Origin of the sequence: Tepidimonas fonticaldi, from assembly GCF_007556755.1 — a bacterium.
Lineage (GTDB): Bacteria > Pseudomonadota > Gammaproteobacteria > Burkholderiales > Burkholderiaceae_C > Tepidimonas > Tepidimonas fonticaldi.
The window spans coordinates 1-43356 of record NZ_VJOO01000024.1 but is presented as its reverse complement, the minus strand read 5'-3'; the positions used below and the strand labels follow the sequence as shown (position 1 = coordinate 43356).

The following is a 43356-nucleotide window of genomic DNA, read 5'->3' as shown; positions in this document are numbered from 1 at the left end:
GATCAGCTCTGCGAGGAGCTAGGCATTGAGCATCGCCTGACCCGCCCAAAACACCCGCAGACCAACGGCATGGTTGAACGCTTCAACGGGCGCATCGCCGACATCCTGCGCACCCATCACTTCCATTGCGGCGAAGAACTTGAGGCCACCATCCTGCGGTATGTCTGGCTGTACAATCACCAACTGCCACAGAAAGCCTTGGGGCATGTCAGCCCCATCCAGGCCATGAAACAATGGCAGCGATCACACCCCGAACTGTTCAACAGACGTGTTACCAATCAGCCGGGACACGACACTTAGCGACGACGTGCTTACCCAGACTTACGCGCGCCAGCTCGTCTTTGCTCATGAAATAGTAGTCACGGTTGGTGACGGTGAGCAGTTCGCCTTGGCCGACGCTCAAAGCATCGACGACTGATAACGCGCGGCGGTAGGTTTTCAGTAGCAGGCTTTCGCCATCGGCGAGCTTCATGAAGGGTTTGGGATGCCCTGCGCGCGACACGGGCCACAAGCGGGTACCGGCACCGCCAGAGAGTATGACTGGAATGATCGGGAAATGTTTACTTGTCATATTGAGTCGCCCTGACGTCGCCTATCTGACGAGGCGCGTGCGGCAAGAATCAGCGCTGCGACTCGATCAGGCCGAGCATCTCCTCCAGATCGCGATGCCGCTCCGCGGAGCGGGCCCGTAGTGTAGCTCGGGCTTGCTTGAGGCGGCGCTGTTGGACGGCAAAGTGGATGACACCGATGGCGTAGTGGCTCAGAATGTGGCGCACGCGTGCGGTGTCCAGCACGTCGGCCACTTCCACCACCGGGCGCAGTCCGATGATGCGGCCGATGCGGTCGGCCACATCAGCGCGGCTGTTGGAAAGGTTGTCCAGCAGCACGACCCGGTGACCGGCCTGGGCCAGCACCACGGCGGTGTGGCTGCCGATGTAGCCCAGGCCGCCGGTGAGCAGGATGTTCCCAGAGCGGTTCGTCACGGCGTGTTTTGTTTGTCTTGACTAGGCTGGTCGAGCCGTATTTGCCGCTGAAACGATTGATACATCGGGTTTCGTGGATCACGTGCAATCGCCTGCGCGATATCCTGTGACGCCTGCGCACGGTTACCGAGGCCAACATTCAACTGCGCCCGAACAAAAAACAGCTCAGCAGATGGCTGACGAGCGATCGCATCGGACAAAATCGTCAATGCTTCCTGTGTCTTACCTTGTTTAAAACTCGCAATTGAATAACCGGCAATCGCAGCTGGCAAATTAGGCTGACTGCGAAGCAAATCTGAATAATACTCTTGTGCTCGCACGTACTGCCCCACGCGATTAGCCAAATGCCCAGCCGCCAACAGCGTCGCAGGGCGATAGCGTTCGTGCAAACCACCACTCAACGCACGATCATATGCATCGAACGCTTGGTCAACGCGACCAAGCTGATCATATGAACTACCAATTGAGACCCATAACTCCACACCTTGGTAACCTTCTGATTGAGCCGCCAAAAGCAAAGGGAGCGCCTCTGCAGGACGCCGTAGAGCAACCAACGCTGCGCCCATTTTAGACTTTGCAAGCCCATCCGGCGCTCCCCAGTCATCGGCAAGTTTGGCGTGAACGAGAGCATCAGCAAAACGCCCTTCATTAAGATCCCACGTCGCAAGATTGAGCGGGGGACGCCAGCGACCCAACACATTAGAGGGCGCGTCGCGCTGGATTTTTGAAAGCGCATCGCGCCAAACGGTGGCGTCGCTGCGAAAACTTTGGATACGCTCGTATGACAGGGCACTCCACGCAACAACAACCAACACACCGACCCCAATTATCCATTGAGACCTTTGAAATACAGCCAACAATATGATCGCCACTAACGCAGGCAGAGTGATCGACCACAAATAACTTCTATAGAGCACAAAGGGCTCCTGCAATCGAACATACGCCAGCTCAGTAGAAAACAAGAGTACCGGGAAAACAATCACGATACCAAGTAAAGCCAGACGCCCTTGACGCCCCAACAACGCCCAAACCCCAAAACCAAAAAAGGCTAAGAACGCCAAGACACCTAAAAACTGGGGGAACGCATACCAGACAAGCGGAAATGGAGGCCGAATATCCACGCTCATCCATCCGATCCACGGCAAAACCCACAGCAGCCCATACCGAAAAAACAACCACGCCTGATTTACCAAACTTAACCAATACACGCTTTCGGAAGCCCCAGGCCTCAAGCCTTCCAGCTGCGCCAAAAATGGGCGAACCCTATCCTCTGTAGCCGCCCCCAAAGTCCAACCCTTGGCGCCAATCAAAACGATAGCAGCCGCAAGCGCAATGACGCTCAAGGTCACACCACCCAACCAAAGTTGCCGATTATTTGGACGCACCCAATACACATACAGCGGCAACAATAAAGCAATCCCCGGGGCAGCATGCTCTTTAGAAAGAACCGCCATTCCGTATGCCAAAAGCACAGCAAAAGCTCCGAGCGACTTCTGAAGCTTCGACTTGGCCTCCAATGTCAACAAAAAGGCCAGAAGAGAAACCAATATAAAACCCGTTGCCATCAGCGTGGAGCGCTGCGTCAAATACTGTACAGCGTATACCGCCACGGGGTTGAATGCCCAAAAAAAGACTGCCACCCAGACCGCGAGCCAAATACGATTGGCCGCTTTCCCCGGCCCCTCATGATCCTCCGGCAACCCCTGCTGTTTACCAAAAAATTCTGCACGACCAACCAAAAGCCGCGTCAAAACAAAAAGCAAAATCGCATTGACCCCATGAAGCAAAACATTGAACAACCGTTGCCAATAAAAGTCAGACCCCGCAATTCGACTAACAGCTTGGTAGCTCGCTTCCCAAAGTCCACGGAATTTTAACTCGAAGGACAGCGGTTTTTTCAAAAAGTCTGGGTCGCGAAGAATCCAGGCATCATCAAATATCAGCCCAAAGCCAAATCCTGCGGAGTAAAGCGCAACCAGCGAAATCAATAGACCGGATGCAATAATAAAATTTGCGATCAATTTATTTTGAAATTTCACTTTTCCACCCCACTCACCGCCGCAACCAGCGCGGCACCTTGAAGCGCACGATGGTCAGATACGCCGTCACATAAGCCAGCACGAACAACCCAAACCCCACCATCAGTACCGGCGTCGCATCCCAGAACAGCACTGCCGGCACGACGGTCGTCAGCGCAAACCCCCACAGATAGGGTGAGGTGCGGTTGTTGCGCATGAGCAGTTGACGCGCCGCGTCGTCATGAAACACGCCACGGACGATGCGACGGTAAATCAATTGGTGAAAGTGCAGTGCATCCGCAACGCCAGGCGAGTCGCCGCGGGCGACTTTGCGGTAGACGGAGAACAGCGTTTCCACCACCGGGTAAGCCAGCAGCAGCATCGGGAACCACGGCGACACCGCCGGGTTTCGTTGGACCAGCGCCACGGAAGCCACGGCAAGCACGCATCCCCACAGATAGGCGCCGCCATCGCCGGCAAAGAGCAACCCGCGGGGATAGTTCCAAACCAAAAAACCCGCGGTCGCCCCGGCCAACGACAGCAGCAGTGCCGCCAGCGGCCAGTCGCCCACTTTGAGGGCCACGGCAGTCAACGCGACGGTTATCGCCAACGCCACCGCACCCGCCAACCCGTTGTAGCCATCGATCAGATTGAACGCGTGCGGCAAACCCGCCACGGCCAGCCAGGCAAACGCCACCCCGAACCATGGGGACCATTGCCAATACGCATCGAACCACGCCAATCCGGACCGGTCGATGCTCAGACCCAACCACGCCACGGCCAACGTCGCCGACAGCCCCGTCAACGCCAGGCGTGGCAGGGGCGACAGCCGATGGGTCAAGTCCTCGAACACCCCGCCCAACACCGCCGGCAACACGGTGCCCACGACGGCCAGCCAGACGGTCCACGGGATGATCGAGTGCCCCAAATCCCCCACGACCGGGTGGATTTGACGCGCGGACACCACCACCCACGCAATGCACATGGCCACCCCGCCCAGCCGGGGCACGTCACCCGCGTGAAAACGCTGCGGGACATCCACCGGGTAGCGTCGAGCGTAGCGGTGTCCATCGCGCACGAGCCACCCACCCACCACCGCAGACACGAGGAACGACAGAATCAGTTGGGTGAGCACGCCGAACCCCGGTATGGCACGCCGCGCGCGGTCAGCCGCTGCGCCCGGTCAACGCCCGGTAAAACCGCATCACACGGGCGACGTATTGCTGCGTCTCGGGGTACGGCGGGATGCGGCGACCGTGGCGCAACACCGCCCCCTCGCCCGCATTGTAAGCAGCGACTGCCAACTCCAGCTCACCATCGAACATCTGCAACAAATCCGCCAGGTACCGCGCCCCGACTTGGACATTGACGTCCGGATTTTTGAGCAAGGCGGACGCCTGCTGCGGGCTGGGGGCGGACACGCCATACCGGGCCGCCGTGGCAGGCATCACCTGCATCAAGCCCACCGCCCCTTTGTGCGAGACGGCGTCGGGCCGAAAGCCCGACTCCGCTGCGGCGATGGCCGTGACCAACTCCGGATCCAGCGCGTGCCGCTGCGCTGCGGACTCCAACAGCGGCCGCACGGTGGCGTAGCCGGGCAGTCGCGTGGGGTGCGCGCCGGCTGAGCGCTGGGGTGCGCCCTTGATGCGGTCGTCAAAGCCTAGCCACTCCAGCCGCTTGACGGGTGGCGGTGGCGCGTTGCCGATGTGGGTCACGCCCTGGGCGTCGACGTAAGTCCACACCCCGTTGGCATGGGCACAAGGCGCCGCCACGAGCCCCACGATGAGCCATGCTGCACGCACCCAACCCATGCCACCCCCTTTCGCTCTCTGCGTAATCGGCCAACCTTCAACAGACAGCCGGGGATTGTAGGACAGTCACCTGACCATCCACGCTCACCTCCATGGGCGCGGGCGGCAGTCCAGCGGCGGCCCGTTCGTGCATCGCGCGGTAGGCCGCTTCCAGGTAGCGCGCAAACCGGGCCGGATCGAACGGCGGTGATGTCCGCATCTCCGGACTCAGCAACCGCTGTCGCAAATCCGCCAAGCGGGCTGGGTCGCGCCCGAGCGCGACGGCCCTGGCCTCGTAATCGGTCACGTCGGCGGCGACCAGCTCGCGCAGACCAATCGACGACAACACCCCCGCTGCCATGCGGCTGACGAACGATCCACCCTCGAACGTCAACACGGGCAAGCCGGCCCACACGGCATCCAACGCCGTGGTGTGCGCGTTGTAGGGGTGGGTATCCAGGAACAGATCGGCCAAGCGCATGCGCGCCAGATAGTTGGGCATATCGACCGCACCGGCAAAGTACAGCCGCACCGGGTCGATACCGCGCGCCTGCGCCTCGCGACGCAAGTTGGTTTCCACCTCCGGTGCCTTGGCATACAGCCACAACACGCTGCCGTCCACCTGCCGCAAGATGTTCATCCAGACATCGAACATCTCCGGCGTGAATTTGTACGTGTTGTTAAAGCTGCAAAACACCACGGCGTCCTGCGGCAGCCCCGCCTCGGCACGGGTCCACACCCGGTCGGATACCGTCCGTGGCAACACTGGGACCAGCCACGGCAGCCGAATCGGCTGTTCGGTAAACCATGACTCAGATCCCGTCGGCGTAACAACGGGGCTGCCAAAGATGTAGTCGATGGCCGGAACCGCCGTCGTCCCCGGGTAACCGATATACGTCACCTGCGCCGGTGCGCACCGCAGAGCCAAAGCACCACAGCGGCTGCCTTGCGTGTGCCCGGCCAAGTCCACCATCACATCGATACCCAACTCCCGCGCGTGGGCGACGATGCGGTCATCCGACCATTCGCTCACATCCAAAAATTGATCAAATATCGCCACTGCACGCGCCTGAACAGGATCGTCCGGTGCCGCCACCAACGAAAAGGCATACCACTCAAACTGCGCTCGGTCATGGGCTTCGAATACATCGCCCAGAATCGTCATGATCGGGTGATTGCGAAAGTCCGGTGACAGGTAACCAATCCGCAGCTTGCTGACACACTCCCCCTTTCGCACAAAAGGCAGAGACGCTTTCGACCATTTTCCATTTTGCACGCTCTGCGCCGCCGCCCGTTTCTGCAACAACGGGTCATCATCGATGGACAAAAGCACAAAGGGATTGACCGTCGTACCACTGTCCACCCACGCCCGCCAAGCAGCACGATCACCCCCTTCGCGCCAATCGCACAGATTGCGGTACCACGATGCCATTTGGACTTTTAAGTTATTCGCCGAATAGCCAAAATCGATGGCCCGTCGGCCAGCCTCGATAGCCGCCTGATGGCGTCCCATCAATGCCAACGCCTCTGCTTTTTGCGCCCACAGGCCGGGGTGATCGCCACACACCTGCAACCCTCGGTCACAGGCTTGCAACGCATTATCAAAATACATCGATGCAATCAACCCAACGGCCAAATTCACATAAGCCTCTGGGTAGATCGGACGCAACGCAATCGCATGCTGCAGATGCCCTGCCGCCTCTTTGACGGACTTTTCATCAAATAAGGCTGCTCCCAAATTGAAATGGGCTTCGGGGTAATTGGGATTAATCTCTAGGGCACGCCGATAACAGGCGATGGCTTTCTGGCGGTCGCCTCGCTCGGTCAACTGCATCGCGCCCAGGTTGACCCAAGCCTCGACGTGGGCGGGGTTCGCCTCTGTCGCCCGCTCGAACATCGCCAGCGCACCGCTGCGGTCTCCTCGGGCCAACAACACTTTACCCAGCATGTTGATCGCGCCGGCATGCGTGGGATGCGCGGCCAGCGCAGCGCGCACCTGTTGTTCCGCCTCTGCCAAATTGCCCGAGAGTTGTGCCAAGCCGGCCAGCAAAACCCGTGCGTCCGGGTGATCCGGCTCGATGGTCAGCACGGTCATGGCGACCTGCCGCACCTCATCCCAACGTGCCAAGCGAACCAACACATCGGCCTTGGCCAGCAGCGTCTCGACGTCGCGTGGCTCGATCGCCAAAGCACGGTCGTGACAGGCCAACGCATCCTCCGGTCGCTGCAGCGATTCGGCCAGGCGTCCCAGTTCTCGATAGGGACGGGGGTCTGGCGGGCAGTCGCGCACCGCCCGTACCAGGGTGGCGTGAGCAGACTTGACGTCCCCACGCGATCGGTGCGCTTGGGCTTCGGCCAACAATGCCTCCAACGAGGGTTTGGCCGGCGCGACTGTCGGAATATGCCATTGAACAATCCGAGGGATCGGGTTCATGCGCGTCCTTCACATCAGCGATCTGGTTACGGGGCAACATCGATGTGCTCAGGTGCCAGACCGTTCCACCACCGATGCATCATTTGCTCATAAGCCGATTCCAGATGGCGGGCGAAGCGGGGCGTATCCCACAACGGTGCCGTCTCACGCCCGGCCAACAGTCGCTGTCGCAGTTCGATCAGCCGGGCCGGCTCCCGCCCCAGGGCAATCGCCAACGCCTCGTACGCCTCTGGCGTGCGAACAATCAACTCCGGCATCCCGACGGCCGTTAGCAAACTCGCCGCCACCCGCGCAGCGAAGGACTGTCCGATACGGGTGAGCACCGGCAGTCCCGCCCACAGGGCATCGCTGGCGGTCGTATGGGCGTTGTACGGCAACGTATCCAAAAACAGGTCCGCCAGCCGCACCCGGGCCAAGTGCTCCGCGTTGGGCATGTTCGGCGCAAACACCAGCCGTTGGGGATCCACTCCATGACGGGCCGCCTCCTTGCGCAGGTTGTCCGGCGCCCAACGGTTGCCCTCATACAGCCACAGCACGCTGCCCGGCACCGCTTGCAAAATCCTCATCCAACAGGCGAACACATCGGGAGTGATCTTGTAGACTGCATTGAAGCAGCAATACACCACCCCTTCATCCGGTAATCCACATTCCGCCCGGGTAAATACCCGGTCTGCAATACGACGGGCACGGTCATTGACCTGATAGCTGTGGGGCAGGCGCACCACCTTTTCTGAGTAGTAGCGTCGCAGCTCATCGGGTATGACCACAGGGTCTGCCACGATGTAGTCGTAGTACTCCGCCGCCATCGTCCCTGGATACCCGATGTAGTTGACCTGAATCGGCGCTGCACGATAGGCAAAAATCGCCGTGCGGGCGTCCTGGGTATGACCTTTCAAATCGACCGCGATATCGATTTCTAACTCGCGCGCCAGCCGAGCAATCTCGAGTGGAGACATGTCTCGCACATCGATGAATCGATCGAACGCGGCCTGCGCACGTTGCTGCATCGCGTCACCCGTACGAGGACCAAACGAGAACGCATACCACTCAAATCGCTGACGGTCGTGCAGCTCGAACAGCTCAGCCATCAGGACCATGGTGGCATGCTGATGAAAGTCCGCGGAAAAATACCCCACGCGGATGCGCTCGCGCGGCGGCCTGATGGCTATCGGCCCCAGACCGCCGATCTCTGGGACCTGTTTTCTCATTACCTGATCACAGACCGCTTGATGGAGCGCGGGATCATCCACGAGCGCCAAAAGCGAAAAGAGACCAGAAACATCCGCACACTGCACCTCACCCGATGCCAAACGGGAAACCCCTTCACTCCATTGGCGCCAGTCGGCAATCGATGCCTGGGTATTCAGGATGTCTGGCAGCCAGGCGATCGCACCTGAGTCGCCCTTGATAGCGAGCAACTGCTGAAAGTCATCCAACGCCTCTGGATATAGTCCAGCTTCCTTCAGAAGCCCTGCGCGCACAACATAGGCCTCTGCCAATTCAGGCCGCTGCTGGATCACAAAATCCAGATCCTCCACAGCCTGATTTTTTTGCCCCACCGCCGTCAGAATGGGAGCGCGGTTGAAACGCGCCATGGCATCCATCGGCGCCAGCGACACTGCGCGGTTGTAATCTTCCAACGCCTCTTTCCAGCGATCCTGCCGGCGCAACAGATTACCGCGATTGACATAGGCCACCGGCAAGGCAGGATTCAAGCTCAACGCTCGATTCAAACCATCCAACGCCTCATCCAAACGCCCCTCCGCCGTGTGCAAACGGGCCATATCCACCCATACGTCGGCGTAGTGCGGGGCGGCTTTCACCGCGCGGTCGTAGCTCGCCTGGGCCTCTTCCCGGCGGCCGAGGGCGGCCAGCGCGTTGCCCCGTTGATGCCATGCTTGGGCGTAGTCCGAATGGGCCTGGGTCAGTGCATCCAAGGCGGCCAGCGCCTCCTGCGCACGTTCCAGCTCCAGCAAAACGATGCCGCGATTCAGTTGGGCCTGGGGGGCGTCCGGCCGCAAGGCCAGCGCACGCTCATAGCTCTGCAAGGCGTCTTCAAAACGCCGCAACTCGCGCAGGGCCCCTCCCCGGTTGATCCATGCCTCCACGAAATCCGGGCGCAGACCCACGGCTTGGTCGTGGCACTGCAGGGCATCCTCATGGCGCCCCACGGCCCCCAAGACGAGGCCCAGGTTGGTGTGGGCCGCAGGGTCACGCGGCTCGATCTGCAAGGCTTTGACCAGCCATCCATGCGCCTCGCGATACTGGCGACGCTGGTACAACAGCACGCCCAGCATGTGTGTCGCACCAAAATGACGCGGCTGGGCCGCCAAGATCTGCTCGTAAAGGCGTTGAGCATGGTCCAACCGCCCCTGGCGGTGCGACTCCAACGCCTGCTGAAACCACGCCCCCCAGGCGGGCGTGGCCGGTTTCAATGGGGGCAGCTTCCACGCCATCCCTTGGGTGTTGCGCTTACCAGTGGTCATACGACTCGTTCCATTCTTGGCTCAAAAATCGCCGGCAAACGCGGCGGTCGCGCCAGCGCAAAGTCCTCGCGCATATTGTCGAGGTTGGGGTTGAGGGCCGGATCTTCGCGCAGGCGCTCGCCCCAGCGTTCTTGCATGTAGCGCACCTCCCCCTCGAAGCGGCGTTGCTTGACCGGGTCTTCGTACTCATACCCCCGGGTGGCGGATTCGTGGTGGTACAGCTCGGCATACGGCGTCCAGACGATGCGGTAGCCGGCCTGGCCCACGGCCAAACAAAAAGCCACGTCGTTGAAAGCGACGGCCAGTTGCTCGTCCATGCCACCCACTTGCTGGTACACCGCCTTGGGCACGAGGAGGCAGGCCGCCGTCACGGCAGACAGCGTCTGCCGCACCCGAGCGCGCATCATGTACCCCCAGTGGTCGGCGGGCAAGCGCTTGTGGGCATGGCCGGCCACCCCGCCCACCAGCAACACCCCCCCGTGCTGCAGCGTGTCGTTGGGGAAGAGCAAACGCGCCCCGACGATCCCCACCCCAGGCTGCAGCGCCACGGAGACCATCTCGCGCAGCCAATCGGCGTCCTTGACCTCGATGTCGTCGTTGAGCAAGAGGACGTACTCCCCCCTGACGCCAGGCACCGCCGCATTGTGCAGCGCCGCGTAGTTGAAGGGCCGCGGATCCCGCACCACGGTACACAGCGGATGCTGGGCATAGCCCTGCAACAGGCGCAGGGTCTCGGGCTGGTCAGACCCGTTGTCAATGATGACGATGTCGTAATGGGCGTAATCGGTGCGCGCGATGACGCTGTCGATGCAGGTCTGCAGCAAGCGCCCCCCGTTGCGGGTGGGCACGACGATGGTGATGTGCGGCTGCGGCCCCTCAATGCGGTAACGTACCCGGTAGACCAGGTTTTGGTCGATCGTGACCGTCGCCGACACGCCGCGACGCTGCATGGCGTCTTGCAGCGCGCGGCGGCCCGCTTCCAGGGCGTAGGGCTTGACACCCACGTCCTGGGCCGTGCTGCCGTCGTGTACGCGCCAGTGGTACAGCACGCGCGGGATGTGGATGATTTGCTCTGGGGCACAGCGTTCCACCAACCGCAGAGCCAAATCGTAGTCCTGCGCCCCCTCAAAGCCCTGCCGCAGCCCCCCCGCGGCCACCACCTCCTCGCGGCGGTATGCCACCAAGTGACACAGATAGTTGTATGACAGCAGAAGGTCGGGGTTCCAATCGGGTTTGAAATGCGGCTCGCGCCGCAGTCCCTGCGCATCGATCTTGTCTTCGTCCGAATACACCACCCGTGCATCCGGCCGCTGCCGGATGGCCGCTGCGACACACCACAGGGCATGCGGAGACAGCAGATCGTCCTGATCCAAAAAGGTCACCCACTCATCGTTGGACAAAGCCACCCCGTCGTTGGTCGCCGCCGAAATGTGGCCATTGGATTCGCGCCAAACGACGTGGATGCGGGGGTCCTCTTTGCACCACCGCTCCAGCCGCGCTGCCAGCTCCGCGCGTTGACGGGTACTGCAGTCGTCCACCAAATACAGTTGCCAGCGGGGGTACCATTGCCGCCGCACGGATTCGATCGCCGCATCCAGCCACTCCAAATGAGGGTTGAACACCGGCACCACGACACCGATACTCGGCCACAGTCCCGGATCCCGCAGCGCCTGGGCCACTTGTTCGGGCCCGTCGGGGGGCAGTAGCTCGTAGGTGGCCAGCCATGCACGATATGCCCCCCAGTCACCCGCCAGCAATTCGGACGGCGTGCCCCCCTGTGGCGGTACGGGGATAGAGGGGCGCCCCATCAGGCGCTGGGCCACCCGGCGCAATGTCGGGCGCAAGCCGCGTGTGCGGATCGATGCCAGCACCCGACGCGCATTCGCGCGCAAGGCCGAAACCGCCTGCCGGCCTCCACGTATCGGGGCCGTGAGGCGCCAACTGCGGGAGGACACGATCCGGTGCAAATCGGTCTGGGCACGATCGCGCTGCTCGCGCAGCGTCTGGAGTTCGCGCTCCAATTCGCGCAGACGGCTCGCATCCGCCTGGGCGCGATCCAGTGTCTCGCGCAAGCGGCGCTCCGCGTCGTCGAGCGCCTGTTGCAAGCGGCTGGCCTGATCGGACAAGCGGGCAAATTGGCGCTCCTGCACGGCACCGTTGCTGCCGAACAGCACACACCGCCGCCATGCGTCGTCCGAGGGCAGTTCGGCCGCAACGACCCATTGGTACACCGTCGCATCCGCGGTTGCGAGCAGGTTCTGGCGATCCTGCGGCGGGAGCTGCTGCCAGTACCGGCCAAACTCCGAGTCGCCCGGCCCCCAATGCACGGCACGTCGCTCGACGGGCACCACACCGCAGCTCAGCATGAGCGCTTCCAGCTCGAAGCGCGTGAAAAAATGCACATGCCCCTGGTCCAGCAACCCCGTCGGGCCGTACGGAAACCACCCCGCTTGCAATGCCGCCTGCACCCCCGCAAAGCCGATGTTGGGGGTGGAAACGACAATGTTCCCGCCTTCGCGCAGCAGCCCTCGCACGCCTCGCAAGACGCGGCCCGGGTCGCGCAAATGCTCCAGCACATCGGCAATCAGCACATGGTCGTAGGTCTGGCCCGAGAAAAACGGGGCGTCCCAGGCCACGGTTTCCAAATCCTCGACGAGCAGCCGTTCACAAAACGGCCGCGCCGCCTCGGCCGCCACGGCATCCAGCTCGACGGCGTCGACACGGCAGCCATGGCGGCTTTTCAGAATGCGGGTCATGCTGCCCGTGGCGCACCCCAGCTCCAACACGCGGGTACCCGGGCGAATGAGCGACAAAATCTGGCCCAGCACCGACTCTGGCGCCACCTCATCGTGGTCCACGTGGTACTTGAGCGATTCGCCCGGCTTGACGGCTGCGGTCACGTTGCGTGCCTCCTGTATCGGGGTCAAGGGGTTGCGGCATCGGCGCCCAGCGGGCGCCACAAGGCTGGCACATGCGGCAGCAGCCACCACTGCCACGGCTCGGCCCACACCGCCTGCGCCACCGCATCGAACGCCTGTTGAACCGCCTGCTGCGGGGGCTGCGCCAAATCCCAACACCGCATCTGCACCCGCTCGTCGCCCAAATCGTGCAGCAATGCCAGCGCCATCGGAGCGCCCGTGGCCTGCGCCAGCCGCACGACCCCGGTGGGAATCGACAAGGTTCCCGGGCCAAAGCGGAAGGCATCGCGCTGTGGACTGCGGGACGAAAAGGCATCGATGACGACGATCAGCGGCTCACCGCGGCGCAGCACCGCACGCAACCGTGTGGCGGGGTCGTCCGCCATGATCCACTGCCCCCCGGCAAAGCGCTGCAGACTCTGGCCGTTGCGGTAACCCACCCACCGCTGCATGGGGGACAAAGCCGTAGCACGCTCGTCCACGGTTGCCGACAAAAACGCACTGCTCAACCCGAGCCGGCGCATGGCAGGCCCAATCATCCCCAAGCGGCCGTAATGCGCGGTCAGAATGATGAGGCCGCGGCCTTCTGCGGCCTTGCGCGCGATCACTTTGGCATCCTGCACTTCGACCTGCGCCACGACGGCCGGCATGGCCGCATGGGCCATGCGGTGATCGTCGAGCCGAATGCGGGACTGCAGCCCGTGGTAGCGTCGAACAATGGCCGCGCCCCGGTCGGAACCGCCTGCAGCGCCCAACAGCGCGACGGCACCTTGCCGGATGGCCCCAGCGTCGGGGGCGCCATGCGCGCGCCAACGGCCCCAGCGCTCGGCGCAGCGATACTGCCACGCCACGGGCAACGCCGCCAAGGCGGGGTTGCCCACCCGGTAGCGCCACCACAAGGGATCGGCTGCCCTGGCGGTCATCGCTGCTCCCAGCGGTGCGGCAGCCGCACGATGCCCGGCTCGGGGCCCGCGGCCACCACCGAAAACCGCGCGGCATGAACGACGTGTTCATAGACGTGGATGGCCCGCTCGCACATCAAAAACACGTCCACGGTGAATTCCCCGCGCATCAGCGGCAACGCCGGTAGATAGACGCACGCCGTCAACGCCCCCTGTGCAGCCTGCCACTGCACCCCGTCGTGAAACGAGGTGCAGCTGGTGACGTGCATGCCGGTGGCATCGCTGATCAGGACCGCCACCGTCGGCGGCGCCACCGCGACATCGTGGCGAACATGCACCTGCACGCCCAGTTCATCGGCCCCGCTGCGCAGCTCCGGCGTGCTGTGCGGCGCGCAGGCCGCACCATTGACCAGCAGTTGCACACCCTGCACCCGCGCCAGGCGATCGGCCGCACCCAGCACCCGCGTCTCGCCGCTGCCCGTGGCCGCGTCGTGCGCCCGTGCCGCGCGTTCCTGCGATTTCAGGTGATCGTTGTAGCGGGCCACCACGTCGGCCGCGCCACCATGGGCCATGATCCGGCCCTGATCGATCCAGATCGCCTGCTCGCACAGCATCTCGACCTGGTAGAGCGCATGGGTGCAAAAAACCAGGGTCACCCCGCGTTCGCGCAGCGCCATGATGCGGTCAAAACTCTTGCGCGAAAACGCGGCATCGCCCACGGACAGCGCCTCATCGACGATCAGAATGTCCGGCTCTGCCGCGGTCGATACGGCAAACGCCAGACGCACGAACATGCCGGACGAGTACGTCTTTACCGGCCGGCTCCATGCCGGGCCGATTTCGGCAAACGCCTCGATGCGGGGCAACATCGCCTCGGCCTCGCGCGGGGACATGCCCATCACCACGCAGGCCAGTCGGGCGTTCTCCTCGCCGGTGAACTCGGGGTTGAAGCCGGCGCCCAACTCCAACAATGCGCCGATGCGCCCCGCACAAGCCCGCGTCCCCGCGCTGGGCTGCAGCGTGCCAGCCATGATTTGCAAAAGGGTGGACTTGCCCGCTCCGTTGGCGCCGATCACCCCAAGGCTGCCACCACGCGGCAACGCCAAGTCGACATCCTGCAGCACCCAGCGCCGGGGGCGGCGCGAGCGGCGGGTCAGCGCTTCGGCCAGCGCCTGCAGCGGGCTCACGCGCTCGGCGTAGGCCTTGCCAATGCCGGCCAGACGGATCTCGCCCGGCACCACCCCAGGGTCAGAGCGCATCGGCAAACCCCGGTTGCAACCGCTCGAACAGCCAGCGAGCGGCGGCGACCGCCACGACCGCCGCCGCCAGCTGCCCCAGCCACACAGACCCTTGGGGCACAGCGCCGCCCAGCAAGGCGGCGCGCACGCCCTCGATCGGCAAAGTGAGCGGATTGGCCGCCATCAACGCTTGCCATTGCGGCGGCAAGCCGGCCACGGTGTAGAACACCGGGGACAAAAACAGCAAGACCGTGACCAAGGGCGGCATGGCGTGCTGCAAATCGCGCAGAAAGATCCCCACCGCCGCCAGTGACCAGGTCAGCGCCAACGCCCACAGCAGCAGCGGCAAACCATAAACGACGGCCAGCGGCAAAGCCCACGGGCGGCCGACACCCCCGATCCAGGCCACGGCGGCGGCCACCCCCAGCGCCAATAAGGCCTGCACGAACGCCGCGCCCACATGCACATAGGCCAGCACCGGCAACGGAAACTGCATCTTCTTGATGTAAGCAGGCTGCTCGAGCACCAGCCGGGTGGCCCCGGTCAGCACTTCGCCCGCAAAACTGACGAACGTCAACCCGACAAAGATCCGCAAAGCCACGTCCAGATCACCCGCCCCCGGGTCACCCGGCCAGCGCATGCCCAGCAGATGGCGGAAAAAAAACGTGTAGACCGCCAACATCCCCAGCGGCAACAGCACCGCCCAGGCGACGCCCAGGGCGCTGCCGCGGTAGCGCTCCGCCAAACGACGCCGCAACAGACTTGCGACCAGCCAACGATGACGGATATCACTCAGACGCATCCACGGGTCTCGCCACAGGCCTACCACACGCCAGGCTCGCCCTCTGGGGACGCGCCCGAGTCACGCAAAAAACTCTATATGATACTTTGCCATGCACGAAAGCTCATTCCGCCGCATGCAGGCGTTTCGGGACACCCATCTGGCCTCGCGCCTTGCAGAGCGGCTGCGCGTCATCGACATCGGCAGCCAGGACGTCAACGGCAGTTACCGCCCGCTGTTTGCCCAAGGGGCATGGGAGTACGTGGGGGTGGACATGGCCGCGGGGCGGAACGTGGACATCGTGCTGCGCAATCCCTACGACTGGCAGGAGTTGGCCAGCCACAGCGCCGATGTGGTGGTGTCCGGGCAAGCGTTCGAGCACATCGAATACTTTTGGATCAGTGCGCTGGAGATGGCCCGAGTGCTGCGTCCGGGCGGCATCTGCTGCCTGATCGTGCCTTCCGCCGGCCCCGAACACCGCTATCCCGTGGACTGCTGGCGTTTTTACCCCGATGGTCTGCGTGCCATCGCGCGCTTTGCCGGGCTAGAGGTGTTGCAAGCCGAAACCGATTGGTCGGGCACGGGCGGCGAAGGCGGCGACATGTGGCACGACTCGGTGCTGGTCGCGCGCAAGCCGGCCACCTCATGGGCACACACGTGGCGCCGGCACCTGCTTGCTGGCGCCATCAAACGGCTGGCGCGGCTGCCGTCACCGCCGACGCAATAGCCACACCCAGCGGTAGCGCACGATGTCGGCGTCCGCCAGCCGGATCGCCAGCATCCGCCCCAACCACACCATCAACGGACGCACACCGGGCGAAATACCCACCCCACCCGTGCGCGCGGCCCGAAACGGCAGCGTCATCGACAGCATCCGCACCGGATGCAACAGCATGCGGTCACGACGGCGCATCGTCATCCCCGGCCTTTGAGCACCATCCTCAGGTGCAAAAAACGCCCAAAAATCGCTGGCAGCCCCGTCGGAAAGCGGGCAAACAGCGCAAACGGCCACGGTGACCTTTCCAAACGGCGCTTGAGTCGCCCCGGACGCAACCAGTCCCACCAGCGCACCGGCTGGGGCGCCAAAGCCAGCACATCGTCGTGGCCAAAATCTTCGGTGTGCGCCAAGGCCGCCACCAGCCGAACCTCGTCCGCCGTGGGATAGACCACCGCCCGCTCCGCCAGCGCCTGGGCATACGGCTTGAGCGCCGCAAACCCCACCCCGGTGAGCGCCTGGGCCGCCAGCATGTGCTCCCAACACAGCATGACGCCCTCCTGCAGCGCCAAGATCGACGGGTTGCAGGCCATTTCCGCCTGCCGATCGGGGGTGGCATCGTCTTTGAACACCGGCTCCACGCGGCCGCCCTCCAACCGATAGTCCACGGTCGTGCCATGCGGCGCCCGTGCGGCCTGCTCGAACAGTTCCTCAAAATCCAGAGGAGCGCGCTCCTGCGCATTGCCGTGCCGACGATCAAACATCAAACCATGGATGGCCCCGTGCGCCAGCGCATCCTGATGAATCGCGTGCACGTAGGCGAAGTAGTAGCCCTCCACCCGCGGGAAGCGCCCATCGCTTGCAAACGCCTTTTCCAGATAGCGCTGGATGGTGGCATTCCAGCCAATGTCCACCAGGGCCACCCGGTCGCTGGCAAAAAAGCCCTGCTGCTCAAAATACTGGCGCAACCGGTCACGCGCTGCCTGACCCACCGGCCGAATCCGCGCTTGCACGCGTTCGTCAGCCAGAAAGGCACGCAGCCGCGGGTCGTCCCGATCCGCCAGGCGCTGATCCATCGGCATCAGCCCATGCCCCTGCGCCAGATCGGCAAACTCTTCGGGCACCAGCCCGTAGGTCTTGAGAATCGACTTCAGCCCTTGCTGCTTGGGGTTGTACAGCGCAACCACCGCCTTCGCATGGTTCAGCCCATCGGCCACTGCCGCACGGGCAGCCACCGCACGGCTGACGCAGGTGTACACCCCATTGGGCCAGGGGCCCGGCAGGTGCCGCGCGGCCCATTCGTACATCTGCAAAAACAGATACCCGTCCCGCGCCAGAAACAACAGCCGCTGGGGCCGATCCGCGCGCACGCGCTCCAGCAGGCCGATCATGAACGTGGAAAAAATCGGCCCCAGCACCTCCAGCCCGTACTGAAAGTACGCATCGTCCCGCCGCGCGCGCGGGTCGGCGCGCAAGCGTTCCGCCACCACTTCGGCCACCATGCGTCCGGGCCAAATCCCGCCGCGCGCCGCCATCAGTGCCGACAGCGTCTGGCGCCTGCGGCGCACGCGCTCGTGCCGCTCGTCCAGAAACACCCCGGTCAGCCCCAGGCGTGCCGGTGCCACGGCGTCGGAGTGGAAGTTGTCCCCCACATGCAACACGGCCGCGGGCGCCAATCCCTCCTGCTCCAGCACATGATGGAACAGGCGCGACGAGTACTTGCCCACCCGGTGTTCGGAGGACACATAGATGCGGTCGATCAGCCCCGCATAACCCAGACCCTCCAGCAAGTGCTGAAGGTGGCGCTGCCCCAGGTACATGTCCGAGATGGCCAGCACCCGCAGCCCTTGCTCCTTGGCCCACGCCAAAAACAGCCGCGCGTTGGCTTTGGGCTGCAGCGCTTGGCGCTCCAACGTCAGCTCGGTTTGCTCCACCCACTCGGCCAAGGCGTCGCGGGCGGCCGCATCCGACTCGGGCAGCAGCCGAGCCAGCCAGGCCTCGACCAGGGCGTCGTGGTGGCATTCGTGGTCGTGCCCATCGGCCAGCGCCTCGCGGCGCAGGGCGTGCTCGGCCTCGTGGCGCAGATGCAGCACATAGTCGGCGTGCTGTGGCACCCCCAGATGCTCGGCCAGCCGCTGCGCCACGCGGCGTATCACGGCGTCCGGGGGTTCGATGCACCGGGCCACCAGCGTGTCAAACACGTCCACCGAAATGGCCTGCAAAGCGGGGCGCCGCTGCTCCACCAAGCGGCGCAGGGCGGAAAACCCGCTCACCCGGTGCAGCGAGGCGCCGGGGGGCAGTGCCCGCGCTGTGGCCGTCTGCGCCTGAAAGGCCTTCACCACGCGCCGCCAACGCCCGTGCCGGAATCGGGAGACCGCCGGACTCTGCGGGGGCTTCGCGCGCCACTCCTGCGCACGCGCCTCGAGCTGCAGGCGGCGGATCTGCGCATCGCGCTCTGCGATCCACCGATCGCGGTCGGCCACCCACCGTTCGCGCTCGGCGATGGCCTGTTGCGCCGCGGCGTCGCGCTTTGCCATCCCGTCGCGCAGAATCTGGACTTCGTACCCTTCAATCCGCGCCCATTGGCTGTTCAAATGGGCCACACGGGGTGCCAAAGGCCCCGGCAACGCCAACAAGGGCGCCAGATGACGCCGCAGCAGCGCCGATGCTTCCAGATTGGCGTTGAGGGGACTTTCGCTGATGGTGTTGGCGTGGTGCAAGCGGTAGGCCAGCAACGGCTCGTCGATCCACGCCAAGCGGGCCCCAGCGATGAGCGCCCGCAGCACAAAGTCGTAGTCGTGCACGTAGCGATCGGCGCTGAACGGACGCAGGCGACGCCACAGATCGCGGGTAAAGACGAAGTTGGACGTGGTCATGAACACGTTGCCTTCCAGCAACGTCGCCACCCAGTCCTGCGTCTGGGCCCAAACGGACTTGAGTGCGCCAAACGCATCTACCCACCAATGGCGGGTGACTTCGGCGCCGGCAGCATCGATCAGTCGGATGTCTGTGCCAACCAGATCGGCCTGCCCCGCCTGCAGCCGATCCAGGCAGCGCTCCAACCGCCCTGGCAGGAAGCGGTCGTCGGAATTGAGGATGGCCAGGTACGGCCCTTGCGCCTCGTCCAGCAACGCCCCCAGCGTGGCGTCCGCACCGCGGTTCACCGGGTTGCGCGATAGGTGCAGCCGCGGATCCGACAGCCCCTGCAACACCCCCCAGGTACCGTCGGTCGAGGCATCGTCACACACCAAAACCTCGCGCACCAGCGGCGAGGCCAAGGCGCTGCGGACCGCCTCGGCGACGTAAGCCTCGTGGTTGTACGCGGGGATGACGACGCTGACGAACGCCCCGCTCAATTCCCCGTCGCCCCCAAGGCGCGCAAGGCCTTGTCGTCGATCTGGACCGCATACCGCTGGAACAGCTCGGTCTTGACGCGCTCACGCTGGGTTTCGCGGCAGTATTGCACCGCACGCGTCGGCACTTGGTGCTTGACCACATCCCATGGCAGCAACTGGGCGTCCCGCCAATCCGTCACCTGGAGCAGGTAGACGTACTCACCCTCGACAAGCGGACCGACCAGCCCACCCTTGCCAGCGCTTTGGATCGCACCGAGCACCGGCTGGTGCTCCACCCCCTCCAAACGGATCCACCCCAAGTCCCCCTGGCGCAAATCCGGGGCGGCCTCTGCGGCCCGTTTGATCAAAGCATCAAACCGCGCATTGGACATGGCCACAGCACGGGCCTGCAGCCCTAACCACTGCTCGGCGGGAAACTTGTCCACTGTCAGCGCTTTGGGCAGGATGATGCGCTCGATCCGCGCCTGGGCCGGGAGTTTGAAGGCCTGCGGATTGGCATCGTAATACTGGCGCGCCTCAGCATCGCCGACCGGCGCTTTACATTCGCCCGCGATCTTTCGATAAACGGCCAGTGCGTACACATCGTCAAAACGTGGGTCGATGTTGGGGTCGGCATCACCCGAACGTTTTTCTTGGCGACGCTCACCCTCCAGCACCAACGACCGCGTCATCGCGATTTCGTCAACCAACATCCCCCAACCCATTGGGGTATTGAGCAACGCGCGCAAATCCGTGCGGCGCTGAGCGTACTTTTTGACATCCGAGGCGCGAATGACTTCTCGCCCCCCCAGTCGAATCAAAACAGGATCCTCTGCGCCTTGCTCCATCATTGGAGACAGGGGCTGAGCCGCATGAGCCGCATATTCACCAACCCAAAAAAACAACCCAACAGCCAGTGCCATGAAGGCAGATCTTAAACTCATTTTATCCATCACCACAAATATCGTTTTAACGGACATTTACACTACGGCAACAACGGGCCATACAAAATATCCGACGCAGGCCCCGCAGAATTCATCGAGATTAAATCAATAACACCATCTTGATCAACATCGATCCACTGCAATTCTGTTGGAAACCCCGAAACCGGAAAACGGCGCTGAACCACTACACCGCCTTCCTTATCATAGCGGACCAACAGAATTTGGTTATTTTCCCCCCAGGCGACAGTATCATCGTCATAAGCAGCTACGCCCACCGCCCCAAACACGGTAAACGGCAGAGTCTGCCATATATTAGCTACAACATCATAGCGGGCAACAGAGCCCCCGAGCTCTAACGCGACATACCAGTAACGCCCCGATGGCGTCACCCCCACACGACGCGGGACATGATCGAACATCCGGACGGACGTGACGGGAGAGGCCACCGCTTCTTCGAACGTATGCGGCTCGGGCACATAAAGCAACTGCTTATCGTCCAAACAACCTACGGTCAGACCAGGCCCCTGTCCTTTGGGCCCCTTCGGCACGCGCGTCACGTGCCACGGAGCAGCACACCATGTCTGCAATGCTTTCCGAGGGGATTTAGCGGGATGCCAATACACCCAAGCCACCTGTTCCCCCCGATAGGGGGTTGCCAACAACAGCCAACCGCCGTCTCTTGCGGGCAACACGGCGACATCCCGCGGCTCGAAACCCACGTCAATTTGAGCCTTAGGATTTAGCTTACCCTCCGACGACACAGAGAATATATCTAATGTTTGAGATTTTTCGACAGCCGCAACGACGTGGGAATTATCGATCCATTTGGCGCTGTCGGGATGATACGCCACCGAGCGCCGATCCAAAAGACGAGCCTGCCTACCCTGCAAGGCATAAAGCACCACTTGACTGGTTTCGTGCTCAACGGCAACCCAGCGACAAGCTCCAGAATCACAGCGCACCTCCCCCCCCCAAACCTCGGGCGAAGGAATGGAGATCATCGCTTGAGGAGTATTTTTTTTTAATTCATCCAAACCCAGATTTTTACCCGCCACAACTGGGGTTTGGCACGCAGACTGCATACCAGCAAGCATCAGCAAAGCACAACCTCGGATCCACAAGGCGTCAAAAAAACGGAATAGACGAACACCAAACATTTTTTCAAACCTGTGGTTCGTTATAAAAAAAGGCGCCGAGGGGCGCCTTTTCAGACAGAGAACAGAGTCCCTGTAATTAGATTAGCGGGTATGCGGGTTCAGGATGGTCTGGACCGCACCAAACGCCGGCGCGCTGATCACGCTGTAGCTAAACACCGAGCCTGCCAACGTCGGGGCAGCATTACCCGTGTTCCAAACAATGAAGCCGTCCTTGAAATCAGCCGGACGACCAGCGATGGTCTCGGGATCGAACCAGTCCAGCTCCTCGAACGACAGATCAAAGTTCACCGACTTGCGGTTTTGCTTGTCGTCGAAGATGTTAACCGTGTGGGTACCCTTTTGGTTACCGGTCGACCACACAACGATGCGGGTGTCATCACCACCGGCAGCACCGTCGATGTAGTAGCGCATGTACAGCGTGTTACCCACCACAGCCGCACCGCCCACGGAGGCCACGCTAGCAGCACCCAGCGTGGTCAGATCGGCACCCGACGTGATACCCAGCGGACCATCGATCACCGGAACATAAGCAACGTCTTTAGCGCTCAAGTTGTACTCAAACGCGTGACCAGCCAGGGTCTGGGCCGTCGCCGGACGAATGGTGGTGGCGCCGCCGCAGGTGGTACCCGTGGCCGCAGCGAACACGAGGTAGCCACGCTTGTTCTGCAGACCCACACCCGAATTCGACAGCCACACGAACGGCTGATAGTCGTTGGCGGTCATCTGGAAGCAGCCGTCGGTGACGTGCTTGGAATCTTGGTCGAAGAACGTCCAGAAAACGCTCGTCGCTTCAGTGGAGACCACACCAACAGCCGTCGACACGTTGCCGCCGTCATGGATGACGTTGGGCACCACGAAGCCGTTGGAGAAGGTGCCCATCGTGTAGGCGTGCGCCACACCGGCGGTCATGGCGGCAGCGGCGGCTGCAGCAATGGCGAGTTTCTTCATCTTACAAGTCCTTTGGTTGATGACAAGGAAGCTTTGCAACCCTTGCGGGATTCCTAACCCAACCGTCGGTTCCGACTGGGCTATGACAATCATACAGGGAAACGGCCGTCTGTCTCAAGGCAACAGGCACCACACACACCCGACTCCCGTCCCCGTTGCACGGACACAACACCCTGGGTCAACGCTTATCGTCAAACAGGGAGTTGCGCCCCAACACATGGTACCACCGGCCATCGATGCGGCGCCAGCGATCCGGGATGACGCTGACTTGGTTGCGCAGGCGCATCTGCGGCAGGCTGAAGCGGATTTCCACGTCCACCACGGCTGTGTCACCCTCCAGGCTGCGCACGCCCTTGACCTCCACCGCGTCGTACTGAATGCCGCCGCGCTTGAGGTAGGCCTGCAGGGTCCAGCGCGGATCGAGTGACACGTCCTCGTATGGCCACGCGGTCACCAGATCGTTGGCCTTGGTGGCCGCCCAGTAAGCGCTCGCACGCTCCAGCAACAAGGCACGGTCATCGCCAGGCGCGGTATTTGCGGGCGAAGTGGCGCAACCCGACACCAGGGTGGCCAGCGCCGGCGCCAGCAGACAGGCGAGCGCGTGCCGCCGATGAACGGTGAGGGGGTGTGCGGTGGACCGGGGGTGGGAGAGTACGGATGACTTCGACATGGCGTTGGGATGGACTCGCGTCACGGGGATTGGTTCACCGGGGGTGGGACGTCATTCGCGCGCCCGGGGCGTGGGCAGCGCGGCCGGGGCGCCGACGGGCGCCTGTAGTGACAGGGAGCGCATGCGCTCGCGCAGCTCGGTGCTGGCGGCGCGCAGGGCGTCGTCGTCGTCCAGGGCGCGCGGGGTCAGCAACACGAGCAGCTCCGTGCGGTCGCGCTGCTTGGTCTGTGTGCCAAACAGGGCCCCCAGCACGGGGATCTGCGACAGCCCGGGCAGGCCCGAGCTGCCGTTGGTCTCGTTGTCGCGGATGAGGCCGCCGAGCACGACGGTCTCGCCGGAGCGCACGGCCACGCGGCTTTGGATCTGGCGCGTGAGGAAGTTGCGCTGGCCGGTGGCGGCGTCGATTTCCCCCACGTCCGTGACTTGCTGGACGATGTCCATGGTGACGGTGCCGCCAGCATTGACCGACGGGGTGACGGACAGCATGACGCCCGTGTCCTTGTAGCTGATGGACTCCGTCACCAGGTTGTTGGTGGCCACGGTGGTGGCGGTCTTGATGGGCTGCTGCCGCCCGATCTGGATGGTGGCGTTGTGGTTGTCCTGCACCAGCACCGAGGGGTTGGACAGCACGCGCAGCATGGAGTTGTCGGCCAGGGCGTTGAGCGTGGCGCGGATGGCCCCGGCACGGTTGAGGATGGTGTACGAGAAGCCGGGCTGGCGCGGGCCGATGGCGCCGCTTTGCCGCAGGTTGAGCAGGGCTTGCCCCTCGCGGTCGCGACTGAGGCTGTTTTGCAGGAACCACTCCACGCCGTATTGCAGATTGCCGGTCAGGCTGACTTCGACGATGCTGGCCTCGATGAGCACCTGCGAGGGGGCTTTGTCCAGCTCGCGCAGGGCCTGCTCGATGCGGCGGTACTCGGGGCGCGGTGCGCGGATGAGCAAGGCGTTGCGCTTTTCGTCCGCGACGACGCGGATGTTGCCCTCCAGCCGGGCGGTGGTGGTGAGCGGGCCCGTGGCGTTGCCGCTGCCGGCCGTGGCAGGCAGCGCAAGCGACGGGGCCGCGGAGGCGCCGCTGGTGGTACCCCCCGTGCCGCTGCGCGGGGCGGTGGTGGACGCGGTCGTCCCCACGGCGGTGCCAGTGCCCCGCGCGAGTTGCGTCGGGGCGTTGCCACCAGCGACACCGGCGCCGCGCGCGCCGTCGGCGCCAAACAGGCCGTTGAGCATGTCGGCCAGATCGACCGCCGAGCCGTGTTGCACGGGGTAGACGAACAGGGCGGATTCGTGCGCCTCGGTCGGGCGGTCCAGGCGGCGAATCCAGGTTTCCACCTGCGCGAGGATGTGCTGGCGCGGGGTGACCACGACCAGGGCATTCAAGCGCTCGATCGGCAGCACGCGCACCAGGCCGGCCAGGGGATTGACCGCGCCAGAGCGTCCGCCCCCGGCAGCCCCGCCTGCAGCCGCCGTGGCCGCAGCGGGGATCCCGCCCGACGAGGCCCCGTCCGCGCCGGCCTGGCCGACGATTTCCGCCGCGCGGTCGGACCCCAGCAGCAGTTGCATGGCGTCGCGCACCTCGTTGACGTTGGCGTATTCCAGCACGAAGACGCCGAGCGACATGCCGGACAGAAAGTCCACGTCGAACGCATCCACCAGCTCCAGCCAGCCGGTGAGCTGCGCCTTGCTGCCCTGCAGGACCAGCAGGTTGCGCAGCGTGTCCACATGGACCAGGGCCTCGCGCGGGGCGACGGGAGCCAGGATTTTGGCCATTTCGGCCGCGCCAATGTGGTTGAGCGGTGCGATGACGATGCCGGCGCCGGGCAGTTCCCGCAGGCGCGCCGCGCCCACCACGGGGCGCGCACCCGGGGTGGTGCTGCGCTTGGTGACGTGATAGACGCCGGCCGGGTCCCGCACGACAGCCAGATCATGAGGCAACAAGGCGGCGTCCAGCACGTCCAGCACCTGCGGGCGCGGGATGGGCTGGTGGGTGCGCAGGCTGATGGGGATGTCGCCGCCGGCATCGACGGTGTAGTTGAGCTGCAGCAGGTCGCCCAACAGGGCTTGCGCGAGCTGGCCGATGGGCGCGCCCTCGAAATTGAGGGACACCAGATCGCCGCGGGCCAGCACCGCGTCCGGGCGCGGTGCGACGTCGGCCTTGACGACCCGGTCGGTGCCCGGGAACACCTGCGTGGTCGGCTGGCGCTTGGTCGATGCTGCGGTGGGCGCCGCAGACGGGGCCGCGGCTGGGGTACCGGTGGCCGGCGGTGTGGCGGACGGGGATTCCGCCCCGGCGGGGGCGGCATCGGCTGGCCCAGCGGCATCGACAGGGCGGGTGGTGACGGTCACGGCGTCGCGGGGCGCGGTGGCGCAACCCGCCATCACCAGGGCCATAAACAGGGCGGTCAGACGTGGGGTCATGGTGTCGTCCGGGATAGGTATCAAGGGCAAAGCCAGGGGCGTCAGCGACCGCGAATGGGTTCGAGTGGACGGCTGGCGCGCTGCCCCTCCTCGGTCACGAAGCTGGCCTGACGGCCATCGAAGGATTCGAGCCGCCAGGGCCGGCTCTGGCTGCCGTATTTGACGAGGCGGCCATCGGGCGCGCGTAACAGCGCGATGCGCTGCTCGCCACTTTGCAACACGGCCAGCAGACGGGACTGGTTGAGTTCGTCGACCAAGCGGTCTTCTTGCGTGCGGGCCCGCGGCGGACGGCGCGACGACCACAGCAAGGGGCGTTCGATGGCTGCGGCGACAGGCACGGATTCCGGAGCCGGCAGCGGCTGGACGGTCGGCACCTCGGGCCGGTTGGGCGGGGGCGGTCGCCACAGGTCGTGGTCCCGATCCCACCACCACGCGGCGGAACCGAGACAGGCCGCCACGAGGGACAAGACGGCAAGCCAAAACTTCATGGCGCAGCCTCCCGCACCACGGGGGCGTCGATCTGCAGCGTCAGGCGCACGGTCTGGGGCTCGGTGGGGGCGTCCCGCCCCTCGCGCAGCACACTGAGGGACTGGACCCAGAACGCTGGGCGCTGCTGTTGCAGGGTCTGCAACAGGCGCACGGCCGCGGGCCAGGGGCCCGTGAGGGTGGCGCTGATGCGCACGCGCGTGACGGGACCGCTGGCGTCGGGCTCGGCCGCCTGCAGCGCCACCGACGTGAGGCCGGCACCATCGATGAGCGCACGCAGGCGTTGCTGCACCTCGGTCGAGACGTTGGGGCCGGCCGGGTGCAGCCACGGGCCAACCTGCTGCGTGGCCTGCTCCAGTTGGGCCTGGATGTCGCCCCCTGCCTCGACGACGCCGGCCAGGCGCTCGATGCGGGGCTCCAGGATTTGCAAGCCGGTCTGGTAGCGCTGCAACAGCCACGTGGCCACCCCGGCGACCGCGGCGGCGATCGCCAGCAGCAACACGATGGGCACGACCAGCGCGCGGCGGGTCCAGGGATTCATGAGGCGCTCCCCCCTTTCCAGCGCAGCTCGAAGGTGAAGCGCTCCTTGTTGCTGCCCGGGTCGCGAACGGCGGCATTGGGGGCCTTGGCATCGGCAAAGGCCCCGTGCCCCGCCACGCGGGACAACAGGTCGGTGGCGTTGGGGGTCAGGCCGCCGATGCGGATATCGCGGCCGTTGATGTCGATGCGGTCCAGCACGGTATCGTCGGGCAGCGCGGCGGCCAGGGCCTCGATGATGGATGCCGCGGGCACGGCTGCATCGTGGCCCGCGCGGATGTCCTCGACGATGCGGGCCTGGGTGCGCAAGGCATCGAGTTGTTGGCGGATGGGCGCGGCCTGGGGGTCCAGGGTCTGCAACTGCTGCATGGCGCCAACGACGCCCTGGCGCTGCAAGGCGGCGGGCATCCCCGCGAGGACGGCGGCACTGGCCACGGCCACCCCCAGGCCGAGCAAGGCGGCCGCATCCCACCACGCCTGCCGTCGCCGTTGCCGCGCGAACGCGGCATCGCGCACCGCCCAGGCACCACTCTGGGGATGCAGCAGGAATGTGGGGGCGGAGTCCCCCACCCCCAGGCTTTGCCGCAGGGCACCCAGGGCGTCGCGGGGCGCCAAGCCCCATTGCACGCGCCAAGTGCCATCGGCGGCCGGCTCTGCACGCCACGCGCACAGCATCTGGTCGGGTGGCAGGGGGGATAGGCTGTAGAGCGCCTCGTTCACCGCCGAGGGCAGTGCCCCGCGGGCCATTGCCGGCAGCGTGAGCTGGCCCCACAGGCAGCGGTCCGCCGCCACGACGGCGGCGCGGACCTTGCCGTTCGACGCCAGGGGGTGGGCGCGCGTGCCGCGGATGGCCCAGCGCGCGCCCGCACCGTCACCGGCCACTGTGCGCGAGGCCGGCCACCAGCCGCGCGCGACCAGCCGATCGCGAAGGTCCAACAGCCCCCACGCGATGCGATCGAGACCCTGAGCGAGGCGGTTTTGCACGGCCGTCTTGCCTGTCATGGATTGATGTCCTGCTCCAAACCGCGGGTGCGGCGTGTGGGCTCCACCCACAAAGTCGTCCACGGGGTCAAGGTGTCCGGGCGCTCGGCGCGGTCCACCCAAACCTGCCGTTGCCAGCGGTGCCCCTGCGACCCCATCCATTGGGCGCGCAGACGCGACGCCCGGTCGGCCACGCCCGGACGATGCTCGAACAGCGGGGATGCCGTGTAGGCGGCAAACTCCGCTTCGCGGCGCTCGGCGGGCAAGGCGTGGAGACGAGCACCCAAACCCGGCTTGCCCGTCAGCCGATCGATCAACCCCGGTGGGGCGGCGGCGATGTCGATCCGTTGTCCACCGTTGACGCCCAAAAACGGACGGATTTTCTCATACAGATCGGAGGTGACCCCCATGACCCCCAACAGCTCGGCGTCGTCTTCCATCGCGGCATTGCGGGGCAGCGAAGGCCATCCGGCGGCGCGATACTGTGCTGCTTCGGCCCCGCCGATGCCACTCGGCTGGTCGTCAGGGTCGATCCAATCGCGAATCCGGGACGCGATCACCACAGCCTCCCCAGCCGACAACCCGCCAACGTCGCGCAACAGCGCCTGCAACACCTCGTCACTGGCCACGGCCACATCGACCAAGCCTTTGGCCGGGGTGACCTCGATATCGACGACGTCGGACCCCAGCGTCAGACGATAGACGCGGTACGCCGCCCCACCGTCGGGCGCACGGCGCAGGTGCTGGGCCATGAGTGCGATGGCACCGTCCAACACGGCCTCGGCCCGCAGGCGCTCCAGCTCCACCGCCGCCAGACGGACATGGCCGCTGACCGAGCGGGCGCTGGCCGCCACCACAAGGGCGAGCCCCGCCACCAACCACAGCACCAGAATGAGGGCGGCGCCCCGCTGCCGGCCCCTGCTCATCGCGCCCTCGCCAAGGCAAAGACCAACGGGGGCCAGGCCCCCTGGGCGTCCGCCACCTCGATGCGGATGCGCGATGGGTAGTAGGGGCGGTTGGAGGGCCAGTCCTGCACCCACTGGCCTGTTTTTCCATCCAGATAGTGCCATTGCAGGGTGCGCAGACCCTGCGCGAGCGGGGTGCGGATGGCGCGGGCCCAATCCAGCTGCATCAGCGCCCCGTCGTAAGGCAGGGCTTCGGCCACCCAGTCCACCGTGCCGTCGGCGTGGCGGTCGAGCGCGACGCGAATGACATGCAGCCCCCCGCCCGGCCCCCGCTCCGGCAGCGGAGCGACCCACAGAGCACCGGCGGGATTGCCGTTGAAGAACAGGAGGGTGGCCCCGGCTTCCAAACGGCTGATGAGGCGCGCGCCCTCCAGCTTGCGCTGCAACCAGTTGTGGACCGCCTGGATGTGCTCGGTGCGGGCGATGATGTCTTGGGCACGCTGTTCGGTGCGTCCGATCACGCCATAGGTGGCAAACACCAGCGCCACGGTCGAGGCGGTGATGGCCAGCGCGATGAGCAACTCCAGCAAAGTGAAGCCGGCTGGCCGGCGCTGCGGGCGGCGGGTCATGGCGCGGTGCGATACGGCTTCCAGGCCGACAAGACCCACACCGGCTCGGCGTCCCGTTCGCCGAGGCGAAACACCTCGACCAACACGCGGGCCGCCGGCAAGGTCTGGTCCGGTTGGCTATGGGCGGCGTCGGCGAGGACGGCGGGCTGCGGCGTGACCCGAACGCGCCAGGCCCAGGGCGGGGATTCGCCTTCGGGAGCGGCCAGGTAGTCCTCGGCAAACGTGCCCGTAGACACCACGGCGCGGGCGACCATGGCGGCCTGCTGCCGGTCCGCCACCTCGGCCGCCGTGCGCGCGCCCTGCCCTGCAGCGCGGGCCAATGCTCCGAGCGCCAGCGCGGCGATGGCGATGGCGATCAGGGCCTCCAGCAAAGTGAAGCCGCGCATCGCCCGTGCAGGTGCGCCATCGACACGCGCACCGTCGAGTCGCCCTGACCTCATGACGGGGGGGCGGCGACGCTGATCTGCTCGACCGAGCCCAGCGCCCAATTGACCTGGAACGCCACCCCTGTCTGCCCGCGCAACAGCGCAAGGCGCCCCCCGTAGGCGGACCCGTCGGCGCGAAACACGAACAGCGGGCCCATCGCGGCATCCCCCGCCCGCCCCACGGTGGCGGCCACGATGCGCTCCGCCTGCACATCGAGGTCCGCGGGCAAGGTCACCTGGGCGCGGGCGTCATCCCCCAACGACAGGACGCGCCCTCCGGCGTCCAGGCGTACGGCCACGTCGCGCCCCTCTTGCCAGGCCGCCGTTTTGCCGGCCCGCAGCAAGGTGGCCACATCGCGCACGGCTTGGTGGTAGGCCGAACGCTCCATCCAGGCATCGGCCCGCACGCCCACGACGGTCACGACCAACGCGGCGATGCCCAGCACGACCAGCAGTTCGAGCAGGGTAAAGCCTTGCTGTCGCATGGATCAGTTGTAGATGTCGGCATCGTCGCCCTCGCCGCCGGGTTTGCCATCGGCGCCGAGCGAGTAGATGTCCGGCCCGCCGTGCCGGCCCACCGGGGTGTACTGATAGGCGTTGTTCCAGGGGTCCAGCGGCAGGCCTTTCTTCAGGTACGGCCCTTTCCAGCCGGGGACATTGGCCGGCCGCTCGACGAGCGCGCGCAGCCCCTCGGCCTCGGACGGATAGCGGCCGACGTCGAGTTTGTACAGGTCCAGGCCCTGCTCGATCTCGGCAATCTGGACCCGGGCGGTCTTGGCCTTGGCCCCCCCGAGCTGATCGAGCAGGCGCGGGCCGACCAGGCTGGCCAACAGCGTGAGGATGACGAGCACGACCAGCAGCTCGACCAGCGTAAACCCGGTGGCGCGCGGTCGCGCGCGGACCCCGCGCGCAGTGGGGGAGACCGACGCCTGCAGCGTCCGGACGACGTTCATGAAAAACCCCTTTCGGTTCAAATGGTTTCGTTGATGGAGAGCACCCCACCCAGAATGGCGATGATGATGAAGGCCACGATGGTACCCAAGGCAATGATGATGAGGGGCTCCACCATGGACAGCAGGCGCGCCAGAACCCGGCGGCTGTCCTCCTCGAACCGCTCGCCCAGCCGGGTCAGCGTGGGGGCGAGTTGGCCGGTTTCTTCCGCCACCCGGATCAGGGCGGCGGCCCCGCGCTCGCCCAGCCGCTGGCCCGCGAACCCGTCCGACAGGCGCCGTCCGGCCTTGGCATGTTCGACCAGGGGCCGGGCCTCGGCCGCCAGGGCATGGTTGGTCAAGGTCTCGGCCGCGTAGCGCAGGGCGTCCAACAGCGGCACGCCCCGCTGCAGCAGCATGCCCAGGGTGCGGAAGTACACCGCCGACTGCAAGGCCGCCACCACGTCGCCGAGCACGGGCAGGCGCAACAGCAGGCGATCCACCGCCAGACGGCCCGACGGACGGGCATGCCACTGGCGCAGCAGCAAAAAGACGGCCAGCGCCAGCAGCAGGCCGACCTGCCAGTGCAGCCGCACCGCATCGCTGAACGCCAGCACCCAGCGGGTGGTCAGCGGCAGGGCGTCGCCCATGGCATCGAACAGATCGCGAAACTGCGGCACGACGAACAGCAGCAGCAAAAACACCGACAGCACCGAGACGCCGAGCAGAATGGCCGGGTAGGTCAGCGCCGTGACGAGCTGCCCGCGCTGGCGGGCGTCGGCCTCCAGCTGCGCGGCCAGATCGGTCAGCGCGAGCTGCAGGTTGCCCGACGCCTCCCCCGCCCGGATCATCGCCAGGTACTGGTGCCCCAGCGAGGATTCATGCGGCTGCAGCGCCTGGTGCAGCGTTTTGCCGCCACGAATGCCGTCGGCCACGTCGGCCACGAAGCGCTGCAGGCGCTCGGTGGGCGCCAGATCGCGCAGGATGGTCAAGGCCTTGTCCAGTGGCAGGTTGGCCCGCTTGAGCTGGGCCAGCTCGCGCGTGAACAGCAGCACGTCGGCCGCGTTGATCGAGGCCCGCCGTGGGCCCCGCGCGGCATCCGCGGGCGCGTCGCCCGCTTGCAGCTCGACGATGCGGATGCCCTGCCCGAGCAGCCGCAGCCGCGCGGCCTCCAGCGTCGGTGCCTGCAGCACCCCCTCGCAGGGCTGGCCCTGCGCATCAAGACCCTTGTAACGGATGCGTTCAGTCATCTTGGCGGGTGGCGCGCAGCACTTCGTCGACGGTGGTCAGGCCGGCGCGCACCTTGGCCGCACCGTCGTGCAGCAGGGTGCCGCCCACGTGGTGGAAGTCCCGCCCCTCCAGGTCCGCGCCTTTGCCGAGGATGGCCTGCTTGCCGGCCTCGTCGATGTCGATGAGCTCGTGGATGGCAAGCCGCCCATGGTAGCCGGTGCCCCGGCACGCTGGGCAGCCGACGGCGGTGTAGATGGGCGCATCCGCCGGCAGCGCGCCGCCGAGCAGCGCAGCGGCTTGAGCAGCGGCCTGCGGCGCAAGCGGCGCCTTGCACGCATCGCACAGGCGGCGCACCAAACGCTGGGCCAGCACGCCCACCAGCGTGGCAGAAATGAGGTAGGGCTCGACGCCCATGTTCATCAGCCGCACCACGGCGCCCGCGGCGCTGTTGGTGTGCAGGGTGGACAGGACGAGGTGGCCGGTGAGGGCCGCCTGCACCGCGATGCCGGCCGTCTCGCCATCGCGCATTTCGCCGATCATGATGACGTCCGGGTCCTGCCGCAGGAAAGAACGCAGCACGCTGGCGAATGTCAGGCCGATCTGGGGCTGGACCTGCACCTGGTTGAGCCAGTGCAGGCGGTACTCGACCGGATCCTCGACGGTGAGGATCTTGAGCGACTCGCCCGGCAGCTCGCGCATGGCAGCGTAAAGCGTGGTGGACTTCCCTGAGCCGGTGGGGCCCGTGACCAGCAGGATGCCGTGCGGGGTGGCGAGCATGCGCCGCAGGGCCGCCAGCACGTCCGGCCGGAAGTTGAGCCGGTCCAGCGACAGCATGTCGACGTTGCGCTCCAGCAGGCGCATGACCACCGACTCGCCATGCATGGTGGGCACGGTGGAGACGCGCACGTCGATTTCCTTGCCGCGCAGGCGCAGTTTGGTGCGGCCGTCCTGCGGCAGGCGCCGCTCGGCGATGTCGAGCTGCGACAGGATTTTGATGCGCGAGACGACGGCCGCCACGTCCTTGGCGTCGATCTCGTCGACCACGATCAAATCCCCATCGACCCGGGCCCGCACCAGCGACTTGTCCTCGTAGGACTCGATGTGGATGTCGGACGCGCGCAGCGACACGGCCTTGTCGACGATTTCGTTGACGCGGCGGATGATGGGTGCCTCGGACGCCAGATCGCGCAGGTGTTCGATGAATTCGGACGCGCCGGTGGCCGCTCCGGTGGCGGCTTCCTCCGGCGGGTTGTCGGCCTCCAGCCACTCGCGGTGGCGCTGGGCGATTTCGGACTCCAGCCCCCAGCGCAGCTCGGGACTGCGCCCGAGCGCAATGCGCAGCCCCTCGACGAGCAGAGGATCCAACGGATCGCTGGTGACGAAGACGGGTGCGGCATCGCCCGCACCCACATCCCCGAGCGGCAGCGTGTGGTGGGCCAGCAAGAAGGCGGCGTTCAACGGCCCCCAGTCGGGGCGGGCCGTGGGAAAGGCCTCGGACCGCACGAGCGGGATGCCGGTCTGCGCCGACAGGGCGGCGTAGACATCGGCCTCTGACACCAACCCGAGTTGGACGAGCAGTTTGCCCAAGCGCCCGCCGACGGAGGTTTGCACCTGCAGCGCACGTTCGAGGTCGGGCGGCGAGAGCTTGCCCTGCGCCAGCAACAGCTCCCCGAGCTTGGGGCGGGGCGCGCGGGTGACGTCGTGCGAATCGGTCATGAGAGGGAAACGGGGTTCATCGGTCCACGGCGGGTATCGGCTGTATCGGCTCGGTCGGCCATGCGCGCCACAGGCACCAACGGCTGAGCCGGTCCAGCTCCGGCCCCGCATAGTATCGCCGGTACCCCGGCAGTTGCGCGAAACGCGGCGCGGCCCGCCAGCGGAGATACTCGGCCACGTACCGGTCATCGAGCCCCCGCTCGCGCAACCGCTGCCGCAGGGCCTGCGCCTGGTGCCACGTCTGCGCCCCCAGCTGGTGCACCCGTCGCCAGACGCCGGCGCCGTCGAACAGCACCCGGCGGGCGCGCGCGAGCACACTGCGGTTGCGGGCACCGATGTGATTGGCGCCGTGCTGGCGGTAGTGGACGGTGGCCAGGGGGACGAATGCCCGCCGGCCGCTGCCAGCCACCACGGCACACCACCAGTCGTGCATGATGGCCGCCTGGGGCAGTGGCAACGCCAGATCGAGCAGGCGCCGATTGCCCAGCACGGTGCAGCCGGTGACCTGGTTGACGCTGAGCATGGATTCGCGGGTCGCCGCCGCTGGGTCGAACCCTTCGTAACGCGCCAGCGACGGATGCACGATCCGCTGCGCGGCGTCGACCACACACAGATCGGTGTGCACGAGGCAGGGCAAGTCGGCCCCGCCTTCGGACTCCAGGGCCTGCATGCGGGCCGCGCACAGGGCGAGTTTGTTGGGCAGCCACACATCGTCCTGATCGGCGAACGCAAACCACCGCGCGCGGTCCTGCGCCAGACAGGTCGCCATCAGGTGTTCGAAGTTGCGCAGTGCCCCCTGCCCGGGCCGCGGCGGGGGCGTCAGCACGAAACGACCCGGAAAGCGCTGCGCATACTCGACCAGGATGGCCGGGGTGCCGTCGGTGGAGCCGTCATCGCTGGCCAGGACACGGAAATCGGGGTAGTCCTGCGCCAGCAGCGACTCGATCTGCGGGCGCAAATAGGCTGCCCCGTTGTACGTGGCGAGCAAAATGTCGATGGGCCCTGCGGGCTCACTGCACGGCATTGGCATGGCCCAGCTGTCGGTGGATGTGGTGGACGTAGGCCTGCGCGATGCGGTCCCAGTCGTATCGTCGGCGCGCCACGCCTTGCAACCAGCGGCGGCGCTGCTGCAACCGGTCTGGCGCCTCGTGGCGCAGCGACGCGAGTGCGCGGGCGAGCGCCGGCGCTGCGTCGAAGTACTCCGCCCCCTCCCCCGCCACCTCGCGGTTGAAGGGGTTGTCGTGGGCGATGACGAGGCTGCCGCAGGCCATCGACTCCAGCAACGACGGGTTGGTTCCCCCGACCGAGTGACCGTGCAGGTACACCGCGGCGTGTGCCCGCAGGGCCGTTAGCGTGGCGGGCTCGTAGACCGCCCCGATGAAACGGACGCGGTCGCTGCGCAGACCCAACAGGCGGCGTTGGTAGGCGGTCGCACCGCTGACGTCGCCCACCACCACCAGGGGCCCGCCGCCGGGGTGCTGCAAGTAGCCCTCGACGATCTCCAGCACGTGGTTCTCGGGCTCTGGCCGAGCGACGACCAGCGCGTATTGGCCGGGGGTCAGGCCCCAGGCCGCCAAGGGCGCGGGATCGACCGTGGCGGGGTCGACGACGTCGGCCCCATAGGCGATGGTGGTGCATGGCGCGCCGCGCGGGTAGCGTTGGCGGAACCGCCGGGCGATGGCCTCGGCATCAGCGATCAGGCGCGTGGCCGTGCGGGTGGCCACCCACTCCATCGCCCGCAGGTACAAGCGGGCGGGTGCGCTCCATTTGCTGCGCGCCCACTCCAGGCCGTCCACGTTGATCCAGACCGGAGTGCCCCACAGGCGCGGCCACCAGCAGGCCCACGCCGCGCCGTAGCCCAGCATGTAGACCAGGTCATAGCCCCGGCGCGCGTCCCACAGGCAGGCACAATCGTAGGCGATCACGGAGGCCGCGCCCCAGCGGGGCCGGCGCCGGTAACGCACGCGCACCCCGCGATACACGGCATCGGGCGGCGGGGGACCGTCAGACTCGGCGTAGACCGTCACATCGAATCCGCGCTGCACCAGTCGGACCGAGAGCTGTTCGGCAAAGGTCTCGAAGCCGCCGTAGCGCGCGGGAATGCCGCGCGTGCCCAGGATGGCGATGCGCAATCGGGTCTGCGATGCCGACACGCCAGGGTCACCCGCGAGAGGGTTCAAAGATCGGCCTGCGCCAGCGCACGACCGGCCTGGTCCTTGGCCGACAGCAGCGGGGCCATGCCCAACGACGGCCAGTCGATGCCGATCGTCGGGTCATCCCACCGGATGCAGCGCTCCGACTCGGGCGCGTAGTAGTCGGTGGCCTTGTAGAGAAAGTCGGCGCTGTCGGTCAACGTCAGAAAGCCGTGCGCCAGCCCGGGCGGGATCCAGAGTTGGCGGTGGTTGGACTCACTCAACTCCACCCCCACCCACCGGCCAAAGGTCGGCGAGCCGCGCCGGATGTCCACCGCCACGTCGAAAACCGCCCCGCGCACCACGCGCACCAGCTTGCCCTGCGCGTGCGGGGCCAACTGGTAGTGCAAGCCGCGCAGCACGCCTTTGGCGCTGCGGCTGTGGTTGTCCTGTACGAAGGCGATGCCGCTCAGCCCGGTGGCCGCCTCGAAGTCGCGCTGGTTGAAGCTCTCGAAAAAAAAGCCGCGCGCGTCGCCAAAGACCTTGGGCTCCAGAATCAGCACGCCGGGGATGGCGGTCGGGGTGATGGTGTACGGCATGGGCTTATCGCAACAGGCTCAACAGGTACTGGCCGTAGCCGTTTTTGACCAGGGGCTGGGCCAGCCGATGCAGTTGCTCCGCATCGATCCAGCCCTGGCGCCAGGCGATCTCCTCCGGACAGGCGATCTTGAGGCCCTGGCGCCGCTCCAGCGTGGCGATGAACTGCCCCGCATCCAGCAGGCTGTCGTGGGTGCCGGTGTCCAGCCAGGCGTAGCCGCGCTGCATGATCTGCACGTTGAGCTGGCCGCGCTCCAGATAGGCTTGGTTGACGGAGGTGATCTCCAGCTCGCCGCGGGCGCTGGGTCGGACCGCCCGCGCAATATCCACCACCTGCTCGTCGTAGAAATACAGCCCGGTGACGGCGTAGGGGCTTTTGGGGGCCCGGGGTTTTTCTTCGATGCTGATCGCACGGCCCTGCGCGTCGAACTCCACGACGCCATAACGCTCGGGATCGTGCACATGGTAGGCAAACACCGTGGCACCCGTGGTTTGCGCATCGGCGGCGTGCAGCAGGGGCTGGAAGTCGTGCCCGTAGAAGATGTTGTCGCCCAGCACCAGCGCGCTGGGGTGCCCGGCCACGAAGTCCGCACCGATCAGAAAGGCCTGCGCCAGCCCGTCGGGGCTGGGCTGCACGGCGTACTGCAAATTCATGCCCCACTGGCTGCCGTCGCCGAGCAACTGGGCAAAGCGCGGCGTGTCCTGCGGCGTGCTGATGACGAGCACGTCGCGAATGCCCGCCAGCATCAGCGTGCTGAGCGGGTAGTAGACCATGGGCTTGTCGTACACCGGCAGCAACTGCTTGCTGACGGCCAGCGTGGCCGGGTGCAAGCGGGTGCCGGAGCCGCCGGCCAGGATGATGCCTTTGCGCATAAACGGAAGCCACCCGACCCGGCGGGATCAGGCGGTGATGATTGAACGAAGAAACCCGCCCCCATGCGGCGCAAGGGGCGGCTGGCCGTCAGTAGTCGCCCGTGGGCTTGCGCACCAGGCGCTGGACGTCGCGATCCATCGGCAGGGCGTAATCATAGCCCCTCAGGATCTGGCCGGTTTCCGATCGCACCAGCTTGACGTTGACGTACACATACTGGCCAGCGACCGAATAGGTGCCGACCAGCACCGCCGTGGCCTGATGCACCCGGGCGATGTCCTTGATCTCGCGCGACAGCAGCAGCTCGCCGGTTTGCTCGCGCACGAACACGTCGCCGCGCAGCTTCATTTCGCGCACATCGATCCCAGCGGCCGCCGCCGCGGAGCTGTACTGCTCCGACAGCGTGCGCCCCAGCGGCGAGGACACGCGCAGGTCGTTGACATCGACAATGGTGGCCACCAGCAGCGGCGACGCCTGGGCCGCGGGCAGCCCCGCCAGCAGCTTGGCCATCGCATCGCGGTTGGCCTGCAGAAACGGGTGCGCAGCCGCCTGCTCGTACGTTGGCAGGGTGGCTTTGGGCTGCGACGAACAACCGGCCAGGGCCACGGCCGCCGCCATGGCAAACGCAGCGAAGGCTCTCATTGGGACACCACCTTGAATTCGCGAGACGCGGGGCCGCGCACGACCTGGAACAGGGTGGCGTCGCTGTCCTCGACGTAGTACACGTCGGTGTTGCGCACGAGGTAACGGTCGCCCTGCATGATGGTGGTGGTCAAAATGACCTCGGTGTGGGTGGGCCCGCCCGTGTACTGGCTGCGGGCCACGTCGGCGATCACGGCGTAGCCCAACCCGCCCACCATGGCCGCGTCGGGGTGCGCATGGACGCCCAGGTAGTGCGCCACGTAGACGCCAGAGGTGATGGCCGTGAAGAGACCCGGAATGAAGTGCGGACGGTCGCTGTTGTGGCGCACCACCTGCGCTTGGTAGCTGACCTTGATGGGGGCGTCGTCGCGTTCGACGACCGTCTTGCCCTCGTTGACCAAGCGGGTGATCAGCAGCTCGCGGAAGGCCCGGTCGAACGCGGTGGGCGACGCCGGCAGGCCGACCTGAAGGGCGGCGCCTGCCGCGGGGGTCTGGCCCAGCCGCGTCAGCGTGTTGGACACCACATGGCCCGCCACGGCGTCCCAGTGCCCGGCGGAGCGGACTTTTTTCTGCGCGGTGTACGGAAAATTCTCGGCCACAGGAATGGGCGCATGGGTGCACCCCCCCAAGCCCACGAGCAGACTGCCCGCCAGCGCGGCGTAGGCTGTTTTGAATCGGTTCAAGGGACCTCCTGTGCGCGATGGTCTTCGACTTGTGTCGCGGCGACGGTAGCACGCGTCCCCCCGAGCGTCAAGGCAAACGCCGGTTGCGCGCGCCGGGCGTCGCGATTTCCCCAACAACGGCACGCCCCGGGCACCCCGGTCAGGGCAGCGGCAGCGATTCGACCCACCGCTGCACCCCAGTCTGCCAGGCTGGCAGATGCAGGCCGAAGGTGCGCTGCAGGCGGGTGGTGTCCAGCCGCGAATTGTGCGGGCGCCGCGCCGGCGTCGGGAAAGCGCTGGTGGGCACGGGGTCGATGGCCGAGACGCGCCAGCCCGCGTCCGGCCAGCGGCGGCGGGCCGCCTCGATGACATGACAGGCGTAGCCGTGCCATGTGGTCACCCCGGCCGCCGCGAGGTGGTAGGTGCCGCTGCCCTGCCCCGTGGCAAGCACCTGCCGCAGCGCGTGGGCGGTGACATCGGCAATCAAATCCGCCCCCGTGGGCGCGCCCCATTGGTCGTCCACCACGGTCAGGCGTTCGCGCTCGCGCGCCAGGCGCAGCATGGTGCGGGCGAAGTTTCCGCCGCGCACGCCGTACACCCACTGGGTGCGCAGGATGAGGTGCCGGCAGCCGCTGGCGCGGATGGCGTCCTCGCCCGCGAGTTTGGTGTGGCCGTAGGTGTTGAGCGGCCCGGTTGCGTCGCCTTCGGCCCACGGCCGCTCCCCACTGCCGTCAAAGACGTAGTCGGTGCTGTAGTGCACCAGCCACGCCCCGCAGGCCGCCGCCGCCTCGGCCAGCGCACCGGGGGCCTGGGCATTGGTGCGGTGGGCCCGTTCCGGCTCGCTCTCCGCTTTGTCCACGGCGGTGTAGGCCGCGGCATTGACGATGGCGGCCGGCTGCAGTGCCGCCACGGTGCGACGCAGGCCGTCCAGATCCGTCAGATCGCCGCACAGCGCTGCATCGTGCCCCGGCCAGACGCCGCCCGCACGGTCCAGGGCGATGACGTCCCCGAGGACGGCCAGGCTGCGCTGCAGTTCCCAGCCGACCTGGCCGTTTTTGCCCAGCAGCAAAATGCGCGGACGGGTCATGCGGCCGCAGCCCCATATTGCTTGTGCACCCACTCCCGATACGCCCCGCTTTGCACGCGCTGCACCCAGTCGGGGTGGTCCAGGTACCACTGCACGGTTTTGCGGATGCCGGTCTCGAAGGTTTCGGCCGGCTTCCAGCCCAGCTCGCGCTCGATCTTGCGGGCGTCGATGGCGTAGCGCCGGTCGTGGCCCGGACGGTCGGGCACATGGGTGATCTGCTCGCGGTAGGAGCGGCCGTCGACCCGGGGGCGCAGCTCGTCGAGCAGCGCGCAGATGGTGTGCACGATCTCCAGGTTGGGCTTTTCGTTCCAGCCGCCGATGTTGTAGGTCTGTCCGGGCTGGCCGGCCTCCAGCACGCGGCGGATGGCGCTGCAGTGGTCGCGCACATACAGCCAGTCGCGCACCTGCTGGCCGTCGCCGTACACCGGCAAGGGTTTGCCGGCCAGGGCGTTGACGATCATCAGCGGGATGAGTTTTTCCGGAAAGTGGTACGGCCCGTAGTTGTTGGAGCAGTTGGTGGTGAGCACCGGCAGGCCGTAGGTGTGGTGCCAGGCGCGCACCAGGTGGTCGCTGGCGGCCTTGCTGGCGCTGTAGGGGCTGTTGGGTTCGTAGCGGTTGGTCTCGGCAAACGGGGGATCGTTGGGCCCCAAGGTGCCGTAGACCTCGTCGGTGCTGACGTGCAGAAAACGAAACGCCGCGCGCTCGGCATCCGGCAGGGCACTCCAATAAGCGCGCACCGCCTCCAGCAGGCGAAAGCTGCCCACGACGTTGGTCTGGATGAAGTCTTCCGGCCCATGGATGGAGCGGTCCACATGGCTTTCGGCCGCAAAGTGGAGCACCGCGCGCGGACGGTGCTGCGCCAGCAGCCGATCGACCAGGGCCCGGTCGCCGATGTCGCCCTGCACGAAGTGGTGGCGAGGGTCGCCCTGCAGGCTGGCCAGGTTCTCGCGGTTGCCGGCGTAGGTGAGCTTGTCCAGATTGACGATCGGCTCGTCCGACTGCGCCAGCCAGTCGAGCACGAAGTTGCTGCCGATGAAACCGGCACCGCCGGTGACAAGAAGGGTCATGTGCGCGCCATCCTCTGCGGGGTCGAATGCGGCGAGAGCCCGCGCCGCGGTCGCGATTGTGGCATGGCGCCACCCGGAGCCAGGGACGGCGCCGCGCAGCGCCGGCTGGGGCGGATTGCGAAAAAGAACGAACGTTCGTATGATGCAGCCATGAGCACCGCCCAAACTGCCTTCGAGTCCGCCCTGGAGCGCGTCAAGACCCTGACCCAGCGCCCCGACAACGCCACCCTGCTGCAGCTCTACGCGCTGTACAAGCAGGCCACCGAGGGGGACAACACCACCGCCAAGCCCAGCCTGACCGACTTGGTGGCCCGCGCCAAGTGGGATGCGTGGAACAAAATCAAGGGCCTGAGCCGCGACGAGGCGATGCAGCGCTACGCGGATCTGGTGAACAGCCTGGCGTGATCCGCGCCGGCGGTCATGCCGGCACCCGGCGCACCTGCACCAGACAGTCGTAGAAGGTGGGCGCGCGGCCCAGGTCGGTCAGGGCCTGGCTGGTCAGTTCGTTGACGTTGGTGCCGTCCGCCCCCATTTTGCGCCACCAGATGCCCAGCCCCACCACCACGCCGGGGCGGGCCCGGCCATTGAGCCGCGCGCGCGTGCGGTGCCGACCCCGGTCGTTGAACACCTCCACCCAATCGCCATCGGCAATGCCGCGCGCAGCGGCATCCTCCGGGTGCATCTCCAGCAGCGGCTCGCCCTCGGCGTCGCGCAGCGACACGACGTTGACGAAGGTGGAATTGAGAAAATGCCGCGCCGGCGGTGAGATCATGGCCAGCGGATGGCGCGGATCGGTGCCCGGCGCCTCGTGGTTGGGCAGCACGGCGGGCAGTGGATCCAGCCCCTGAGCCGCCAGCCGGGGACTGGCCAGCTCGCATTTGCCGGACGGGGTGGGAAAGCCGCCCTCGGCAAACGGGGCTTCCGGCAGCGCCAGGGTGACGTGGCCACGGGCGAGCAGGAGGTCGAAATCCACGGCCTCCCCGAAGGCTTGGCGACACAGCGCCTCGTCATCGTCGGCAAAGCAGGGATCGTCGAAGCCCAGGCGCCGCGCCAGCTCGCGGAACACCCAGGTGTTGGGCCGCGCCTGCCCCAGCGGCGCGATGGCGGGGCGATTCAGCAACACGTCCGTGTGGCCGTAGCTCAGGTGGATGTCCCAATGCTCCAACTGCGTGGTGGCGGGCAGCACATAGTCGGCGTAGTCCGCCGTGTCGGTACAAAACTGCTCCAGCACCACGGTAAACAGGTCCTCGCGCGCGAAGCCGCGCACCACCTTGGCGGATTCGGGCGCGACCGCCACGGGGTTGCTGTTGTAGACGATGAGGGCCTCGATGGCCGGGCCAAAGTCCGGCGACGCTGGGCGCAGCAGGTCGTCACCGATGGTGCTCATGTTGATGACGCGCGGCTGCGGGCAGGGGCTGCGCTGCAGCAGGTCGGGGCGAAAGAGCGCCTCGCGCCGCACCGGGTAGCTGCCGGAGCTGGACAGCAGCAAGCCGCCCGCCCGGTGGCGCCAGGCGCCGATGACCGCGGGCAGACACGCCACCGCCCGCACCGCGTTGCCGCCCCCGCGCACGCGCTGCATGCCGTAGTTGAGGCGGATGGCCACCGGCTCGCGCCGCTGCACGCAGGTGCCGATGTCGCGCGCCAGGGCCACGATCTGTTCCACCGGCACCCCGCAGACGGCGGCCGCGCGCTGCGGCGGCCACTCCAAGGCGCGTGCGCGCAGCGCCTCCCAGCCCAGGGTGTGGCGCTGCACATAGTCATGGTCCACCCAGTCGTGGACGATGCACTGCTGCATCAGGGCGTAGGCCAGGGCCGCATCGGTACCGGGCAGCAGCGCAAGGTGCTCGTGGCATTTCTCGGCCGTCTCGGTGCGGCGCGGGTCGATGCACACCAGCCGCGCACCGGCGCGCTTGGCCTGCTGCGCATAGCGCCAGAAGTGCAGGTTGCTGCCGACGCTGTTGCTGCCCCAGATCAGGATCAGCCGGCTCTCGGCAAAGTGCTCGACGCGCATGCCGACCTTGCCACCCAGGGTGGCCTCCAGCCCGGCCGCCCCCGCCGAGGCGCAGATGGTGCGGTCCAGCAGCGACGCGCCCAGCCGGTGAAAAAAGCGCGCGGCCATGCCCTCGCCCTGCACCAGCCCCATGGTGCCGGCGTAGCTGTAGGGCAGGATGGCCTGCGGATCGCGCGCGGCCAGCGCGCGCAGCCGCGCGGCGATGTCGTCGAGGGCGGCCTCCCACGTGACGGGCTCGAACCGGCCGCTCCCCTTGGGCCCGACGCGGCGCAGGGGTTGCAGCAGCCGCTCCGGGTGATACACCCGCTCCAGATAGCGGCTGACCTTGGTGCACAGCACGCCGCCCGTTTGCGCGTGGTCGGGATTGCCCTGCAACCGCACGGCGCGGCCGTCGCGCACGGTGGTCACGAAGGCGCAGGTGTCCGGGCAGTCGTGCGGGCAGGCGCCGAAAACGACGTGTTCGGCGGAGTGTTCGTCGGTGGGTTCAGCGCCTGGGATGGCGGGGGAAACGGCGATGGCTAACATGGCCGCATGGTACGCGACCCACAGCGAACCCACGGCGGCACAAATCGCGCTAGGATGCCCCCATGAGTCGTCCCTGAAATATTCATAACCTCATGATTTTTCTTGTGTTATTGTCTGTTTGCGAGTACAATTTCCCCCAGAGTTGATGGTCTGATGCGCCGTTTTCTGGGAGTTTTTCGATGTTTGCCTGCCC

Annotated in this window: 39 protein-coding genes and 1 pseudogene; 3 read left to right on the top strand and 37 right to left on the bottom strand. The window is 66.2% G+C overall.

Annotation, left to right across the window (positions count from 1 at the left end; all coding sequences use genetic code 11):
* Window positions 1–300 (top strand): integrase core domain-containing protein (locus tag Tfont_RS11250; protein WP_143969517.1); only part of this gene is annotated, 300 nt, incomplete at its 5' end.
* 13 nt (window positions 301–313) lie between these two features.
* On the opposite strand, the pseudogene Tfont_RS11245 reads toward Tfont_RS11250, so the two are convergent.
* The 11 genes and pseudogenes from Tfont_RS11245 to Tfont_RS11195 form a co-directional block, all read right to left on the bottom strand.
* Window positions 314–571 (bottom strand): annotated as a pseudogene (locus Tfont_RS11245) (sugar phosphate nucleotidyltransferase); the annotation flags it as partial.
* 49 nt (window positions 572–620) lie between these two features.
* Complete coding sequence (locus Tfont_RS11240) at window positions 621–983, bottom strand: NAD-dependent epimerase/dehydratase family protein (RefSeq protein ID WP_143969516.1); 363 nt, start codon at window positions 981–983, stop codon at window positions 621–623.
* Window positions 980–3022 carry a tetratricopeptide repeat protein gene (locus Tfont_RS11235; protein WP_143969515.1) on the bottom strand — a complete coding sequence of 681 codons (2043 nt, stop codon included), beginning with the start codon at window positions 3020–3022 and terminating at the stop codon, window positions 980–982. The genes Tfont_RS11240 and Tfont_RS11235 overlap by 4 nt, the downstream gene beginning before the upstream one ends.
* Before the next feature lie 13 nt (window positions 3023–3035).
* Entirely contained in the window at window positions 3036–4136 is a 1101-nt protein-coding gene (locus Tfont_RS11230) for a glycosyltransferase family 4 protein (protein ID WP_143969514.1), read from the bottom strand.
* Between the two features lie 31 nt (window positions 4137–4167).
* A complete protein-coding gene (locus Tfont_RS11225) occupies window positions 4168–4812 on the bottom strand; it encodes a lytic transglycosylase domain-containing protein (RefSeq protein ID WP_143969513.1) in 645 nt (214 codons plus the stop codon).
* A 37-nt stretch (window positions 4813–4849) separates the two neighbouring features.
* The gene (locus Tfont_RS11220) at window positions 4850–7225 is read right to left on the bottom strand and encodes a tetratricopeptide repeat protein (RefSeq protein WP_143969512.1); all 2376 of its coding nucleotides are present in this window, start codon (window positions 7223–7225) and stop codon (window positions 4850–4852) included.
* A gap of 26 nt (window positions 7226–7251) precedes the next feature.
* A complete protein-coding gene (locus Tfont_RS11215) occupies window positions 7252–9711 on the bottom strand; it encodes a tetratricopeptide repeat protein (protein WP_143969511.1) in 2460 nt (819 codons plus the stop codon).
* Window positions 9708–12611 (bottom strand): glycosyltransferase, encoded by a 2904-nt coding sequence (locus tag Tfont_RS11210; RefSeq protein WP_143969510.1) that lies wholly within the window; start codon window positions 12609–12611, stop codon window positions 9708–9710. Before Tfont_RS11210 ends, Tfont_RS11215 begins: the two co-directional genes overlap by 4 nt.
* Before the next feature lie 23 nt (window positions 12612–12634).
* Window positions 12635–13552: a lysophospholipid acyltransferase family protein gene (locus Tfont_RS11205; protein ID WP_143969509.1), complete on the bottom strand. Its 918-nt coding sequence runs from the start codon at window positions 13550–13552 to the stop codon at window positions 12635–12637.
* Window positions 13549–14790, bottom strand: coding sequence for an ABC transporter ATP-binding protein (locus Tfont_RS11200; protein ID WP_143969508.1), 1242 nt, complete (start codon window positions 14788–14790; stop codon window positions 13549–13551). The genes Tfont_RS11205 and Tfont_RS11200 overlap by 4 nt, the downstream gene beginning before the upstream one ends.
* Complete coding sequence (locus tag Tfont_RS11195) at window positions 14780–15571, bottom strand: ABC transporter permease (protein WP_143969507.1); 792 nt, start codon at window positions 15569–15571, stop codon at window positions 14780–14782. The genes Tfont_RS11200 and Tfont_RS11195 overlap by 11 nt, the downstream gene beginning before the upstream one ends.
* A gap of 91 nt (window positions 15572–15662) precedes the next feature.
* Between Tfont_RS11195 and Tfont_RS11190 the strand changes: the two genes are divergently transcribed.
* Complete coding sequence (locus Tfont_RS11190; RefSeq protein ID WP_143969506.1) at window positions 15663–16277, top strand: methyltransferase domain-containing protein; 615 nt, start codon at window positions 15663–15665, stop codon at window positions 16275–16277.
* On the opposite strand, the gene Tfont_RS11185 is transcribed toward Tfont_RS11190, so the two are convergent.
* The 25 genes from Tfont_RS11185 to rfbB all read right to left on the bottom strand — a co-directional run bounded on the left by Tfont_RS11185 (window position 16260) and on the right by rfbB (window position 40627).
* The gene (locus Tfont_RS11185; RefSeq protein WP_143969505.1) at window positions 16260–16469 is read right to left on the bottom strand and encodes a hypothetical protein; all 210 of its coding nucleotides are present in this window, start codon (window positions 16467–16469) and stop codon (window positions 16260–16262) included. The two genes, Tfont_RS11190 and Tfont_RS11185, sit on opposite strands and share 18 nt — an antisense overlap.
* Window positions 16466–19621: a glycosyltransferase gene (locus Tfont_RS11180; protein ID WP_143969504.1), complete on the bottom strand. Its 3156-nt coding sequence runs from the start codon at window positions 19619–19621 to the stop codon at window positions 16466–16468. The genes Tfont_RS11185 and Tfont_RS11180 overlap by 4 nt, the downstream gene beginning before the upstream one ends.
* On the bottom strand, window positions 19618–20523 hold the full coding sequence (locus Tfont_RS11175) for a peptidylprolyl isomerase (RefSeq protein WP_185974523.1): 906 nt from the start codon (window positions 20521–20523) through the stop codon (window positions 19618–19620). Before Tfont_RS11175 ends, Tfont_RS11180 begins: the two co-directional genes overlap by 4 nt.
* Window positions 20524–20585: 62 nt before the next feature.
* A complete protein-coding gene (locus Tfont_RS11170) occupies window positions 20586–21701 on the bottom strand; it encodes an NHL repeat-containing protein (protein WP_143969502.1) in 1116 nt (371 codons plus the stop codon).
* An 81-nt stretch (window positions 21702–21782) separates the two neighbouring features.
* On the bottom strand, window positions 21783–22649 hold the full coding sequence (locus tag Tfont_RS11165; protein ID WP_143969501.1) for a hypothetical protein: 867 nt from the start codon (window positions 22647–22649) through the stop codon (window positions 21783–21785).
* Between the two features lie 178 nt (window positions 22650–22827).
* Complete coding sequence (locus tag Tfont_RS11160; RefSeq protein WP_143969500.1) at window positions 22828–23319, bottom strand: hypothetical protein; 492 nt, start codon at window positions 23317–23319, stop codon at window positions 22828–22830.
* A gap of 51 nt (window positions 23320–23370) precedes the next feature.
* Window positions 23371–25731, bottom strand: a complete 2361-nt coding sequence (gene gspD / locus Tfont_RS11155; RefSeq protein ID WP_143969499.1) for a type II secretion system secretin GspD — start codon at window positions 25729–25731, stop codon at window positions 23371–23373.
* Window positions 25732–25772: 41 nt separating this feature from the next.
* A complete protein-coding gene (locus tag Tfont_RS11150; RefSeq protein ID WP_143969498.1) occupies window positions 25773–26219 on the bottom strand; it encodes a hypothetical protein in 447 nt (148 codons plus the stop codon).
* The gene (gspM, locus tag Tfont_RS11145) at window positions 26216–26758 is read right to left on the bottom strand and encodes a type II secretion system protein GspM (RefSeq protein ID WP_143969497.1); all 543 of its coding nucleotides are present in this window, start codon (window positions 26756–26758) and stop codon (window positions 26216–26218) included. Before gspM ends, Tfont_RS11150 begins: the two co-directional genes overlap by 4 nt.
* Window positions 26755–27756, bottom strand: a complete 1002-nt coding sequence (locus Tfont_RS11140) for a PilN domain-containing protein (protein ID WP_143969496.1) — start codon at window positions 27754–27756, stop codon at window positions 26755–26757. The genes gspM and Tfont_RS11140 overlap by 4 nt, the downstream gene beginning before the upstream one ends.
* Complete coding sequence (locus Tfont_RS11135) at window positions 27753–28661, bottom strand: type II secretion system minor pseudopilin (RefSeq protein WP_143969495.1); 909 nt, start codon at window positions 28659–28661, stop codon at window positions 27753–27755. Before Tfont_RS11135 ends, Tfont_RS11140 begins: the two co-directional genes overlap by 4 nt.
* On the bottom strand, window positions 28658–29269 hold the full coding sequence (locus Tfont_RS11130; protein ID WP_143969494.1) for a prepilin-type N-terminal cleavage/methylation domain-containing protein: 612 nt from the start codon (window positions 29267–29269) through the stop codon (window positions 28658–28660). The genes Tfont_RS11135 and Tfont_RS11130 overlap by 4 nt, the downstream gene beginning before the upstream one ends.
* Window positions 29266–29655: a prepilin-type N-terminal cleavage/methylation domain-containing protein gene (locus Tfont_RS11125; protein WP_185974522.1), complete on the bottom strand. Its 390-nt coding sequence runs from the start codon at window positions 29653–29655 to the stop codon at window positions 29266–29268. The genes Tfont_RS11130 and Tfont_RS11125 overlap by 4 nt, the downstream gene beginning before the upstream one ends.
* Before the next feature lie 50 nt (window positions 29656–29705).
* A complete protein-coding gene (locus Tfont_RS11120; RefSeq protein WP_143969492.1) occupies window positions 29706–30179 on the bottom strand; it encodes a prepilin-type N-terminal cleavage/methylation domain-containing protein in 474 nt (157 codons plus the stop codon).
* Between the two features lie 3 nt (window positions 30180–30182).
* On the bottom strand, window positions 30183–30647 hold the full coding sequence (gspG, locus tag Tfont_RS11115) for a type II secretion system major pseudopilin GspG (RefSeq protein ID WP_143969491.1): 465 nt from the start codon (window positions 30645–30647) through the stop codon (window positions 30183–30185).
* 17 nt (window positions 30648–30664) lie between these two features.
* Window positions 30665–31873: a type II secretion system F family protein gene (locus Tfont_RS11110; RefSeq protein WP_143969490.1), complete on the bottom strand. Its 1209-nt coding sequence runs from the start codon at window positions 31871–31873 to the stop codon at window positions 30665–30667.
* On the bottom strand, window positions 31866–33569 hold the full coding sequence (locus tag Tfont_RS11105; protein ID WP_143969489.1) for a GspE/PulE family protein: 1704 nt from the start codon (window positions 33567–33569) through the stop codon (window positions 31866–31868). Before Tfont_RS11105 ends, Tfont_RS11110 begins: the two co-directional genes overlap by 8 nt.
* Before the next feature lie 16 nt (window positions 33570–33585).
* A complete protein-coding gene (locus Tfont_RS11100; RefSeq protein WP_260682366.1) occupies window positions 33586–34557 on the bottom strand; it encodes a glycosyltransferase family 2 protein in 972 nt (323 codons plus the stop codon).
* 22 nt (window positions 34558–34579) lie between these two features.
* Window positions 34580–35722 carry a DUF1972 domain-containing protein gene (locus Tfont_RS11095; protein ID WP_185974521.1) on the bottom strand — a complete coding sequence of 381 codons (1143 nt, stop codon included), beginning with the start codon at window positions 35720–35722 and terminating at the stop codon, window positions 34580–34582.
* A 23-nt stretch (window positions 35723–35745) separates the two neighbouring features.
* The gene (gene rfbC, locus Tfont_RS11090; RefSeq protein WP_143969486.1) at window positions 35746–36300 is read right to left on the bottom strand and encodes a dTDP-4-dehydrorhamnose 3,5-epimerase; all 555 of its coding nucleotides are present in this window, start codon (window positions 36298–36300) and stop codon (window positions 35746–35748) included.
* 4 nt (window positions 36301–36304) lie between these two features.
* A complete protein-coding gene (gene rfbA, locus Tfont_RS11085) occupies window positions 36305–37171 on the bottom strand; it encodes a glucose-1-phosphate thymidylyltransferase RfbA (protein ID WP_068606538.1) in 867 nt (288 codons plus the stop codon).
* Between the two features lie 88 nt (window positions 37172–37259).
* Window positions 37260–37811, bottom strand: coding sequence for a FlgO family outer membrane protein (locus Tfont_RS11080; RefSeq protein ID WP_143969485.1), 552 nt, complete (start codon window positions 37809–37811; stop codon window positions 37260–37262).
* Window positions 37808–38494, bottom strand: a complete 687-nt coding sequence (locus Tfont_RS11075) for a hypothetical protein (protein ID WP_068606542.1) — start codon at window positions 38492–38494, stop codon at window positions 37808–37810. The genes Tfont_RS11080 and Tfont_RS11075 overlap by 4 nt, the downstream gene beginning before the upstream one ends.
* A gap of 139 nt (window positions 38495–38633) precedes the next feature.
* Window positions 38634–39560 (bottom strand): dTDP-4-dehydrorhamnose reductase, encoded by a 927-nt coding sequence (gene rfbD, locus Tfont_RS11070; RefSeq protein WP_143969484.1) that lies wholly within the window; start codon window positions 39558–39560, stop codon window positions 38634–38636.
* On the bottom strand, window positions 39557–40627 hold the full coding sequence (gene rfbB / locus Tfont_RS11065) for a dTDP-glucose 4,6-dehydratase (protein ID WP_143969483.1): 1071 nt from the start codon (window positions 40625–40627) through the stop codon (window positions 39557–39559). Before rfbB ends, rfbD begins: the two co-directional genes overlap by 4 nt.
* Window positions 40628–40777: 150 nt before the next feature.
* Between rfbB and Tfont_RS11060 the strand changes: the two genes are divergently transcribed.
* A complete protein-coding gene (locus Tfont_RS11060) occupies window positions 40778–41032 on the top strand; it encodes an acyl-CoA-binding protein (RefSeq protein WP_143969482.1) in 255 nt (84 codons plus the stop codon).
* A gap of 13 nt (window positions 41033–41045) precedes the next feature.
* Here the strand turns inward: Tfont_RS11060 and Tfont_RS11055 are convergent, their stop codons facing one another.
* The gene (locus tag Tfont_RS11055) at window positions 41046–43163 is read right to left on the bottom strand and encodes a molybdopterin-containing oxidoreductase family protein (RefSeq protein WP_143969481.1); all 2118 of its coding nucleotides are present in this window, start codon (window positions 43161–43163) and stop codon (window positions 41046–41048) included.
* Window positions 43164–43356: the final 193 nt, after the last annotated feature.

Excerpts from the sequence above, each read along its gene's own strand:
- Tfont_RS11195 (WP_143969507.1), bottom strand. The coding sequence starts at position 15,571 with ATGCGTCTGAGTGATATCCGTCATCGTTGGCTGGTCGCAAGTCTGTTG.
- Tfont_RS11190 (WP_143969506.1), top strand. The coding sequence starts at position 15,663 with ATGCACGAAAGCTCATTCCGCCGCATGCAGGCGTTTCGGGACACCCAT.
- rfbA (WP_068606538.1), bottom strand. The coding sequence starts at position 37,171 with ATGCGCAAAGGCATCATCCTGGCCGGCGGCTCCGGCACCCGCTTGCAC.
- Tfont_RS11110 (WP_143969490.1), bottom strand. The coding sequence starts at position 31,873 with ATGACTGAACGCATCCGTTACAAGGGTCTTGATGCGCAGGGCCAGCCC.
- rfbB (WP_143969483.1), bottom strand. The coding sequence starts at position 40,627 with ATGACCCTTCTTGTCACCGGCGGTGCCGGTTTCATCGGCAGCAACTTC.
- Tfont_RS11175 (WP_185974523.1), bottom strand. The coding sequence starts at position 20,523 with ATGGCACTGGCTGTTGGGTTGTTTTTTTGGGTTGGTGAATATGCGGCT.
- Tfont_RS11120 (WP_143969492.1), bottom strand. The coding sequence starts at position 30,179 with ATGCGACAGCAAGGCTTTACCCTGCTCGAACTGCTGGTCGTGCTGGGC.
- Tfont_RS11055 (WP_143969481.1), bottom strand. The coding sequence starts at position 43,163 with ATGTTAGCCATCGCCGTTTCCCCCGCCATCCCAGGCGCTGAACCCACC.
- Tfont_RS11215 (WP_143969511.1), bottom strand. The coding sequence starts at position 9,711 with ATGACCACTGGTAAGCGCAACACCCAAGGGATGGCGTGGAAGCTGCCC.
- Tfont_RS11205 (WP_143969509.1), bottom strand. The coding sequence starts at position 13,552 with ATGACCGCCAGGGCAGCCGATCCCTTGTGGTGGCGCTACCGGGTGGGC.
- Tfont_RS11125 (WP_185974522.1), bottom strand. The coding sequence starts at position 29,655 with ATGCGCGGCTTCACTTTGCTGGAGGCCCTGATCGCCATCGCCATCGCC.
- Tfont_RS11060 (WP_143969482.1), top strand. The coding sequence starts at position 40,778 with ATGAGCACCGCCCAAACTGCCTTCGAGTCCGCCCTGGAGCGCGTCAAG.
- gspM (WP_143969497.1), bottom strand. The coding sequence starts at position 26,758 with ATGAATCCCTGGACCCGCCGCGCGCTGGTCGTGCCCATCGTGTTGCTG.
- gspD (WP_143969499.1), bottom strand. The coding sequence starts at position 25,731 with ATGACCCCACGTCTGACCGCCCTGTTTATGGCCCTGGTGATGGCGGGT.
- Tfont_RS11160 (WP_143969500.1), bottom strand. The coding sequence starts at position 23,319 with ATGTCGAAGTCATCCGTACTCTCCCACCCCCGGTCCACCGCACACCCC.
- gspG (WP_143969491.1), bottom strand. The coding sequence starts at position 30,647 with ATGAACGTCGTCCGGACGCTGCAGGCGTCGGTCTCCCCCACTGCGCGC.
- Tfont_RS11165 (WP_143969501.1), bottom strand. The coding sequence starts at position 22,649 with ATGAAGAAACTCGCCATTGCTGCAGCCGCCGCTGCCGCCATGACCGCC.
- Tfont_RS11105 (WP_143969489.1), bottom strand. The coding sequence starts at position 33,569 with ATGACCGATTCGCACGACGTCACCCGCGCGCCCCGCCCCAAGCTCGGG.
- Tfont_RS11150 (WP_143969498.1), bottom strand. The coding sequence starts at position 26,219 with ATGAAGTTTTGGCTTGCCGTCTTGTCCCTCGTGGCGGCCTGTCTCGGT.
- Tfont_RS11135 (WP_143969495.1), bottom strand. The coding sequence starts at position 28,661 with ATGAGCAGGGGCCGGCAGCGGGGCGCCGCCCTCATTCTGGTGCTGTGG.
- rfbC (WP_143969486.1), bottom strand. The coding sequence starts at position 36,300 with ATGCCGTACACCATCACCCCGACCGCCATCCCCGGCGTGCTGATTCTG.
- Tfont_RS11170 (WP_143969502.1), bottom strand. The coding sequence starts at position 21,701 with ATGTTTGGTGTTCGTCTATTCCGTTTTTTTGACGCCTTGTGGATCCGA.
- Tfont_RS11185 (WP_143969505.1), bottom strand. The coding sequence starts at position 16,469 with ATGACGATGCGCCGTCGTGACCGCATGCTGTTGCATCCGGTGCGGATG.
- rfbD (WP_143969484.1), bottom strand. The coding sequence starts at position 39,560 with ATGACCCGTCCGCGCATTTTGCTGCTGGGCAAAAACGGCCAGGTCGGC.
- Tfont_RS11080 (WP_143969485.1), bottom strand. The coding sequence starts at position 37,811 with ATGAGAGCCTTCGCTGCGTTTGCCATGGCGGCGGCCGTGGCCCTGGCC.
- Tfont_RS11220 (WP_143969512.1), bottom strand. The coding sequence starts at position 7,225 with ATGAACCCGATCCCTCGGATTGTTCAATGGCATATTCCGACAGTCGCG.
- Tfont_RS11225 (WP_143969513.1), bottom strand. The coding sequence starts at position 4,812 with ATGGGTTGGGTGCGTGCAGCATGGCTCATCGTGGGGCTCGTGGCGGCG.
- Tfont_RS11140 (WP_143969496.1), bottom strand. The coding sequence starts at position 27,756 with ATGACAGGCAAGACGGCCGTGCAAAACCGCCTCGCTCAGGGTCTCGAT.
- Tfont_RS11200 (WP_143969508.1), bottom strand. The coding sequence starts at position 14,790 with ATGCGCTCTGACCCTGGGGTGGTGCCGGGCGAGATCCGTCTGGCCGGC.
- Tfont_RS11130 (WP_143969494.1), bottom strand. The coding sequence starts at position 29,269 with ATGACCCGCCGCCCGCAGCGCCGGCCAGCCGGCTTCACTTTGCTGGAG.